This window comes from Longimicrobiales bacterium, assembly GCA_029245345.1.
Classification (GTDB): Bacteria; Gemmatimonadota; Gemmatimonadetes; order Longimicrobiales; family Gaopeijiaceae; genus CALFPJ01.
Genome location: JAQWPM010000017.1, coordinates 1 through 57,671 on the forward strand (window position 1 = coordinate 1; position 57,671 = coordinate 57,671).

The following is a 57,671-nucleotide window of genomic DNA, read 5'->3' on the forward strand; positions in this document are numbered from 1 at the left end:
CGTCAAGCATAAACAAATCTTTGAAGTGTACTATGAGAAGTACCGACCTTGTTTATGAAGAATATGACAGGACTGGTATAGTTTGTTATCAACGGATAGGAAATTCAACGCCCCAAATGAGGTGAGAGGCGAGCGGGGACAGCGCGAGGCATGGGACGAGGAGCATGGGGCTGCGGGGTTGGCCTGAAAGCAGAGGCGGCTGGAGTCGCGGCCAGTGCTGAGATGTGGGAGGGGGACGAGGGGATGTCGATATGGGCGGAAGCGAGCGGCCGGGTGGCCGAGGCTGTTCGGACAGACTGGATGTGGGCGGCTCAGTCCTCGAAGTCGGTATTGAGGACCTCTTCTCTTCCTGGCTCCGGGTGGATCGGGCCATTCGATTTGTAGAGCTGAGGGTCGCGGGTCCCTCGGGTCAGTTCTGGGCGGCCAGCGCCTCGGCGATCAGAGCTTCGAGCAGCCGGCTGCGAAGATTCCCGATCTCTCGGCGGGATAGCGGAGAGAGAAGCTGCATCGCCGTCTCGGCGGCCAGTGGACGTCCGGACTTCAGGTACGCGACCACGGCTCCATCCAAGAGAACGGTGGGCTGCACCAAACGCTCGCCGCCGGAGACCCGGGTGACGAGGATGTCGGCTGCGGCAGCCGCGGCCTCCCAGTCGAATGTTGCCAGTCCGTAGTGGAAGTCTACGACAGCGCGGTACTGGTCTGGCGCGTCGTACTGATCGAGGAAGTCGAACACCAGCCGATACAGGGCTTACATTTTCACTTGAGCCGCAAAGTCGTCTAGGATGAACCTTCCTGTGAAACCACCACCATATCCTGAAACGCATGCCCCACCTTTTGCATAGTTGGCATAATAATAAGACTGAGCGCCTTGAGGTGGAACATTTATATACGAATTTGTAGATAGGCTTCTGTGTGGATCAGATGTGGTATTCGTCGTCGTTCTTGAGTCTCCAAGGACAGAGAAGCCGGAGGTTTCCTCGATCATATAATCGGTCCAGTTAGGTCCAGAGCTAAATCTGCCCCCTGTCCCGGTCAATTCCCCAGCTAATCCTGTAGTATTGAGAAATCTGCCCAGGTAACTCCGGTCCATTCTTCCTATATCGCTCAGGCTATCTCCGAAGATAAGAACGACTTTGTTACTCATCTGCGCATCCCCTTAAGACTCTGCGTAAGCTGAAAAATGAGCCACGTGTGTCAACCAGTAGGATGGCACAAATGGTCAGGAACGATTTGGCCACATACTACTGTTTGTCAAAGTTGTGTCAATATGTTGTCTTGCTTCCCGACTGATCCCCCTCGACCAGACCCCCGTCTTCGATCCTACCCAGGCCGAGTTCATCCCTGAGTTGATATTCGACAAGTCGCTGCACGCCGACTTCGACGACTGAGTGGCCCGCCTCCAGTCTGTCCGAACACCTTCGGCCACGCGGCCTCTCCCTTCCGCCCATATCGACATCGCCTCGTCCCCCTCCCACGTCTGATCTCTGTGCGCGACTCCAGCCGCCTCTGCTTTTAGCTCTACCCCGCAGCCCCATGCTCCGCCTCCCATCCCTCACGATGTCCCCGCTCGACTCTCACCTCATTTGCGTCGTTGAATGTCCTATCCGTGCGGCTACCAGCGGCTTTGACGGGTCCCCCTGAACCGAGACCAGCGCGGATGTTAGGATCCGAGAGCTGGCGAGCCAGGATGTGGTGGGACGGCGCGGACGGTAGACGTGCTGGGTGCTCGCCCACCCAGGTGCACGCTTCGATGCGTGTCGGTATCGGGGTCGCTGCTGCGTCGGGTTCGCCATGGTGGAGGGTGCGCTCCGGCCTGGGGCGATGCCATGGTCGAACGGGCGCGACAGCCGAAGGGGACAGTTCCCCCGTCGTGTGACTTTCGTTCAGGGGAAGGCATGGGGTCAGAACGGATTACGCCGGAGTATCTCACTTGCGGCGTGGATCCACTCGCCGGCTGCCTCGGCATCGCAAGCGACCCAGTCGGGGCCGGCCCCTTCCTGGGCCATTGCCCGGTCCGTGCCACCGAAAACCGAGAAGCCAATGATCACGCTTATGAAGACACCTCTTGTCGGTTCAACCATCAATCTGACCTCTCCTCAGTCCTCAAGACCCTAATAGATATGCCACTTTCAGCCCAATACCTCGGTTACAAAAGGCACCCGAAAGCGACCCCCGGATCCTCATCAGCCCGCCCGCCCTTCCCCGGTTCGTTTTCGTGATCAGGAGCTGGACCCTCTATCCGGCCTCGACAGGGGCACTCTTTGGCCCAAGTGGGCACTTCTTGCCGGGTTTACCACTCTCACCCTCCCTCAGGATTCTTCTGTCATTTTCGTAAGTCCAAGCCTATTATGCCTTTATTGATGCTGCGCCCGCTTTTGTCACGGCGGCGCACGTGTTTTGCATTGGTTCACCCTGCCGGACCCCGAACGCCCCACCCGGGGGCGACGCAGTTCGGTGGAGGCACGATTGAGTGATCGAACATGGATATGAACCCAAAGCGAGCTGGCTTTTCAATGGTCGAGTTGATCATGGTCATGCTGCTCATGGGCATCCTAGCCGGGATCGCGGCACCATCGCTACGTCCGGAGAAATTCCAATTGGATGCTGCGGCGGTTCTCGTCGCGAGTTCGATCAACGCTCAACAGCTGGCCGCAGTTCTGCGTCAGCACAACGTCGTCCTAGCCTTCGACACAGTGGAAAACCGGCTCAGGGTTCATTACGACGAGGACAACGACAACACAATCGATACGGCAGAGAACTGGTATGTGATCGAATTGGACGACAACGTTCGATTCTCTCTGGGCGGCGCCACCGCCCGTCCTCTCGGATCAACGCCGATATCAGTAACAGGCGCACAAGACTCGATCCCCGCCCTGACGTTCCGACGAAATGGGAGCGCCAGCGAAGAAAGCATCATTTATATCACCTCGATGAAGTCGATAAACGAGAGCAGCGGCAAGGACACTCGTTCTATCGAGATCGAGCGCGCGACCGGGCGAACCCGGTGCTACTCGTTCTCGTCGGGGGCTTGGGTACAGACATGTTGAAGAAATCGCAGGGCGGGTTCACCATCATCGAGATCACGATTGCGATCATGATTCTCACGGCTGCGGTCCTGGGTATCGCCGCGTCGACGGCACAGCTGCTCGTGCCGGCTGGGGACGCGGAGTTGGAATTCCAGGCGCTACAGTCGGTGGAAGAGCGGCTGGCCCTAATCCGACTCGACCCACGCTATGTGCTTTTGGATTCCATCTATGAGGATTCCGAGACGAACCTCCCTGGTCTGACCGACCTGACTAGAGAGACAGTCGTGACCCGCAGGCAGGTCGCACAGACGGGTGGGAAGATCTGGGATTACACGGAGATCGTCGTTTCCATCACCGGTGGGCGCCTCAAGAACGACATCTACCGGAAACTGATCCTAGGGATGCCCTGACATGAACGAGAATCGAATGAAGAACGAGGGAGGCTTCTCGCTCATCGAAATGATCATCGCGATCATGATCTATGGGATCGTACTCTCTGTGGCGATCGGTTTCGTTGCCCAACAGAACAAGTTGTTCCACCTGGGTATGGACCGGATGACGTCGCTTCAGAACCTCCGCTACGCTCTCCAGAGCCTAGAGACGGATATTCCGACGCTCGGGACCAACCTTCCGGGGAATCAGCCGGGACTCGTCTACGCCGGCGCGGACATCCTCGCCTTCACGGGTGACTACGCGTCCAACGTCCCAAACGATGTCTTCGCCTCGTATATCGACCTCGGTGCACCAACCGGTCAGGTGTCGGTTCCGACAACGAGCCAAACGCTCCCGAATACGAGTTTCACCTGGCCGGATACACTGTATCGGACAAACGCTGGCACACGGTCTCCTGCGGAGCTTCTGATGTACTGGTTCAGTCAGGATTCCACGACGACGCGCACGGACGACTACGTGATGTACCGCCAGGTGAACACGGCCGACCCAGAAGTCGTCACACGGAACGTGTTAGCCGCCGAGGGTAGCGTACCGTTCTTCCGCTACATCAGGAGAATCGACTACGCGAGTCAGGCATCCACGATCGACAGCATTCCAGATAGCCAACTCCCCATCCGCCACATCGAACGATTTCATGCGGTTGCGGCGGACACTGGAGCATCGGCATTGACGGATTCGATTCGGGCGGTCCGTGTGTCGTTCCGCACGACGAATGGGGTCACAACGGGCAACGAACGCATAGCGTCCGTGAGTCGAATTATTTACATGCCGAACGCGGGCTTCGGAACGACCATGACATGTGGGTCTGAGCCCATCCTCGGCACCACGCTGGCCGCCGTGCCGTTCGACACCGGGGGTGGGCTGTATGCCTCACGGCTGACTTGGAACGCGGCGACCGATGAGACCTCCGGTGAGTCTGATGTCGCGCGTTACGTGATCTATAGGCAGGAATGGCCTATCGGGACGGACTGGGGTGATCCCTATCTAAGTATTCCCGCAGGCAACAGCACATACCAATACCTGGATCAGTCGGTGGAGCCCGGCACGGTGTACCGGTACGCGCTCGCAGCGCAGGACTGCACTCCATCGTTATCTACGCTCACAGCGTCAGGCGACGTCACGATTCCGTTTTAGCCTGGCTTCATCAGTGATATGAAGGAAATGACCATGCATACCAAGAACCTAAGATCCAACGAGGCCGGCTTCGCACTCGTGCTTACGGTGCTCGTCGTCGTCATCGTCGGATCACTGGTCGCGAGCGCGACCTTGATTGGGAGGAATCACCTCCTGGTGAACAACTTCTACGATCGCCAGTCCGAGCTTGAGATGGTCGCTGACGAAGGCCTAGAATACGCTCGCACTCGGCTGAACGGTGATAATTCGTTCTACCCGGATTCGGGGTACGCGGTCTTGCAGAACGGTGTCGAGGTCACGGACGGCACAGGCGCGACAATCCCAGGTATGAAGCGCTCGATCTACGTTGGCCCCAGTGGCGTGACGTCAGGGCAATACGGCGTTTTCGGTACGGTCGTGTCAGTGGTCGAAGACGAGGGTGGTGGTATCGCGATTCGGCGGGCCTCGCTTTATCAGGAGAGCTTCTCGAAGTACGCCTACTTCACGGATGTAGAACCTTACAACATCTCGTTCGGTGGTGGTGACCAAATCTTCGGGCCGGTGCACTCCAACTCGCCGATCAAGATCTACTCCTCAGGCGCGACCTTTCACGGCACGGTCCGGACGGCTAGTAACGTGCCGAGTCCAACGTACGGGACCTTCAAGCAGGGGTATGAGGAGTACGTGTCTCCCATCGCTATGCCTGCCACCTCGGATCTAGCCAAGCTCCAGGCCCAGGCTGCGACTGGATCCACGAGCTTCACCGGCAACACGAGTGGCAACTTCGGACAGGCGACGACACGAATCGAATTCGTGGCGATCGACCTAAACGCGGACGGCGACGAAAACGACGAAAATGAGGGCTTCATCAAGGTCTACCAGTCCACGAATGCCAGCTGGGTTACCGGGGATATAGCCGCAACAACCACGTGCTCGGGGCGACGGCGGCGCCGCACCTGCACCACGACAGAGGGCCCTGGAACTTCTGAGCAATGTGGTGCCAACTACTCGGGCACCTTCGTGGCGGCGGCGGACCATCCGCATAACGGGGTCACGGCGATTAATGCTCTCCGTGGCAACAACCGTCGCTGCTACCTGGGCGGCCACGACTCCATTTTTGGTGGCTTCCAAGCGACGGACTCCCACGGAGGGTGGCTCGCGTATCCGGGTACACCGAGCCCCCTGCTTAACGGTCGTGCGGACCGGACCTACCTGTTCCCGCTAAGTCGGCAGCTGAACGCGAACTTCAAGGGAGTGATCTACGTCTCTGGTAATGTGGTCGTGTCGGGCAAGGTCCGCGGAAGGGTGACGGTTGCCGCGAGCGGCGACATCATCTTCGGCGACGACATCACGTACGTAACCGATCCTGGGGCAGGCACCTGCGTCGACATCGCTGGCTACTTCGCGGGCGATGACGTCATCGTTGCGGATAACGCGCTGAACGCGCCAATGAGGCCCAGTTCTAGCTACGACTACGAGACGTTCGACGATACTCCTGACGAATTCTTCCACGGTACCGTTCTGGCCCTCGACATTTTCACGGTCGAGAACTACTCGTCGGGTTCGACAAACGACGAGTATTGTGAGGGCGGCGTGAACGGCCGTGGCTGCCTGTACCTGACCGGCGGCATCATCCAGAACACGCGTGGTGCGGTCGGGACCACAGGCGGTACCGGATACGTGAAGCGGTATTCGTACGACCAATGTGGCTCCACGAATCCGCCTCCGTACTTCCCGACCACGGGCTACTTCGCGAAGGGGCAGTACTATCAGGTGGACCCGGTCGACTTCAACGTCGGCGCCTTCTTCGGCCTCATTACGACTGGCGGCTGATCCCAAGTCTGCAAGACAGAAGCCCCGGAGGACGGTCCGTCCTTCGGGGCTTCTGTCGTTGTAGGCGGCAACTCCGCACAATCGGGATCACTACCGTTGGACGACGCCGTCCTGAACTCGGATCCGGTGCTTTCCGTACAAAATGCACCGACACTCACCATGATTGTAATGGGCGAAGCCCAGGGGTTCGCCGCGCTCGAGAGCCACCTCCCTCCGCTCCTCCGGCGCCTTGGATTACCCGCACAGAGTCGGATTCCGGAGACTGGTCGAGGTCGGTATCGAGGTGACTTTCGGGACTACTACGACGAGGAAACCCGGGAACTCATCGCAGACCGATATCGGGAAGAAATCCAGCGATTCGGCTACACCTTCTGGTTAGACTCCGACGAAGGTGGGTCCGTCTCGTAGCCGAACATTTCCAGGTCCGTCCGATAGAGGGAAGCCACACGTTCCTGGAGCGCAGAATCGTACAGGGCTTTCCAATCATCTCCGCTGGCCGACCGGGCATGCCAGGGAAGAGGAACCTCTTTCCCCAGCGCCTCCTCCACCTCCCACCATTCGTCGAATATGCGTTCGAGACGGATAAGACGGACTCTTTGTTCTTTCACCACCGAGAGGGCAATCCGGTCCCGGGCCTCGCTCTGTCGAGCCTTGAGGAGGTCCGGCGTCAGGTAATGTGTCCGTCCGAGGTGCAGAAGAGTTCCCAACCCCCGCCCAGCCCAGGACAGGCGGGAGTTGGGTGGGGTAGCGTGACGGAGCACATCTACCTGAAGGCGAAAATGACTGTTGCCGTCCCGAACGACGGGGAGCAGCTCCACGAACTCATCGAACTGAAGGCCAGCCAATCGGCGAGCGCCGGTCTCTGGCCGACAGGGCCAGGCACCAAGAGCCTTCAGCAAATGACGCTGACACGGCTCGAGACTCCCGTTTCTGGCCAAGGCACCGAGGGCATCCCTGCACTTGTTCCGAAAGCAGGACGCCACCCGCGCCCACGGGTTGCGAACGACCATGAAACGGGGCCAATGAGTGTCGTCCAAAAGAGGCCGAAACCCGGGCTGGGCATATGTTCGGAGATCGGGAAAGGCGCTCTGTAGTCCATGTATTAGGGAGCGAGACGCCACCTTGTGGTTCCAGAAGAAGAGGAACCTAGGCTCGGAGGGATGAACGGTCAGGGGCATCTCAAGCCCCTCCGAAGGCGGATCTAACCACCCCAAAACGCCACAAACCGGAAGCCACCACTCCCGTGATGGCCGCCCGGGAGGGTATGTAACTCAACTGGGTGGCAGGCCTTTCGGATGTGGTAGATGCGTACCCCCCGGCTTCCATAACGGAAGCCAGAAGGACTTCCGCCTTCTCCAGTTGGGACCGAGAGAGGACGGTACGGAAGCGCCCGACACCAGACTGGGAGACGCCGTCCAATTCGCTCTCGAAGCGAGAGTTGCCGGAGTATTTGGCACCCATCACCGTAGGCTGGACAAGCACCGGGTGTTCAGTGATCCCAATGAACTCACCGACTTCACCCATCACCGCCTCTGGGTCTCGAACCAGCGCCTCGTACCCCACCTCGAGAAAGCGCTCATCCGACTCGTATCCTCGTGCTACTTCATGGGCGATGTGTGCCGTCAGTGCCAGAGGGAAGATCGAGCGGGAAGGTTTCTGCCTCAGCGCCGAGGCCATCACATCGCGTGGATCCCTCCGCATGATCACCACGCGAACGTCATCGGGAAACCACCGAAGGAGTGTGTCAGCTTCGAAGAGATGACGGGGAGTCTTCTCGACCCAGTGAACCGGCGTGGCGGCTCCGGTCAATTCCCGCCAACCGTCCACCAAGGCCAGGAGACGGGCCCTGGGATTGTCCGCCCCTTCGAAAGCCTTCTCCAGCATCAACTCGGCGTCCGTTCTCGATAAGGAGGGCCGATGTCGGTGTAGCGTTGGCCATAGACGGGTCCGGGCCAGGAGGGCATGAACGGCTTCATTGGCCCCGACCCAATCGAACAGATGACTCTCGAAAGGAAGCACCAGAAGGTCAGGATGGCCGTCAAGCAGGGCTCGGAGAAGGCTAGTGCCGGAGCGGGGGTGCCCCACGATGAAGATCGCGCCCGGGGGGCTCACTCCGACCACCGATCACTGAACATGCGCATGAGCACAGTGGTGTTCCGTCGTTCCGGATCGCCTCCGCCCCGATTGTGAAGACCGAGACGACTGGCCCTGTATAGGCTCTGATGAAAGAAGCGAGGGAAACTTCCCGGCCTACCGGGAACGATGAGCCTCGGAGCACGGCAGTGAGCCGCGAACCAGGTGTCATCCTCCAACCAGGCTGCATCGGGGGCCCCATCCATATCAGCCAGAGTGTCCAGATCGAAAAAAGCCGGACGTACGAGAACCCCACCGTATCCATGCAGGATATCAACGGGGAGGGGCGAACGGGATAACCGGGACCCCCTCAGCGACACACCCCTCTCGAACCGAAGCCCGTCCACGATCCTGCCGATGAGACCCTTTCGTCTATCCACTCGATCCAGAGGAACCCGCAGGCCGATGCACCCTACCGCAGCCTCCGGGTGGGCTTCGGAGGCCTGAAGGAGGCCAGCCAGAAAGGTACGGCGGTAGATCCGGTCGTCATCCACCGACACGATGGGCTGATCTGGACCGCTAGCCAGAAGGGCCGGCAACAGCTTGGTTGCTGGCCCAAAGTCGTCGCAGCGCACGATCTCAATCGTCCGTAGGTCCTTGATCTCTTGAGGGATTTGGTATTCGCTATCCTCCCGCCGACTCTGGATCGGAATATGAAGGAGCACTTTTTGGGGGAGAACGTCCTGAACCAGAAGACTCTTGAGCGTCGGGACGATGTGCGGCAGGCGACTGGGAATCGTCGTGAGCCCCACGATCAGATAAGATCGGTCCTTCAGGAAGGCCTCAGAATCCAACTCCTGAAGAGTACGCCGTCGAAGGGCCATTTCGAGGAAGAACTCTCTGACCGGCTCGCGGCCTTCTAGCCGACAGAAGAGGCCAAAACCGGCTGAGGCCACGACTCCGGCCACCACCCAGACCCAGAGCACCTCAGAGGCCCTTCGAAGGGTCCGAGTGACTCCAAAACCAGGGAGAAATTGAGCCTTTCAAGTCAGAGGCCGAAGAAAGAGAACCCCCCAAAGGCTCAGGTAGACGGGAGCGAGAATTCATTCCGGGTACCAATTCGAGATTCGAACGGTGAGCATTGGACTTCACGAAAACGGATAGGAAATTCAACGGCCAAATGAGGTGAGAGGCGAGCAGGGACAGCGCGAGGCATGGGGCGAGGTGGGCGCCCTAGCGCCCACCTCGCGGAGCCAACTCAGCTGCCCGCCAAACCGCGCAACGCGTCCGCCAACATGCGGACCTTAGCGGCGTCCCCGGACTGGCCGGCCTGCCCCCGGATCTGGCTTGCCATGCCAGTCAACGCAGACTGTCGGGCCGAACCCGATGTGGCCTCTGCGGCCGTCAGTCCCGCACGCACTTCGGTGACCCACGCAGAAGACACAGCCCGCGACCGTTCCAACTGATCGACGTAGGCGCGCGCAAGGGCGAACGTGTGCGGCCAGACGATCTGCGGCTGGCCCTGCGAATTCAGGTGATCGAAGTGTACCGACTTCGCAGCATCGATCTCATTCTGCGACAGTGCGTCACTAGGCAGAAGCTCGAAGATGTCGAGCCCCCGTGAGATCTCGGAACTCACCAACACTCCGTTGTACCAATAGACGGACCATGAACCGCCTGCGCCCATCCGATTCGCATCGGATGGACCGCGGTCATGGAAGGCGATCTCGACGGGGTTGTTCGCATCCGTCCAGTCGAAGATGGAGACGCCGCCTTGGTACCAGGACTGTACCATGATGTCGCGGCCGGGGATTGGGATCAGCGATCCGTTGTGCGCCACACAATTCTCAAGCGACGTCTGAGCCGCGGGGAGTTTGTAGTAGCTCCGGAAATCCATATCCTGGCCATCGAGCGTGAAGACGGCGTTCGCACCCCACTCGGGCGGATCGGAGGCGCGGCACTTCGGACCACCACCGCCGCCCCATTCATCGGTGAAGAGGACCTTGGTGCCGTCGTTGTTGAACGTGGCCGAGTGCCAATAGGCGAAGTTCGAATCCGATACGGCTGACAGACGTCTCGGATCGATCGGATTACTGATGTCGAGGAGCAGGCCGTAGCCCCCGCAGGCACCGCCCGCCCGCCCAATCGCAGGATAGACCGTGATGTCATGGCACTGTGTGGGGCCGAGACCGTCATCCCCGCCGCCCATCAAGCTCTCAGCCATCGCCGGGATAGAGGCTCGGAGAGTTGCGCTGTCGGCGGCCGACACCCTCGTGCCGCCCCGTGCGGTCATGATGCCGTTGAGGAGGGGTCGTGTGGTCCGGTCCCGCAAAATCCTGCGCCGTCCTTCAAACTCCGCCACGAACGCTCCTGCGGCTTCGGCTTCGTCCATAGCGATTATGTCGTCAGGCGCCAGGCCGTGCGTGGGCGGAGCCACGAGGTCGTTGAAGATCCTGGGCGAGCTCACGATCGCCGCGTCCTGAGGCCGTGCGATGGGCACACGAATGACTTCGATGCGGAAGAGAGCCGAGTTTGGATCTTGGTTCGGCGATGCATCCGAGCAGCCGGCCAACTCCTCGGCAGGGCGCACGGGGGCCGAACCAGACACGTAGATGTACACGTTGTCCTGATCGTTCGGGTCCTCGAGCACCGTATGCGTATGCGACCCTCGGCACGTTTGCACGTTGGTGATGCGCCTCGGGCTCCGGATGTCACTGATGTCGAAGATGCGGATGCCGCGCAGACGATCATGACTCACCGCTTCCTGCACACCCTGGGCGCCGCAATCGAGGCGGCCCGTCATCCCCTCCCCTGACACGAACAGAAGGTCTCCGAATACCGACACATCACTCTGAGATGCTGGACAGAGGTGGGTGATCACCGTCGTCGGGGCGCTCGGATTCGTGATGTCCCAGATCTGCACGCCATCGTAGTTGCCCTGGATCGCGTAATTACCCTTGAATGCCAAGTCTGAATTCGTCTTCCCGACGAAGGCCTCCGGTGGAGGCGTATTGGACACGACCCGCAGATTCCACACCGCTTCCTCTGCGTCGAAGAGGCCCGCCCGCAAACCCACTCGGGGGTCTGGGCTTGGCGCGTCCACGGTCAACGGTCGCATCGCCATCGAGGGCGCGATGCTCGACATGCCGCCGGGCACCGCTGAGTAGCCACCGCAGCTGGAGAGTGCCACCACCAACGTAAGGGTCAGGCCCAGTTGCCTCCCTGTGCTTAGGCAGGCCCGCGCCGCGTTCGCCCGGGAGGTGGTGGGAGAGGTCGGTGAATTCGGGTTCATGGCTTAATTCCTTGAGCGTTGGTGACGGCTTGAGCTATCGGTCTTGATTGGACGGGAGCCCGTCGAGCATCTGCTGCATACGGGCGACTTCGGTAGTCTGATCCACCTGGATGTCGGAAGCCAGCTTGAAGACGAAATCGTCCTGGGCAGCCCCATCGGTGGCGAACAGTTCATGAACCATAGTCACCGCGCCGTTGTGGTGCTGGATCATGTAGGTGAGGAAGAGCCGGTCGTACTCGACGCCGTGTGCGCGGGAGAGATCGAGAAGTTGCTGCGGCGACAACATGCCAGGCATCTGCATGTCCGTCATGTCCATGTCGGGCATCTGCATCCCCGAGTCCGGGGCCATCTTTCCGCCCGCGTCGACCTCCGGAACCGGCCGGTCCCGCTCACGGAGCCAGCGTTGCATCACAGCAATTTCGTCTTTCTGAGCGTTCGTGATCCGGGCGGTTAGCGTGAGTACCGAGGCATTCGCACCGTGGGTGGGTGCCCAGGCCGACATAACGAGCGCCTGGGCGTGATGATGGATCATGCCGGTCATGAAGTGGGCGTCGGCGTCACTGACCCGTTGCAGAGCGCTGTCTGCTCGGGCGCGGTACAGCGCTTCCAGTCGGGCGAGATCAGGGGCTGGCGGCGGGGCGTCTACGGCGCCGGCTTCAGAACGGGGCGCTGGGGTTGTCGGGCCGCCGACACCGGCACACGCGACCGTAGACAGTGCGCTCAGCAGCAGCGTGGCAGCAACATAGGTTAGAGGCAGGTGCCTCCGGGGATCGCTCATCATGCGTCTGAATCGGAGAGGTGGATGTTCAATAGGAAGCTGCAGCGGGAAGGCGACGAGGCCATCGTAGCCCCGTCGTAGACCGGCGACAACCGAGGCTGCCGTCCTCATCGAGCAGTGGAGACGGCTCCACAACACGGTCCGCCCTCACAGCGCCTGAGGCGGTCTACCTCCCGCCCCGGAGACGGTAAAACCATCAGATTGGTTCCTTCGGGGGCACGTCAATCCCGTCTGCCGCGACAGCAGCAATTCCTTACTGAGTAGTACTCGACCGACGACATCGAGCCGTTCGCCCAGATTCGCGAACTAGGTTGCCGCTGTACAATAGTCACTCGATGTGGCTAGGTGTCCCGTGTGGTCCAAAGAGTGCTCCAATGGCGAGTTATGGCGGAACGATAAGTGGATGGCTAGCACTGGTCGTTGTGTCGGCGGGCCTCACGGCGTGCGCAGGCCCCGACGAGTCAGCCACGCTCGCGATCATCCACGCCACCGTGATTGACGGGTCTGCTCCAGAGGCGAAGAGCGACCAGACTCTGCTGGTGAAGCACGGAAGAATCCAAGAGATGGGGCCCTCTGACAGCATCGACGTGCCCTCGGAGGCGACGGTCATTGATGCTACCGGTCGTCATGTCATCCCGGGGCTCTGGGATGTGCACGCTCACACCAACGCCGATCAGACAGTCTTGGATCTCTATTTGGCGAATGGTGTGACTGGCATCCGAGACATGGGATGTGATCCGCGCTGCGCAGAGCTGCTCGCCGAGCGCAGCGTCCTGGTGGCATCGGACTCGATCGTCGGCCCGCGGGTCGTGTGGAGCGGACCGAACATCGACGGCGCCTCTCCCATCGACTACGCGGGCCACGTTCATGTGACCGTCGCTGGCGCCGCCACGACGGTTGAGGATCTCAAGGCCGCGGGTGCGGACTTCATCAAAGTGCGCGACTGGCTCGCGCCCGACGAGTACGCTGCCGTTCTGGCTGCATCGCACATCCAAGGTCTGCCCGTCGACGGCCACGTCCCTACGTCGATGACCGTGACCGCGGTTGCTGCGGCCGGTCAACGCACGGTGGAGCATGGAGGAAGCGTACTCGGAGGCCTCCTGCTCGCAGCCTCGTCGGACGAGGAGGCCCTCCGCGCCGAGTTGCTCGCGGCCATGGACGCAGCGCGGACGTCAGGGCAGTTCTTCGCCCCGTTTGCACTGGCCATGGGCCCGGACTTCACCGACCGACTCCTGCGGACCTTCGATGAATCCAAGGCATCGCTCATCGTCGAGGCCTTTCGTGAAGCCGGGACGGCCCTCGTGCCCACACTTGTGGTGGGGCACCCAGCGTTCAGGTCAGTGGATCCAGAGTTCGATGGTCGACGAGTCCTGGAGGGTAGGCAGATGGACTACGTCTCAGGAGACGTTTTGGAGATGTGGAAGGCGAGCGCGACGTCGCCTCTCTTCGCCGGGGAAGGCATTCAGGCTGCGAGAGACCGATACGAGGCGCTCGCGGATCTCGTGGGCCGAATGCACCGTGCCGGAGTTCCAGTGCTGCCTGGGACAGATCTCAGCGTAGAGGCGCCGTGGCAGGTTGCGGGCTTCAGTCTCCACGACGAGTTGCTGCTATTGGTCGAAGCCGGCCTGTCTCCCATGGACGCCATCCGAGCGGCTACATCAACACCCGCCACTGTACTCGGCCTCATTGACCTCGGTACCGTCGAGGTGGGCAAGCTGGCTGACCTTGTCATTCTGGACGCCGACCCACTCACTGACATCCGCAACACACGGCGGATCGCTGGTGTGGTCTCGCGCGGTATCTACCTGGGGCGACCCGCCCTGGACAGCTTGCTCACTGCTGCAGAAGAAGTTGCTTCCGGTGCTCGCAACTAGCCGAGGTGGGATAAGTCTTTTGGCGAATTGCGGCAGTCTCTTCTCGACGAAGTCGGTAACTGTTTGGTAGACGGCGGGCCCGCCGCGGATTGGATCTTGTCGCGGACAGTGGCGACCTCCATTCAGAGTTCTTCCTCCGAGCCGTCTGAAGCAGCCCGCCGGTAAACGACCGACTCGCCGTAGTCTGGCTCGTCAGGGATCTTCCCCGCCGCTGGCGGGGGTCCCGCAAGGATCGCAGGTTTGCCCGCACTCATTTCACGAATATCCGGACGATTCCGCATGCGTTATCGATCAGCCGCATCACTCCTCGCATTGATCGCGTTTCCGCTCTCGGCCTCGGCGCAGACCGGGACTGACAACGGTGAGTGGCACGTCTACGGTGGCGATGACTTTGCCAGCAGCTATACGCCGCTGACGCAGATCGATGCGACCAACGCCTCGGAACTGGAGATCGCGTGGCGGTGGAACGCACGGAACTTCGGCCCGAATCCGTTCGCACGGACACAGACGACACCTCTAATGGTGGATGGCGTCCTCTACGCGACGGTGGGAATGCGCCGCAGCGTCGTCGCCATCGCTGCTGGTACGGGTGAGACGCTGTGGACGTGGCGAGTCGACGAGGGCGAGCGGCTCGGGGCTGCACCGCGAGCGAACTCGGGACGTGGGGTCTCCTACTGGCAGGACGATTCCGGCAACGGCCGCATCATCGTGGTGACTCCCGGATATCAGATGGTGGCGCTCGATCCGCATTCCGGGCAACAGATCGAAGGCTTCGGTGAGGGCGGGGTCGTCGACCTGATGGGCCAACACCGTTCGCGGGACGGGATCGACATGGTGGGCTCGGTGGGAGCGAGTTCTCCCGCGACCGTCGCGGGGGACGTGCTCGTCGTCGGATCGGCGCATCACATCGGCATGCGGCCGCCCTCCAAGACCAACACACCCGGCGACATCCGCGGCTACGACGCTCAGAGCGGAGAACTCCTGTGGACGTTCAAGACGATCCCGGAGCCCGGTGAATTCGGTGTCGACACGTGGGAGAACGAGTCGTGGTCCTACACCGGCAATGCCGCCGCCTGGGCTCCCATTGCGTACGACCCCGAGTCCGGGTTCGTCTACGTGCCGACCGAGGCCGCCACGGGCGACTACTACGGCGGACACCGACACGGGAACAACCTGTTCTCGACCAGCCTTGTCGCGCTCGACTCTAGGACCGGCGAGCGGGTGTGGCACTTCCAGACGATTCACCACGACATCTGGGACTGGGACAACCCAACGTCTCCGATCCTCGCCGACCTCACCATCGACGGGGCGCCGCGCAAGATCGTGGCACAGATCACCAAGCAGGGCTTCGTTTTTGTTTTCGACCGGCTGACAGGCGATCCGATTTGGCCCATCGAAGAGCGGGCGGTGCCTCAGACGGACATTCCCGGCGAGTGGACGTCGCCGACGCAGCCGATTCCGACCAAGCCCCTCCCCTTCGAACCACAGGGCTTCAGCGAGGACGACCTCATCGACTTCACGCCCGAGATCAAGGCGCGGGCGGCTGAGATCGCTTCTGCCTATCGGATGGGTCCGCTCTACACGCCGGCCTCGCTCCAGGACGCGCCCGATGGGACGGCGGGCGTATTGTCGCTGCCCAGCTCGACCGGCGGCGCCAACTGGGAAGGCGGGGCGCTCGACCCAGAGACGGGCTTCCTGTACATCGGCTCCGCCACGGCTCCTTCGGTTCTCGCCCTGATCGAGGGCGGAGACCGCTCCGACATGGACTACATCGCGGGTTTCGGCCGCGCGTCGATAGCCCCTGGCGTTTCGATCGTGAAGCCTCCCTGGGGTCGCATCACGGCGATCGACCTCACCACCGGCGACCATGCGTGGATGATCGCGAACGGGGACACACCGCCTCATGTGGCCGAGCGCCTCGAGCTCGACCCGGCGACGATCCCGCGGACCGGCAAGCCCTCACGAGCAGGGTTGTTGGTGACCGGCTCCCTGTTGTTCGCCGGCGAAGGCATGTCAGGCGACGCGATCCTCCGCGCTCACGACAAGGCGACCGGCCAAATTATGGCCGAACTCGAGCTCCCAGGGGCTCAGATCGGCCTGCCGATGTCGTACATGCACGAAGGCAAGCAGTACATCATCGTGGCGGTCAGCGCACGCGGCGAGCCTGCCGAGATCGTGGCGTTCGCCCTGCCCAACTGAGGCCCTTCGGATGAAATCGGCCTGGCGGCCGCAGTGCCCCCGGAGCCTTGATCCCCCACGCTCCCATCCCTAACATCGCTTCAGTTGCGGCGATTCCGGAGGACCTGTCGCACCCTCCCTGTAAGGCCCGCTCATCTGCACAGGAGTAGTACGAATGCGGACATCGTGGACAGGTCTGAAGCCGACCGTCATAACGGTGATGGCTGTCGTCGTCGCCTTCGCCACCCTCGCTGCGCGACCCATGAGCGCCCAAGACGGCACCGGCGACGCTGGGGTGACGTTTACGCGAGACATCGCACCCATCCTTCAGCGAAGCTGCGTTAAATGCCATCGCCCGAACGGCGTGGCACCCATGTCGCTCGTTGAGTATGACGACGTCCAGCCCTACGCCAGGCAGATCATGCGTCGCACTGGGATTCGCGACCGAATGGGTACGATGCCACCCTGGTACGTCGAGAAGGACATCGGCATCCAACATTTCAAAGACGACCCATCGCTGACTGACCTGGAAGTCGCAGCCATCGCGCAGTGGGCTCGCGGCGGGACTCCCATGGGCGACCCGGCACACATGCCGCCCGCTCTGGAGTTTTCGGATGAAGCGATCTGGACCCTTGGGGAGCCGGATCTTGTGGTCAGTACGCAAGAATTTCTCGTGAAGGGCGACGCTCCAGATTGGTGGGGGGACATCACGAGTATTCCCACGGGGCTCACCGAAGACCGGTACGTAGCGTCCGTGGAGATCCGCGAGATCAACGATGTGCGCGAAAACCGAGATAGTGAACGCCAGACGGTGGGTGGGCTCTACGTCTTCCACCACATGGTGTGGAGCACACGCGTGCTCGACGACCCGGACGTGAGGCCCGTGGGGTGGCCGGTCCACGAGGTAGGTCGGAACCCCGACATCTTTGACGACGAGGGTGGCCAATTGCTGAAGGCCGGATCGAGCGTCGTTTCCGGTTCCACGCATCTCCACTCGAACGGAAGCGATACGCGGGCGCGCCTCGAGATCGGATTCCGTTTCCATCCCCGCGACTACGAGCCGAAGTACCGCTCAGCTGGCTACGTGCTGGCCAATGGCTCGGACATCGACATTGAAGCTGGCAAGAAGGATCAGGAACTGCATGCGTACACCGTCCTCCAGCAGCACACCAAGATTGTGACGTTCGAGCCACACTTGCATGCCCCCGGTGACCGCATGTGCCTTGAGGCGATTTGGGGCTTCAATGTCGAAACGATCTCGTGCGTGGGATACGACCACAACTGGGTCCGGGGCTATGCCTTCGCGGACAACTATCAGCCGCTATTGCCCAAGGGCACTGTGCTCCACATCACCGGCTACATGGACAATACGGAAAGCAACCGAAACATCGCCGATGCACGAAACTGGCAGGGCTCGGGCAACAGATCCGTGGCGAACATGTTCATTGATCTGGGTATGAGGCTCGCGCTCACAGACCAACAGTTCCAGGCGGAAATGGCTAAGCGTAGGGAGAATCTCGATCTCGGCGTAAACGATCATGTGATCGGGTGCCCGCTGTGTATGGTCATTCCCGGGGGCCGTTAGATGATCGGATTCAGGGCGAAAGGTTGGGTGGCCGGAGTCATGGCCATTGCAGCTCTGGCGATGGGTCATCCGGCGAACGCCCAACTCACGTACCAGCACGGGCAAAACGTCTCTCCGGCCTTTGAAGGCTGGGAGTCGAACGACGACGGCACGTTCAATCTCGTATTCGGCTATATGAACAGAAATTGGAACGAAGAACTGGACGTCGCGACCGGACCAGAGAATAGCTTCTCGCCCGGCCCAGCGGATCAAGGTCAACCCACCCACTTCAGGCCGCGCCGTAATCGATTCGTGTTCAAGATCCAGGTCCCGGCCGACTTCGGTGATCAGGAACTCGAGTGGACGCTCACGACGCAGGGACAGACGGAGTACGCATACGGATCGCTCCGCTTGGACTACAAGCTCGACAACATCGTGATCGCTTCAGAGACGGGCGCACTCGGTATCGGTGCGAGTACCGCCTCAACGAGGGCGAACACACCTCCCGTCCTCACGGTCGAGGGGGACGCCGTGCGGAACGTTCGCGTTGGTGAGCCAGTCACGTTGATCGCGACAATCGCGGATGATGGCTTGGAGCGGGCGATCGAGGATTCACGTCGGCGTGCAGAGCGAGCTGCGGCAGCTGCCGCGGAGTTGGACGGCCCACCCATGCTCACGTCGCGACAGTTGCGACCACCCACCCGCATCACGGTCAGCAAAGTCGTTGCGACGCATCTGGCTTGGTTCGTCTATCGAGCGGACGGCCCCGTCGCCTTCGATCCTCCTCAGGTGAAGACGTGGGAGGACACACGGGCCGGAGCGAACTCGCCATGGGCTCCACTCTTTATGCCGCCACCGGTTCCTGAGGATGGCCGGTGGGAGGTCACCGTCACCTTCGACCGACCGGGCACCTACATACTCCGCGGTCGAGCAGACGACGGCGCGTTGTACCACGACCAGGATGTGACGATCATCGTGAGGCCTATCACTTTCCCGCATTAGTCGGCTGCAGCCACACTCGTGCGGGGCGACACCAACAGAGACTGCCATGCCGCGACTTCGCCGGCTATTCCTTTCCGCACTCGCTGCGCTCCTGCTTGTGTTCAGCTTCACGAGAGATGTTGCCGCACAAGCGCTCGGTGACCACCAGTACACGAGTGCCGCCATCGAGGCGGGCTCCCGTGTCTATACATCCGAGTGCGCGCTGTGCCATGGCGCGAACGGCGACGAAGAAGACGCGATTAACCTCCGCCTTGGACAGTTCCGACGGGCACAATCGGACCAAGACCTCCGCGACGTAATCACTGGCGGGATCGGTGGCGGTCGCATGCCTGCGTTCGACCTGCAGCCGGACGAACTCGTTGGCATCGTCGCATACATCCGTGCCGGATTCGACGCGAGCGGCGTGGCGGTAAAGGTCGGCGACGCAGCACGCGGTGAGGAGTTGTTCGGTGGAGATGGAGGCTGCGCGTCGTGCCATCGTGTGAACGGCCGGGGGCCCTACTTGGGCCCGGACCTCAGCGACATCGGAGCCATTCGCACGCCGGCCGCTTTGCAGCGCGCTCTGCTCGATCCAGATGCCGCGCTTCGCCCTATCGACCGACCCATTCGAGCCGTGACCCGGGACGGCGAGACGATTCGTGGTCGACGCCTCAACGAGGACACCTACACGGTGCAGCTCATCGACTCGCAACAGCGGTTGCTCTCACTCGTCAAAGCCGATCTGACGGAGTACGAAGTCAGCAGCACCTCGGACAAGAGGCCGACCACGCTCTCGGCGGACGCTGTGGCGGATCTCATAGGCTATCTCCTGACACTGAGGGGCATCCGATGAACAGCTTCCAACGCGCGGCAACGGCGGGAGTCTTCGCCCTTCTCGCGCTCGGCGCCGCCGTGAATGCTGGCGCCCAAGTCCCCTACGAGCGGATTTTGAACGCGGCAGACGAGCCCGAGAACTGGCTGACCTACCACGGCTCGTATTCGAGTCTGCGCTTCAGCACCTTGAGTCAGATCACCACGGAGAACGTCACAGATCTGGAGTCGAAGTGGGTGCTCCAAAACCAGGTGTTCGGGGCTTGGCAGTCGAACCCCATCGTGGTCGACGGCATCATGTACATCACCGAGCGTCCCAACGACGTGATGGCGGTAGACGCCGTGACGGGCCGCGTCTTTTGGATGTATCGTCACACAAACGATGAAGCTGCTGCCGTCTGCTGCGGGGCCAACAACCGCGGCGTGGCCGTTCTGGACGACAAGGTTTTCATGGGCACGCTGGATGCCCGCCTCATCGCTCTGGATCGGACGAACGGACAGCCTCTGTGGGACATCGAGGTTGCCGACGTAAATCAGGCGTACTCGATCACGATGGCCCCGCTCGTCGTGAAGGACAAAGTGCTCGTCGGCGTGGGCGGTGGTGAGTTCGGGATTCGTGGATTCATAGCAGCCTACGACGCTGATACCGGTGAGGAAGCATGGCGCTTTTACACGATTCCCGGCCCGGGTGAACCTGGACACGAGACATGGGAGGGAGACGACTGGGAGCACGGTGGTGCACCCATCTGGCTCACGGGTTCATACGACGCCGAGCTCAACCTGACGTACTGGGGTGTCGGGAATCCCGGTCCCGACTGGAATCCCGGCCAGCGACCGGGCGACAACCTCTACTCGGACGCCGTCATCGCGCTCAACCCGGACACCGGGGAATTGGACTGGTACTTCCAATTCACGCCCAACGACGGGTATGACTACGACGCAGTCCAAGTACCCCTCCTCGTGGACATGGAGTGGGAGGGCGAAGCTCGGAAGTTGATGCTGTGGGCGAACCGCAATGGCTACTTCTACGTGCTGGACCGGACAGATGGAGAGTTCCTCTCAGGGACTCCCTTCGTGAAGGTCAATTGGTCCAGCGGGCTCGACGAAAATGGCCGGCCCATCCAAACGCCACAGCCCGCCGGCGCACCGACCTGGCCAGGCAACCAGGGCGGCACCAACTGGTACCCGCCGTCCTATAGCCCACGGACGGAACTCTTCTACTTCGCCGCGTGGGAGGACTACGCGAGCATCTACGAGCCCGAAGAGTCTGTGTACCGCGAGGGCCGCATGTTCCTGGGCGGAGGCTTCCGAGTGCTCTCACCCACGGAGGGCGCGCCAACCATCGGAATCGGGCGCAGCACACCCATCAACAACTGGACCGACGCGGTCGGTCACGGTTCGGTGATCGCCATGGATCCTCGCACGGGTGAAGCGAAGTGGAAGTACGACCAGTTCGACGTCAGTGACAGCGGCATGCTGACCACGGAGACAGATCTGCTCTTCACGGGTGGGCGCGAGGGTTATTTCCACGCGCTCGACGCACGCACCGGTGCGCTTCTGTGGAAGGCGAGCCTCGGAGCCCAGATCGTGATGGCCCCAATCACCTTCATGGTGGACGGCAAGCAGTATGTGTCCGTCATTTCGGGGCACACGCTTGTGACCTTCGGACTTCGGGACTGACGGTGTAGGGTCGTCAGCGTCTCGGCATGCCAGGGATCGCCATGAGCCTCCGGCCACCCGCCAGGTGCGCGGCGTGTCCGCTCGAGTTGCGTTCGTTCTCCGTCATCACCGCGAGTGGGAACCCCCCCTGGAAGAAAATGCCGTGACGGAGTGCCATGATTTCCCACTCGTCTTGGTCGGTCACGGCGCGGTCCGCCTCCATGAAGAAGTCGACGGCCGCGTCCACAGCTCCGGGTGCGTCGACGGCTCCGGGTGATGCCAGCACGTCCGCGACCACCTCCAACAGCATGCTCAGGTTGTCCCAGATCATCGCCGATTCAGGGCTCAGCCAGATGAAGCCAGGAGCGATCGCCGGAGCCAAAGGGAGTTCGCTGGGGAAGGACTGGGGTGGCTCGCCATGGCTGAGCTTGGCGTGGTGGCGTGTGGCGACCGTGTCTACGCCGGCGAGGCGATCCGGACCTGGAGGCAGATCGGTCAAAGGCTCCGTCGTCGCGAGTCGCAGCCAGTGACCCGCCCAGAGTAGACCGTCGAGATCGGGGTAGCCGGTCCGGAAGGCAAGCGCATAAGGGTGGCCGTATAGGACATCCATGTTCTTCGGCACATTCGGCAGAGCGGCTTCGGCGCGGCCCCGGTATACCCCCACCGCGGCGGACAGGGCTGCGTTTCGGTCCGTGACTGCGGGATCGGCAAGAATCGACAGAACCTCTCGCTGGAAAGCATGACCCCAGCGAATGATTCCTGCAGTGCGCGAACCGAGCGCCTCGTATCCGGCGTCCGCCACTCCTGCTACTTTCGCGGATCCCTCTTCACCCTGGACGAGCGATGTGAGGCGCCCTACCAAGTCGGCCTCGAAGCCGGGCGTCGGGACCTCGCCGCCGCTCGCCCGGACGCTCTCTCCTTCACTGGCGAGCTCACCAAAGAGCACACCATGCGCGCTCTCCAGGCGGCCGAGCAGATCGTAAAGCCCTGGGTGGTGGCGACGAAGCGCGTCCGCCTGTCCCAGTTCGCCCGCGTCCTGCCCCCTTGCCTCAGGGGCCGCCGCGGCGAGTAGGACAGCGGCGAGGCACACTGTTGAAACCCTTGGAAACATAGGGAACCACCCACTCACATTGGCGCGTCAGACGAACGGCAAATCATGGGTCAGGCGCACGATGACGGCAACGGATAGCATTGGACTCCTTTCGCGCAGACGCCCGATCCCCAAAGTTGGCGCAGACCCCGGTGAGGCGCACAGAAGGTTAAGGAGGACCAAAGTGCAGGGACTCAAGATCACAATCACGCTGTCCGTTCTAGGAATGGCAACGCTTACCGTTGGTGTCGCCGCGCAGGACTGGACGCAGCGGGAGTTTCCTCTGGCGCCGTCCAACTCGAGCGACAACTTCGTCGCGCCCTACTTCGACGGGTTCTATCAGAACGAGGACGGCACCTACACCCTCTCGTTCGGATTCATGAACCGGAACGATGAGGACCTGATTGAGATCGCACTCGGGGAGGACAACTTCATCGAGCCGGCCGAGTTCGATGGGGCACAGCCCACGTCGTTTCCGGTCGTGAGCTATACGCGATTGGGGTTGTTCGGTGGCCCACGGGAGCGTGGGGCTTTCGGCGTGGTGGTCCCAGCTGACTTCGAAGGTGATGTCTGGTGGACTGTGACCACCGACGGATACACGACCCGCGTCCCCGGCAGGCTCGAGTCACCGGGTAGGATCATCAAGGGCGCCTATGAGCTCAGCAGGGGCGCGATGGCCGCGGGATCTCTTCGTCCTGGGATCCGATTCGAGGAAGACGGCCCTGAGGTGGTGGGGATCGAAGGCATTCGATACTCCCAGACGCTCACGGCCTCCGTCGGTGAGCCCGTCGAGGTCCGCTTCTGGGCTGTCGACCGGGGCGAACGGGAGCTCGTGCCCGTGAATATGTCGCTCTGGAAGCACCAAGGGCCCGTGGGCGCCACGGTCGCGTTCGAGTCTTTGACGGAAGCGCCGGCGGGCGCGGCAGCGCCGCGACGAGGGTTCCGCGCCCATGGACCCGGTCCGGTTCGAACCGGCGAGGCCGTGCTCCTTCCGACTGAGGGGGCGCAGGCGAACATGGGGCACTTCACGGCGATGTTCGACACGCCCGGTCAGTACGTGATCCGGGTCCGGGTCGACAATTTCAACGCGGCAGATAGCGGCCCTGGTCTCCAGTGCTGTTGGTCGAACGGGTACGTGGTGGTGAGCGTGAATGAGGACAAATACTAGAATGGCACAGGGCGTCGTCCGGAGCGGCGATGCCTGAGGCACGCTTTCGAGAGGAGTTGCAAATGCACGGATCCAATCATCAGGTGATGTCGATGAGTCGCACGACGGGTCTGCTCGTCCTGCTTGCGGGATTCGGGCTGGCCGGGCACGGCGAGCTCGTGGGGCAAACCACTGGGCCGAGTCTCGAGCACGGCAGCGATCTGACCTTCACGAAGGACATCGCGCCGATTCTCCAGGAGAACTGCCAGGTCTGCCATCAGCCGGGCGCCATCGGGCCGATGTCGCTCCTCACCTATCAGGACGCGCGGCGCTACGCCCGCCGGATCAGCCGGATGGTCGAATCCCGCGATATGCCGCCGTACCAGTACGATCCGGACGTCGGCATTCAGGACCTGAAGGAAGACTGGCGGATGAGCGACGAGAAGATTGCGACGATCACCGCCTGGGTAGCCGCGGGCTCCCCGGAGGGTGACCCGGCCGACATGCCTCCGCCGGTCGAGTGGCCTGACCCCGCCGAGTTCCGCCTCGCCGAGCGCTTTGGACCGCCGGACGTAATCGTGAAGTCCGACCCCTACGACGTTCCCGAGGTCGGTCAGGATCGGTGGTGGAAGCCCTTGGTGCCGGTGGGTGTCAACACCGAGCGTTGCATCATGGCGGTCGAGACCAAACCGTCCGTGGAAGGACGGGCGGTGGCGCACCACGCCAACTCCTCCTTCCGGGTCGACGGGGAGAGCGCCGGTCGCCTCTCGGAGTACGCGCTGGGCAAGGTTGGTGAGATTGTCCCGGACGGCGCGTGCCGGAAGCTGCCTGCCGACGCCAGCGTGGCCTTCGATATCCACTACTGGCCGAATGGCGTGGAGCTAGAAGATGATCAGGTGGAGATCGGCATCTGGTTCCAGCCTGAGGAGTACGAGTCGGAGTACCAACAGACGCTGAGCCTATACTTCCTGGACGGGGGGGTCGGTGGGCGTGGCTACGACATCGCGCCTCACGGCACCCTGATGACCCAAGGCTTCCATTCGTTCGACACACCGGTGCGGATCGACTCGTTCCAGCCGCACGGCCACACGCGGCTCGTGGCGATGTCGCTCCAGGTCCTGCGCAAGAATGGGCGTCGGGAAACGGCGAGCATGGTCTCCAACTGGAGTGCGCTCTGGCATCACAGCCACATCTACGCAGACGACTCCGCCCCGCTCCTCGAGCCGGGCGATCAACTGATTGTGACCGGGTGGTACGACAATACCGAGAACAACCGCTACAACCCCGACCCGGACCAGTGGGTGGGCATCGGCGACCGAACCGCCGACGAGATGTCGCACGCGTGGATCGCGGTGACGCATCTCGACGAAGCGGGGATGGAGAACATCAAGGCGGACCGTGAGTCCCGGCTGATCAGTGAGCAACCGGACGGGGCCAGGTAACAGTCGGCTGAACGGATTGCCGTGAAGCCCCGCTTGGTCTTACCTAACTGGGCGGGGCTTTGTCGGCCCGCCGTTCAGCGCCTCCTCGACAGACCGCTGCTCGTTCCAAAATCGGATCTCTTTCCCAACCCAACGCTGCGCCCTCGGACGAGGCCAACGGGCATGAGAAACTGATCCTCTTCATCGGAGTCGGCCTGCGCCTCCAAGCGGTCCAGTTCATCGACCTTGGCCAATGACTCCGCCGACGTGGAATCGAGGTCTGGATCCGCTCCGAGATCCTGTTTGAATGCGAGACCGGAAGAAGTGAGGAGAGGTTCTGGAGTACCGACAAGGATCGAGGGATCAGTGAAGGCTTTCTGTCACGTCGGATAACAAGCGGGTACCGCCTGCGCTCACTTCGTTCGCTCCGAGCAACACGGCGCGCAAAGCGCGTCGCGTCAGCACCCTAGAACGTTACGCGACGTGCCGTGGATCGGTCACGCCACGTTCTAGTACCTGCCACAGGTATCCCGACGCTCCGCCTTCGGACCTCAGGGACTCCTCTTCAGCCTGTATCGTGCCGCCCCCTGGAACATCATCAGTTCGATCGCTCGGTCCCCGACCACGTCGAACTCAAAGCGTGTTCCCCCGATCTGCCAAACGCCGTCTCCGACATGAAGCGGCCGCTGGCCATCCGCCTGTCCGCGGCGCGTGAACACCAACTGGTCACCTTCGCGACTGACCGTCATGTGAAGGTGCGTGCCGCGAGCAGGGCCAATGTACTCACCCACGAGCACCTCAAGGGCTCCTGAATAGTCCGCGGCTACTGGGTCCGGCACGGGACCGAGAATCAGTTCCGCGATCGCAGTACTCAAGGCCCCCGGCCCCTGAGGGCCGGTCGAGTTTTGGAGCACGATGATGCTGAGTTCCTCGCCCGGGTAGTAGTGTCCGTCGGAGAGAAAGCCGTTGATTCCTCCTCCGTGACTAATGACAACCGCCCCTGCGCGATCCCCGACGCCCAACCCCATCGCGTACTCGAGGGGCGTCCCATCTACGAGCGGCATGGGTGTCGTCATTGCCTGGTAGGATGCCTCAGACACTATGGACCCCCGATGGAGGGCTTGATTCCACCGGATCAGGTCGCCCGCGGTGGAGCAGAGAGACCCCGCAGCGTACGGCCAGAGATGATCCAGGTAGCCCTTTCTCTGGAGTCCTTGCGGTGAGCCGTCGTAGCCGTGGGCCCTATTCTCCCGGATGGCGCTCTCCGAACAGTAGTACGAGTCGTCCATCCCCAGCTCGTCAAAGAGATGCTCTTGGACGTACTCCTCGTAGCTCTGCCCCGACATCCTCTCGATTATGAGACCCAGGAAGAAGAAGGCGGAATTATTATAAATCTGCGCAGTGCCCGGCTCGAACTCGAACGGCTCGGCTTCCACCAGGGAAACCAACGTGTCCCGTGGGAGGCTTTTTGCGGCGAGGTCTCCGAAGACGGACATCGCCGTATAGGCCTTGATACCCGACGTGTGATCGAGAAGGCGGCGGAGCGGCACGACGTGCCCCTGGGCGTCGAAATCGGTGAGGTATTCTGTAAAGTCGGCATCCAGATCCAACGTGCCTTCCTGTACCAACTGCATAATTGCGGCGGCCGTGAACTGCTTGGTCATCGAGCCGATCTCGTAGCTTGCCGAGGCATCCGGAGGCGTCTCGATTCCCCACTCCAAGTCGGCGAATCCGTAGCCGCGCTTGAGGAGCGTATCCGTGCCGCGCACGACCGCCACGGACACTCCGGCGACCATGGCATGCTCGACGTGATCCCGGGCGGCGGAGTCGATCGCTGCCACCAGGTCGCCTCGATCACGGATCTGTGCATCGGCGGTAGCCGAAACGACACCCAGCAGCGCCGCTGTCAGCACGAACGTCCTCGCTAGGCTCCTCATCTCACTCTTGCTCCTTGAAAACGGTTTCGTTCCATGGCTCACGACTCTCGGTGTCCGTGTAGGCATCTTCACCCGGAGGCGTGTCGCGTAACGTTTTAGGGCCTCCCAACCGGCCCATCCTCTACTCCCTTATTCCTGCGACAGATCTACTTGCGCTTTCGGTGACCGAAGCCAGCCCGGTCGTGGCCGGTTGGGTCGAGGGCCGCCGCAGGCGGCCCGAGCCGGAGGCCCAATGTTATGTGGAGTGGGTCTGGTAGCACCACCACGAGAGGCGACGAACACGTTGAATCGGCGCGTGCTGATCAACCCGGCGGACCGTCTAGCGACCCCGGTCTGAGTTTCGCCAGTCTTGGTCGGCAGGCTCGCTCGGATCAGACTTCAGGAACCTGACCAGATCGGCGTGGAACTGCTCGCTGTGCTCGAACTGGGGATTGTGCCCAATCCCCGGATAGAGCAGCAGCTCCGCGTTCTGGAGTGATTCTGCGACGCGGCGGGCATCGGCGGCGAAGTTCTGGCGGAGCTGGTCGTCCGCCCCACCGATCACGAGTGCTTTGCTCGAGATGTGCTGCCAGTCGTAGACGACCGGGTCCTGCGAGATCGCCGAACCGAGGCGCCCGCGGACCTCTAGCCAGCGGTCGAACTCGCCGCTGTAGACGAGGCCGAAGGGCGCCTCGACCCACTGCAGGTACTCCGGCTTCCACCCCTGGTTGTAATACCGCATCTGTCCACGCAGAACCTGCTCGTAGTGCTGCTGCGGCGTGGGCTTCTCCCCGTCGTGGGAAGAGTCCGTCCAATCTCGGCCCGGGCGGCTGTCGCTCAGCCCGATCTGATTCATGAAGACCACGTGGCTCGCCCTCTGTGGGTACCTCATGCCGAAGCGGCTCGCCACCATTCCGCCCATTGAGTGCCCTACGACCGCGGCTTGCTCTATGCCGAGGTGGTCGAGGAGCCGTTTCGTGTTCCGGGCCGGAATGTCGAAGTCGTAGTGCATGATCGGCTTGGAAGAGCGGCCGAACCCGATTCGGTCGATAGCGATCGTGCGGAAGCCCTCATTCCGCAGAATCTCCATCGTCGGGCCGAACGCGTACCCGGCGAAGTTGAAGCCATGGAAGAAGACGACGGCCCGCCCGTTCGGAGTGCCGACGGGCGGCGCGTCCATGTACGCCATCCGGAGATGGCGGCCGTCTACCTCTAGGTCCAGGTAGCTGACCGGGTAGGGGTAGGGGACGTTAGAGTAGTCGATCGCGGTGACGCCCCAGTCGGCCGGTGGCTCGGAGGGGGGCTGGTTTTGTGCTGTGGCGGAGCCCGCCCAAGCGAGGGCGACCAACATGCCGAGGTACAACGCGCGTTGCAGGGACATTCGGACTCTCATGATCGAGCGGCCTTCGTTACCGACTATCGAACTGATGATGATACTGCGAAGACCCATGTGACATAACGTTCGAAGTTATCGGACGGGGACTTGGGCCACCTGGCCTCACAATCTCTTCCGCGAAAATCTGTTTGATGGGCCCTTGGGTTGCTTGAGGTCACGAGTTCCCAAAGTTTTGGATGCCTTGCAAGGTCCGTCCACTCATTACCCTGAGCCAGAGTGCAGAAACAGCTACACCTTCTCACCCTATTAGCACTGGGCGCTTGCGCCGCCGACGGAGGTGAATCCGCGTCCGCAGCCTCCAATGCCCCAGACCGATTGAGCCTAGCCTCGACGCCCGGCATGGCGTTCGGAGGGCTGGACGACCGTCCCGAGTACAGCTTTTCCGTGGTTTCGGCAGGTGCTTTTCTCGGCCCGGACCGATTCGTGATTCTGGATTCGCAGGCGAGTGAGCTCAAGGTCTATTCTACGTCAGGCGAGCACCTTCACACCTTCGGGCGGCGCGGGGAGGGCCCTGGTGAACTGGGCCGGTTGCCCAGACTCCTTGCGACGGGCGACGGCACGATCCGCATATGGGACGGACTGCAGCAACGATTGTCCGTCTTCGACGGCGACGGCCGGTATCTCTCGTCCACCCGGCCGATGGACGGCACAGAGATTCGCTTTGTTCAGCTGGCTGGCGCCCTATCAGACAATCGCGTGATATGGAAGCAGCCGAGCCAGAGTCGAGGTGCGGAGGACGCGCCAAACGGTGTGTATCGCGACACGACCTTCCACGTCGTGAGAAGTCCGGATGGAGTCTCGGACACACTGGCATGGACGTTGGCCGCTGAAGCCTACAGGGCCAACGCCGAGGGACAACAACTCTCGACTCGCGTGCTCTTCGGGCGAGAAGGGTTTGCCGTCGTTGGAGGAGACCGGTTGATCTACGGTGTCACGGATGATCCACTGCTGCGGTCAAGGAACGCCGACGGGTCGGATGGACCAACGTTCCGATGGGACATCGAGCGGACGCCCGTCTCGGGTCGCGAAATCGACAGCTTACGGACGGAGAGCGCTGCGCCTTGGAGGGGCAGACTGGAGACAGGTGGGCCTCAACTCGTTGCCATGGCTAACGCCCAACTCCGGGTGATCGACGAAGCGCCCGCGCGCGAGACCCGACCACATTTTTCGGCGGCGCACGTCAATGGCTCCGGGGACGTGCTCGTCCAACTGGCCACGGATCTGTTTTCCGTCACGAACGAGTGGGTCCTCTTCGATGAACACGGAGCCCCACGCGGCACCTTCTCGTCGCCGCGAGACTTTCGGGTACTCGACTTCACGCTTGGCGAAATCCTCGGGTATACGCTGGACGAGTTGGATCTGCCTACGTTCCAGATTCGCGCACTTGAAGCCAGCTGATCGGCCCGCCGCTACTACTTACCGCATAGTCGCGACATCGGTTCTGTCCCTGTCCGATAACGTTCAGGGCCTCCGAACCGGCCCTCCTGCTTCGTTCAATAGTTCTGCCTCAGATCTAGCGCCACAATCGTTCGGCGGAAGCTCACTCGGTCACCGCGGGCCGGTTGCGTCGAGGGCCGCTTCTGCGGCCCGAGCCGGAGGCCTATTGTTCCACGGCGTTGTCTTCCTCGCACCTGCTCAGTCCGCTCCTAATTCGCCGACATATGCTGCGCGGCTCTCTCCCTCGCCACACCGCCGCCTAGCGTTCTGAAGTTCCCGGCGCGGGTCGCGGACGCGAGCCATGATCGTCGTAGTGAGCACAGCGAACGAAGCCCGCAACTGTTTTGGGACGGCGTTGTCTTCCGCTCGCTCGCCCTAGCCACAACTCGCTCGCCAGGGTTTCCGAGACCGGCTAGCGGCGCTCGCGATGGAGAAACCTCCCCGGCAGCGCACCGGTCATCGCCCCCGCTCGCAGCACAGCCGTACCCCCGACCCACACGTGCACCACGCCGTCCGAGTAATGGTGCGGGTCAGTGAATTCTGCACGATCGGTGATACGATCGGTATCGAACACGGTGATGTCGGCCACCATATCGACGGCCAGGCGACCCCGGTCTGATTGACCGAGCCAATCGGCGGGCGCAGACGTCATCTTCCGCACGGCCTCTTCCAGCGTCAGGACCTCCAGTTCGCGTACATACCGGCCCAGGATACGGGGGAAGGACCCGTATGTGCGCGGGTGCGGGAAGCCCACGCCCGGCTGCACGAGATCGCCATCCGTCTCGAACATCGCCATCGGGTGCTGCATAATGCGGATGACATCGGCCTCGTCCATCCCATGAAAGATGCCGATGAAGCCACCGCCCAATTGCAGCTCGATCAACACCTCGATCGTCTCGTCGAGGGTAGTTGGCCGCCCTGCATCGACGAGGTAGTCGGCCAGTGTGCGGCCCGTCATGTCCTCACGGCCATCGAGCGTCCGGAATTGAACGCTCTCGGGTCCTGGTCCAGTCTGCTGCCCGTAGATCGTGCGCATCTCGGACACCAGCCGAGCACGGGTCGCGGGGTCGGCCACGCGCGCGGAGAAGGCATCGGCCCCGTCCGCGAGCGCCCACGGCGGAAACAGCAGGTCCGAATAGGTGCTGAACGCCGTGTAGGGATACACGTCGTGTACGACTTCCTGCCCCGCGGCGGCGGCCGAATCGATCAGTGCGAGCGTGCGGCTCGCGTCGCCCCACTGGTCCGCGCCCGTCACCTTGTGATGGTTGATCTGCACGGGAATCCCTGCGCGGCGACCCACCTCGAGGCTCTCGTGCAGGGCTTCGCTCACGCGCACGCCCTCGTCACGCATGTGCGTCACGTAGATTCCGCCGTAGGGCGCAGCCACTTCCGCAAGCGCGACGACTTCATCGAGCTCGGCGTACGCGGCAGGCACATACTCCAGCCCCGTCGAAAGGCCCAGGGCCCCCTGCTGCATCGTCGAATCGACGAGGGCGCGCATCCATGCGAGTTCGGGACCGGTCGGCGCACGATCCTCCAGACCCATGACGCGCTTTCGGGCCCACGTGTGACCCGCGAACAGTCCGACATTGGGCGCCATGCGCACGCGGTCCATGTACGCGTCGAGCGGCCATGGCTGGTCCTGACTGTGCAGCGGCGCGAGCACCGTCGTGATGCCCTGCCGTATGAAGTTTTCGGCGTCCGGGTGTTCTTCGAGGGTGACGAGGTGCGCGTGGTTGTCCCAGAAGCCAGGCGCTACGGTGAGGCCGGCAACGTCCACCGTCTCCGCGCCCAGTGTGCCGAGGTCGGGGCCGATGTCGGCAATGCGACCATCGTTGATCGCGACATCGGCGATGAACGGGGGAGCGCCTGTACCATCCACAACCGTCCCCCCCACGAGCACGGTGTCGTAGAGAGGCACCTCCCTGCAGCCGGCGGCCAACACCAGCGCGAGCACGGCCGAAATCGCCCCACGCACGCGCATCACGGCGTGCCTGGCACGATGAACACGAAGTTCGTCAGGCCACCGTCCGGCCCGATCGAAAGCGTGACGCGCATGCGCCGGTCGCCCCATGTGGCCCGATACACGAACTCGGTGTCGTCGCCGACCTGCTCACGAGCCAGCAGGGTCAGATCGTCTGGTCGCCCGAGGCCGGCGAGTTGGGTCTGAAGAGCTACCCGCATTCTCGGAAAGACCGTCTGCCGAATGAAGTCGAAATCGGTCAGTGCGAGCGAACCATCGGACATCTTCTCGAGCATCCCCGCGACGTGGGTGGTAACAGCTGGGTCGTCCGCAATGGCCTCGATCGGCAGTGGCTCGGGCATGAGCGCCGGGTCGATCAGGGCGCCGATGCGCATCGCCAGCGGAGCCGACATGGCGCTGCGCGCGTTGGTGAGCACGATCACCGAAAGGTCCTGCTCTGGGAACCGAGTGTATTGATTCACAAAGCCCTGCCACGACCCGCTGTGTTCGAGCACCGGCTGCCCCGCGACCTCGTCGAAGAACCACGCGAACCCGTAGGGATGCGTGTTGCCGCTGTTGAGAACCATGGGGCTGAGGATCTGATCCCAACTCTCGGGTGAGAGCACAGCCCGGGTTCGTACGGCCTCGTTCCAGGCGATCATGTCACGCAGGCTGAGCAGCATGCTGCCGTCTGCGGTCGTGTTGGTTTGTTCGGCGACATGCGACGCGTTTTGCAGTCCCCCAGGGCCAGGCATGTACCCGCGGGCGCGGTGTGGCACGATCTGGGTCGCCGTGTTGATCCGGATCGTGGGCATGCCCGCAGGGTCAAACACGCGCTCGCGCAGGAACTCCCAGTACGGCACGCCCGTCACCCGACTGATCATCACGCCGAGCATCGCATACCCGGTGTTCGAGTAGTTCCAGCGCGTCCCGGGGAGGTACTCGAGCGTGAGGTCCGAAGCCATGCGCACCAGGTCGTCTTCCGAGTAGTTCGTCGCGTAGTCGAACGACGCGCTCGTGTAGTCGGGAATGCCCGAGGAATGCGTCAGGAGGTGGCGCAACGTGATCGCCTGCCACGACTCCGGCGCTTCCGGCAGATGCACACGAATCGACTCATCGAGGTCGATGCGTCCGTCCTCGACCAGCACCATCACGCCGGCCGCCGTGAATTGTTTGCCGACCGAACCCGTCTGGAACATGGTCTGGGTCGTCACAGCCGAACCGGTCTCGATGTTCGCGAGTCCAAAACCCTTCGACATCAGTACCTCACCGCGGTGCACCACCGCGACCGCCACACCCGGCGTACGGGTGCGATCCATCGCATCGCGAACGGCCTGTTCGATGCCCGCAACGGCAGTGGCGGGCGTGGTGAACTTTCGAAGCTTCCAGGGCACGGGACGTGAGCGAGGTGTCGGCCATACCTCGTCGAGCGTGAACCCGTCGTATAGCACGCCGCCGCGCATGACGCGGTCGATGTCCTGGGTGGCCTCGATGTCGGTGAGGGGGTCGCGGTTCAGCACGACTAGGTCGGCCAGCTTGCCCACCGCAATGCTCCCCAGGTCGGAGTCGTAGCCGATGGCCTCCGCACCCATGATCGTCGCGACCCGAAGGACGTCGTGGTTGGACATGCCCCCGGCGGCGAGCAGTTTCATTTCCCAGTGGTTCGACAGGCCCTGCACCTCGCCATGACCGCCCAGTGCGACGTTGCCACCCGCCCCCAGGATCGCGTCGGCGCCCTGGGCGACCTCGATGTTGCTGAAGTCCTCGGGCGCGAACCACAACTGTCGCGTCGAGGATCGCTGGTACAGTTCACCTTCCGCATGCCACCGGGACGCGCGCGCGTCCTCATGCGGTCGCTCTTCCGCGAGCAGACGGTAGATCGGCAACGCCGCCCCGAACGAGACCACCAGGGTCGGCGTGTAGGTCATGCCGGTGCGCGCAAACAGCTGGACAATGTCGTCGTAGATCGGGGCGACCGGCACGGCGTGTTCGTTCCCGCTGAACCCGTCGATCGCGTATGTGAGGTCGGCCTTCGTGTCGGCGCCGCCCTCGGTGGTGGGCATCATGCCCAGTTCACGTGATGCCTGAACGACCCACGCGCGCTGCTGCCGGTCGCCCACCAGGTACGACTTCAAGACATGCGTGCCGTACTCGTCCCGGTAGCGACGCAGCAAGGCCAGGGTCTGTTCGTATGACTGCAGGTTCAGCATGCCGAACAGACCCGGGCCGGTCGACACGACACGCGGGGCGGGAACGCCGTCGGCTTCGATCACGTCGGCCAGTTCGAACACGTCGAGCGAGGCCTGTGGGTTGCGTACTGTCGTGATGCCGAAGGCCAGGTTGGAAAACGCGAACGTACCCTCGGGCTCGAGCAGCTCGCTACGCGCACCGAAGTGCGCGTGCACGTCGATGAAGCCCGGCACGATGACGCGCCCTGACACATCGATGACGCGGGCCCCGTCGGGCGGCTGCGTACCCGTCGGTCCCACCCACGTGATGCGCCCGTTTGTCACGACCACATCACCCCGCTCGATGACCTCGTCGCCACGCATCGTGACGAGCTTCGCGCCGCTCAGGACGACGGTCCCGGTCGAGGTGGCTCTTGGCACTTCGACCCCGAACGGTGTCGTGGTTGGCGGCGTGGCTCCGTCGGTGCCGGCGCGTCCGATGCGAGGCCCCTCGGTCCACAGCAAAGAGGTTCCGTCAGGCGTCCACGCCACACTCGTCGCGCCGGCTGACGTGAGGGACGGACCCTCGTGCGTCAGGGGCACCGGACCGGCCGCGACTGCAACCGGCATCTGCACTCGTATGACGGTCGGGCCGGCGCGCACGGCGACGAAGCGCCCGTCGGGGCTGATGCGCAGCTCGGCCGCGGGCGGACCGGCCATGGTCGCGACCGTTTCCGGCGGGCCGCCCGCGAGCGGGAAGCGGAGCAGCCCGGCCTCACCGGAAGAGAGGTACACCGCGTCGGTCGCCGGCCCGAAATGCGGGAACCTCAACCCGTTCGAGGAGGCGATCGTCCGGTGCGCACCGCCATTGGTCGGAACCGAGACGATGTCGGCCGAAGGTGGCACCGCGGTGCCCGGCCCGAGGGATGGCACCGAAGCCGCGGCGCCGAGCGAGGCTCGCAGCGCGATCACCGCATTCCCATCGGGGGTCCACACCGGGTCGGCCCACAACGCGGGGGCGTCCGACAGGCGCTCGGGCACCCCGCCCGCGGCGCTCGCCTTCCAGAGGTGACCGCCTTCTTCCGTCCAGGTGACGTAGGCGATCCACCGGCCGTCCGGCGACCAGGCCGGCATGAACTCGCGCGGCCGAGGCTCGTCGGTCAGGCGCCGGGGCGTGGAGCCCACAGCATCGGCGACCCAGATGCGAGCCAGCGACGAGAAAGCGAGGCGTCCGTTAGGCGCGGCCGCGACCCCATGTGCTCGCCGGCCACGCACCGGGCCCGTCTCCACCGGCCGGGGAAAGTCGAGGCGCTCGGCAACCTGTAAGCGCACGGCCGCTTCGAACGGGACGGGCGTGACCTCGTCAGTAGTTAGGTCGAGGCGGTGGATACGACCGCGAAGCTCCACGAGCAGCGCACTCCCATCGGGCGTGAACGCGTAGTTCGGAAGCAGGTCCCGCGTCGCGCGACCCTCGAGTTGATTCCGTTGAATCGGGTACGCGATCCAGCGTTCCGTTCCCGCCGACAGATCTCTTGCCTTCAGGCCCGTACGCCCGTCGCGCATGGCTGCATAGATCAGCGTCCTTCCGTCGGGAGAGACGCGCGGCTTCATCGCCTGGATGCCTTCCAACGGCACCGGCGCGCTGCGTCCCACCGCCGGGTCGTAGCGCATCACCGCACTGCTGGCCCCGGTCCGGCTGCCGTACGGGCGGGGCGTCACCGACGTGTAATAGATAGACCCGTCGGGAGCGACCGACCCGCCATACGGACCCGGTGCCGGAGACGACACGAGGGGTGCCGGTGGGCCGTTCCCGTTCTCGAGGAGCCGTGTCTCAGATCCGTCCGCAACGTCGAACCCCCACAATTCGGCGACACGCTGAAACGCCCCCGTCACGACGGTCACGAACAGGGTTTCGCCGTCCACCGACCATTCCGGGGAGATGAATGTCGATCCTGTCCGATCGGTGATCGGGCGGGCACCTGACCCGTCGGACCGCGCGACCCACAAATTGTCAGCACCCGACTCGTCACTGATGTACGCGAGCCAGAGTCCATCTGGCGAGTAGCGCGGCTGCGACTGAAACGCGGTGCCCGTCAGCACGGGCGTCGCTGCACCGCCCGCCACGGGCAACGCGTAGATGTCTCCGAGCAACTCGAACACGAGCCCGTCCCTGCGCGGCGAGACATCGAGCGAAAGCCACGTGCCCTCGTCGGTGGAGAAGGCCACCTCCCGAGTCTGGGCGTCGGCCCCCATCGGGCTCAGGCAGGCCGCCGTCGTGACCGCCACCACGGCCACCCATGCGCGGCTCCGGAGCCTCAGGGCGCGGCCCCCGGCGACACACGGAGCCCGGTGAGGTCTCCTTCCGGCCCCCGCGACCGGGGCCAGGAGAAATGTCGGCGCGGAACGGGCCTCGGCGGGACCGAGGGCGAAGCGGGCGGACGAGGCGAAGAACGAGTGCGTCACGGGGTCCAGGGCGTTGAAGGAGTGTGGGTTACAGTCTGATCCGCCTCAGCGGCGGCGGCGAGGGTCGGGAATCACCGCGAACTCCTTCGCGCCCCCGGCCAGCGACAGGACCTCGTTGACCAGCGTCATGAGAAAGCGTCCGGGATCCTCGAGCATCACGAAATGTACGCTCCGCTCGAAGGTAACGAAGCGCTTGAGGGGCGCTTCGGTCCGGTCGTAGTGAGCGCGGGACGAGGCGTAGGGCGTATGCAGGTCGGAGCGGCCCATGAGGAAGATCATCGGGACCTCGTAGCTGAGCGACGGCTCGGCCTCGCAGGCCGCGGCGAGAAGCGCGAGGGAGAGGAGGGCGGAGAGGATTGGGCGGGGAGCCATGGCCCTAGAGATGAAGGTGGGGGGTGGGTGCGGGTCCGCTCCATTTGGGACACTCCTGGCAACAGGTTGAGCCTTCCCCACGCTCCTCAAGTTCGCGGCAGATGTCATTCCGTGCTCGTCACGGTCGGGACTTTCCCTGGGCCTGGTGTGACGCTGACCGCGGCCACTTCCGGTCCGGGCCGCATCCATGTTCGAAGGTTCATCACGAGTGCTATGGTGGAGCAATAGGCTCCCATATCTCGGCAATCGTGGAGAAGTGGTGCTGCACCAGGCAATGGACGTTCTAAAGCTCTTCGGGGGAGATGAGCTCGAGTTCGGCATGGCAGAGGTGGCGCGCCGGCTGGCGTGTGATCTCGAGTCTGCTCGGATTCCGGCAGACGACTAGGCTCGGGCGGGACAGGGGCGGCGGTGACTGGGCCACTCCAAACGCTCGCACCGTGAGCGTGAGGTGGCCATGGGAGATTGGGACACCTCTCGGAGTGATCTGGCCCAGGCATCGAAGCCGGAACGCGAACAAAAGAGCCCCCGGCCCGAAGGCCGAGGGCTCCTAATCCCGCGCTTCTCCAGGAAGACCCTACCGCCGCGCGATCCCCGCCGCAGTAGCACCCGGATCCGACTCACCCGGCCGTCTCCGCTCCAACCTACGCTGCTGCGGGTAGATCTCGTCCAGAGTCATTCCGTCGTACAGGCGGCCGTCCTTCATAACGTTCGCGATGTCGACCGTGTTGCGAAGGTCATCCATGGGGTTCGAATTCAGAATCACGATGTCCGCGAACTTGCCTTCCTCGATGCTGCCGAGCTGAGCACCGAAGCCGATGGCTTCAGCACCCAGGATCGTGGCAGCACGTAGGATGTCGTGAGGCTCGGCACCGCCGGAGCCCATGGCCCACATCTCCCAATGCAGCCCGATGCCCTGGATCTGTCCGTGGCTTCCCACACCCATGCGCGCGTCCCCTTCAAGCATCTTCTCCACGAATTCACCGTGGCGCGGGAAGACGTACTCCTCGGGCAGGAACCAGCCGGCGGTCCCTGGGCTACCGCCCGCTCCCGGACCGCGCCTGCGTGCGCGCATGTCCAGATTCGCCTTCGGAATGAACATGTTCAACTTCGGGCTGTCGTGAACGTTCTCCGTGGCGTAGAAGAAGTTCTCACCGAAGGGCCCGCCGTACGACACGAGCAGCGTCGGTGTGTTCGTCGTCTGCGACGTCTCGAACAGCTTGACCACGTCCGAGTAGATCGGTGCGATAGGCAGTGTGTGCTCCACCCCGGGATACCCGTCGATGACGTGTGTAATGTCGAGTTTGAAGTCGAGTCCACCCTCGGTGGTCGGCATCAACTCGAGTTCCTTCGCCGCTTGGATCACCCACTGACGCTGCTGACGGTTCCCCGTCATGTACATCTTCAGCGTCTTGGTGTCGTAGTACTCGGAGTACCGGCGTAGGACGTCCTTCGCGTGATCCGCGTCTCGCACATTCTCACCGGCGAAGACGCCCGGTCCCGTCGAGTAAATTCGCGGACCGATCAAGCCCCCCGTGTTCACACGATCCGTGTAGCTCAGGACGTCCGTGAAGGCTGTCTGGGGATCACGTGTTGTCGTGACACCGTAGGAGAGCGCGGCTAAGTACTGCCACACCTCCTGGGGGTGGATCTCCGGCACCAACCACATCGAGTGGTAGTGCGTATCCACCATGCCCGGCATGAGCGTCTTGCCGGCCATGCTGATGACCTCGGCTCCTTCGGGAATCTCCACCGAGTCTGCCATGCCGACCGCGACGATCTTGTTGTCCGTGACGATGACCGTGCCGTTCTCGATGACGTGAGGTGCTCCGGTCGTATCTCCTGGGTTGTCCGCCATCGTGATGATGCGACCCCCTGTGAGCGCCACCGTCCCTCGAGGGATATCCCGAGGCAGCTCGACCTCGATCTTCCGTTCGACGGCTTCGTAGGTGTCCGTCGTGTCGGCGAGGATCTCTTCGTCACCGCCTCGAATCGCATCGGCCTTAGCCGCGACTTCTTCCGCTGCTGCGCGAATCGAATCTGACCGTGCGATTAGCGAATCTGCGACGACCTGAACCGAGTCGGCCTGGAGGCGCATGATGTCGTCCCTCAGCGTCTCGACGGATGCTTCGTCGCCCGTCGTATCCAACGAGTCCGCCGCCTCTTCGACCGCGGTCTCGAGGCTGTCGACTTCGGCACGCTTCTCTTTGAGCGTGTCGGTTACGGCTAGAGCCCGTGCACGGATGAGCGCGCGTCCATGTGCGGTCGCTTCCTCTTCGGCTTCTTCCGCTTCGACGTGGTTGATGTCGTACGAGAAGAGCACGTTGCCCATGGCCCAATTGATGCCCTGTCCGTCCGCTGTCCATGAGGGGAATTCACCCCCGACGTCTGTCAGCTTGCGAACCGGAACGGGCGATGCCGCCAATTGGGTGAGGATCACGGTCGGCGGCGTCGGTCCTGCGTTCTCCAAGTCGATTACGAAGATGTCGTTCCCGAACTGTGCGAAGGCTTGGTTGCCTTCGGGCGACATCATCAACAGGCCTGCTGGCGCTGGGCCACCGGGCTCCGTTTGTGGAGTCGGGTCCGTGGGATCCGGTGTCATGCGCCACGGGAAGGGCCGGCGGGGAAGGTACTCCGGCTCGTTGGCGTGAGGCGTCGCGAAGCCTGGCACACCCTGCCTGCCGAGCACCCGCAGATGCCGCTTCACATCCGTGCCGTCCCAACGGAACGACACGAGGCCCTCAATGGGGCTGTACGCGTAGATCCGGTCGTCCTCGCCGTCCACGAAGTGGGCGACGTCTCTGAATCCGGTCGGAGCGATGAGGGTCACCTCTCCGCCAGCCGATGGCACCCAAACGAATTCGGCGCCACTGGGTCCGAAGAAAATATCCGCGGCGGTCTTCAGGTCACGGGCGGCGCCACGAGAAGTGACGATCCGCTGTCCGTTGGGCGACCAAGCAGTGTTGTAGTACATGGCCGCGGTCGACGTGAGCTGCACGGCAGCTCCCCCTGCGGCCGGAATAGTCATGATGTGACCACCGTCGGCGTCGTCCCACGTCACGTACGCGATCGTCGAACCGTCCGGGGACCATTGCGGGTGGAACTCGCCGTGATCCGCATCGGTCAGGCGACGAGCCTCACCGCTGGGCATGTCCTTCACCCAGAGGCGGTCGAATGCTGTGAAGACGATCTGGCCGCCATCCGGTGAAGCCACCGGACTGCGGATCTGGCTTGCCGTGACCATCGCGGTGGTGTCGATCTGGGAGGCGAACTTCACCTCCGGACCGACGTCTACCTTCACCGGTACCGCAAACGGGATCTCCGCTTGATCCGAACCGTCCATGGGGACGTTCCAGATCTTGCCGCCGAACGAAACGACGAGCGAGGAGCCATCCGGTGTGAATGCATAACCGGGAAGAATATCGAGCGGCGCCCGTGATTCTTGGTCGTCACGCTGGATGGGGTAGGCGAGCCATTCTTCTTCGCCTGTCTCCAGATTTCGTTTCCGGAGCCCTGTGTCCGCGTTGTAGCGCGTGCCGTAAACGAGCCACATACCGTCAGGGGAGATCGCCGGGCGGAAGGCCGAACCGTAGCGGTTCGTCATCGTGGTCGTGTTGCCGGTCTCCCGGTCGTACCGCCGCAGCTGATACAGCGGCAGCCGCGCGTTGTACTGCCAGTCACCGGTTCCGCTGGCGTACCAGATGTATCGGCCGTCCGGGCTGAATGCGGCGCCGACCATCTTTTGTTGGCCCGTGCCACCCCCCGTCGCGATGGGCGACGTGCGGTCCGCCTTGTACATGAAGAGCTTCGCGGAGCCACCGAGCGGGCCTGCTGCTCGGCTGACCACGAGGTAGTCTCCCGCCGGGTCCCACTCGGGTGACGTGTAGAGGTTGTTGTTCCCGCGTGACACCTGCGTGGTGTCCGTGCGGTCCAGCCGCATGGTCCAGAGGTTGTCGCCTCCGCTCTTGTCGGAGACATAAGCCACGGACTCACCGTCCGGGCTGAAGCGCGGCTGTGCTTCGAAGGCCATCCCGGTCAGGAGGGGCGAAGCCTCTCCACCCGAGATAGGCATGGTGTACAGATCGCCGAGCAGATCGAAGACGATGGTCTGTCCGTCAGGTGATACGTCGAGCGACATCCACGTGCCTTCCGTGGCTGTGAACTCTGCGGTGCGTGCACCACTAAGCGGTAGCGGCGCCGCGCCGCGCCCCCCGGGGCCACCACGCCCTTGAGCTGCAACCGGTGCAGCCATCGCGACCAAGCCGCCCATCACCAGCGCTGTAGTAGCGAGGCGCTTGAGGCATCCGAGGTCCTTCACCTGGCGGCTCATCGTCCACCTCCCCGGATCCCAGCGTTCACATTCGGCGCGGTTTCTCTCCACGCTTCAGTAGGCGCAGCCCGCTGTCTGGGCCATTGCTCGTCGAGCGTGTTTCCGTCGTAGAGCCTGCCGTTCATCATCACGCGGTTCACTGTATTGGTGTTGCGAATGTTGTCGAGCGGGTTTGCGTCCAGGATCACGAGGTCGGCCAGTTTGCCGACTTCGATGGATCCGAGGTCGCCACCGAGGCCGATGGCCTCGGCTCCCATGAGCGTCGCCGCCCGCAGTGCATCATGCTCGTCCATGCCGCCACTCTGCAGGAGCCAAAGCTCCCAGTGGTAGCCGAGGCCCTGGAGCTGGCCATGTGAGCCGACGCCGGTCTTCCCACCGCCGTCCACCAGGTCGGCAAGCCATGCCGAGTGCTTCCGGAACGCGTACTCATCGTCCATAAACCAGCCGCCCGGTCCAGGGCCCGTGCTTTGTAGACGGCGAGCCTTGAAGTCGAGCTCACGCTTCGGCGTGAAGTACGTCAGCTTCGTGTCCCCGAAGATGTCTTCGTTGGTGTAGAAGTAGTTCTCACCCCACGGACCGCCGTATGAGACGACGAGGGTAGGGGTGTTCACCGTGCCCGACGTGGAGAAGAGTTCGACTACGTCGTTGTAGGCCGGGATGATGGGCATCGTGTGCTCCACGCCCGGATATCCGTCGATGGCGTGCGTCATGTTGAGCCGGTAGTCCAAGCCACCTTCGGTGGTCGGCATGAGACCCAATTCCAGCGATGCCATGATCAGCCACTGCCGCTGACGGCGGTTGCCGGACATGTACATCTTGAAGGTCTTGGTGTCGTAGTACTGGCTGTACTTGGTCAGCACTTCGATGGCGTGTTCGTAGCTCCGGATGAACTCTCCAGAGAAGACGCCAGGTCCCGTGTGGTAGACTCGGGGCCCGACCATATTGCCGGCCCTGACCTGGTCCTCGTACACGAGTACGTCTGTCGTAGCCGTTTGCGGGTCTCGTGTGGTGGTCACGCCGTAGGCCAGGTTCGCCTGGTAGATCCACGGCCGTGCCCAATGCACACCCCACATGTTCCACATATGGGCGTGGGTGTCCACGAACCCTGGGACGATCGTCTTGCCGCTCACGTCTATAACTTCCGCTCCTGTCGGTACCTCACCGGCACCGGCCGACACGGACGTGATGCGGTTGTTTGTCACGACGATATCCGCGTTCTCGATGATCTCGTTGCCGTTCATCGTTATGGCACGAGCCCCGCGCAGGACAACTGTGCCCTGCGGGATATCACGATCTGCCGTGACGCCGAACTGCTGTTCAGCAGCTTCGTAGTTCGCGTCACCAGATGCTGCGTCCATGTTGTACGAAAAGAGCGCGTTCCCGAGTGACCAGTGTGCCGTGCGTCCATCTGCGGACCACGTCGGGAATTCGACGCCGAGCTCGTTGAGTTTCCACGTCGGGACCGCAGCCGAATCCGGCTTGGCCACCTGAATCGTCGGGACGATACCGTTCGCGGGCGGCACCGTGACCACGTACAGGTCGTTACCGATCTGCGCGAGTGCCAAGTCACCTTGGGGCGCCATCATCACCGAGCCTGCAGAGCGCTGAGGGATCAGCTCTCGAGCTTCGTTGTTGTCCTCGAAGACCGTTTGAGGTTCGACGAGGTCTGACGTCGCGGAGATGTTGTATCCATCAGCGACGCCACCGGCCCCGATGGGGATCCGAGCGGTCACGCGCAGGTGGACCTTCTTGTCCGTGTCGTCCCAACGTGCGGAGCTGAGCGCGAGGGTTGGGGGCGGAGCTGCGGAGGCGCCCGGAATGGGATCGGCCTGAGCGAAGCCATAGTAGTAGATGCGTTCCGCGTCCTCAGTGAAGTGCGGAAGCCGGCGTCCGTTCGTCGGCCCAATGGCTGTCGCTGCACCACCCGAGGCGGGGATCCAGAAGAAGTGGGAGTCGAGTCCCATCCCGATGAACGGATCGATCGCTTCCTGAACGTTTCGGCGTGCGGAGCGAATACCGACGATGCGGTCGTTCGGCGACCAAGCGATCTGCTGGTAGTAGGCCGGGGCCGTCGAGAGGATCGTCGCGTTGCCCCCACCTGCGGAGACGCGGCGGATCGTGCCCTCTCCGGAGTCGTCATCCCAGGTCGTGTAGGCCACGTAGCGGCCGTCCGGAGACCAGACCGGTGTGTATTCACCGACGACGTCGTTCGTCAGGCGACGCGGTTCGCCGCCAGCGACATCGGCCACGTACAGGCGATCGAGGGCGATGAACGCGATCTGGCTGCCGTCCGGGGACGGCCGCGAGTCACGGATCTGCTTCACCGTGAACGTGGGCGTGTCCTCGATGGGGTACTCGAAGGACACTTCTGGTCCTACTGCCACCTCCGCATCGACTGAGAACGGAATCTCTGTCGGAGTGGCTCCGTCTGCGGGCACGGACCAGATGCCGCCGCCGTACGAGATCACGATCGCGCCACCATCAGGTGTCCACGAATAACCGGGGAGCACATCCATGGCCGATGTCGATTCTTGGTCGTCGCGCTGGACCGGGTAGGCCAGCCAATGCTCCTCACCCGAATTCAGGTCACGCAGGACAATGCCGGTGTCGGCGTCGTCCCGGCTGCCGTAGGCGAGCCAATCCCCATTGGGCGAGACTGCAGGCCGGAACGCAGAGCCATAACGATTCGTCATCGGTGTGCGCACGCCCGTCTGACGATCGAAAACCCAGAGTTGGTACTGAGGTAGGATCGCGTTGTACTGCCACATGCCGTTTCGCTGGGCGTACCACAGGTAGCGGCCGTCGGCGTCGAGCGCGGCTCCCATCATGCGCTGGTCGCCCGTGCCGCCTACGATCTCGAGGCCTGTGCCGCCGTCGACGTGGTACATCCAGATCTTCTCGAGGCCGGCTCCGGGAGCCGCGCGCGAGACAAGGACGTATGTGCCGTCGGTGGTGAAGTCTGGCGAAGCGTACCGACTGCCGATGCCTTTGCTTAGCTGGGTAGGTTCTCCGCCACCCGCGGGCATCAACCACACGTTGTTGTCACCGCTCCTGTCGGACACGAAGACGATGCGCTCGCCGTCCGGGCTGAACCGGGGCTGCATGTCGTGCCCCATTCCACGCGTGAGCCGGGTGGCGTCACCGCCGCCAATGGGCATTGCGTAGAGGTCGCCGAGGAGATCGAAGACGATCGTCTGGCCGTCTGGACTCACGTCGAGTGAGATCCACGTGCCTTCAGTTGTCGTGAAGCGAGCCCAGCGGGCGGCTTCGAGCGGTAGGCCCCGATCCGGGTCCAGATCCGCTTCCTGTGCCTGCATCACGACGGGCGTCAGAAGCAGGAGTGCGGCCGGCAAGAGGCCGCGGAAGAACAAGCGCATGCACTAACTCCGATACTACGGGGAATGGCCTGAGGTACTGCGAGCGAAGGGGTCGGTATAAGGAACCCAACCGACATCTACGAAGGATGGCCATGTTAGTGTCGAGTGTTGCCTAGGAAAACGTTTTTTTTGTGCTGCCCCGCATCATTTTGTCGTGTATTCCGCCTCTGAGGCAGGCAGGGCATGCATTTCTGCGCCCTTAGGGGCTCCGATGCCCCATCCGCCTTGTGCGTCGAGAGCGACGGCGCCCACCAAGGTGGTGAGGGCCTTGTGGCCTTTTCGGAGCGCCATCTGCTACAGCCACTTGAATCCGTGAACCGTCACACCACCGCGTAGCCGGCAGCTTGTTCCTGTAACTCCGAGGCACGTTTCCACAGTCGTGTTGCTTCGTCGTCGCTCAGGAAGTCGCGGTTGTTGTCGCTGACCGCTCTCCAGGGTGAGCGAAAGCTTCGCCTCAAGCTGGACGCCGAGGCAAGCGGGTGGGGCGAGAAGAGGCCCACGGAGAAGCCCTGCGTGCCACCTTCTGGAGGGATCGATTCGTCCGTCGTACGTTCCGGGGGCTGAGGTACGTAAGAAAGCCGCAGACGACCATCCTAAATGTGTGGAACGCCGACATGATTGAGCAGAATCTGCTTCTCGAAGAAATGACCTGGCCCGAGGTCGAGAAGGCACTCGAAGGAGGCTTCACGTCCATCGTGATCGCCGTGGGTGCGATCGAGCAGCACGGGCCGCACCTTCCGCTCCTTGTAGACGCGGCCCGCGGTGATCGCCTGGCTGTAGAAGTCGCTCGGCGGCTTGGAGGATCACTCGTCGGGCCTACCATCCGAGTTGGGTGCTCCGAGCACCACATGGGCTTTGCGGGAACTCTGTCGGTCCGGCAGCAGACGCTAGAGGCGATCTGTCTGGACTACACTGTGAGTTTGGCGCGACACGGCTTCCGCGACGTGTACTTCGTGCCTTCCCACGGCGGCAACTTTGGCCCGCTTGCCGAGATGCTCGGTGACCTGGCGGCGGCTGTCGCCCCAGGGTGCACGGTCCACGCGTATACGGACCTGCTCGGGTTTATGGAGTTATGGCAGGGCGCCGTAGCTCAGGAATCGCCAGGCCTCGAGGGGCGGGTCGGGGGACATGCGGACATCGCAGAGTCCTCAGAGATGTTGTGCATTCGGCCGGATCTCGTGCGTGAGGATCGGGCTGAGGAAGGGAATGTTCAAGAATTCGACGCTGCGCTTGCCCAGCGGATCTTTCGGGATGGATTCAGATCGGTGACGCCCAATGGGATTCTGGGTGATGCGCGCGGGATGAGCGCGGCGATTGGGGAGCAGTGTATTAAGAGTGCCGCTGATGGGATCGCAGCAGCGTTGAAGGCCGACTGAATAACCTGAGCACAGCGGTGACTTCGAATGCACCGCGTTATGCGGTCTTTGTATCCCCTCATGGATACGGACATGCCGCTCGGGCCTCCGGAGTCATGGAGGCGTTGAACCGGCACAATGGAGCCCGGTTCGAGGTCTTCACGACGGCACCGCGGTGGTTCTTTGAGGAGTCCCTGAAGGGGCTTTTCGAGTATCACGAAGTGGAGTGTGATGTCGGGTTCAGGCAGGCGTCTGCGCTGAAGGCGGACCTGGGTGCTACGGCCGTCGCGCTCAATGAGCTGCTGCCGTTCCCGGACGACGAGATCGACCGGCTCGCACAGCTCGTCCGAGCCTCCGGTTGTGAGGCACTCCTCGCAGACATCGCACCTTTTGGGGTCGCAGTGGCTGAACGGGCGGGGATCCCTTCGGTACTCGTCGAGAACTTCACATGGTCTTGGCTCTACGAACCCTTCTTCGGCGAACATCCGGAGTTAGAGGGCTTTTCAGATGAGCTCGCGATGTGGCGATCCCGAGCCACCGTGTTGATCCAGACGGAGCCGCTCTGTTCGCGTGACGAGGGTGCCCGTTTGGTGAACCCAATCAGCCGAACCCCTCGCCTGTCCCGGTCGGATCAGCTCGCCGCCCTCGGCGTTGGGGAAGGGGAACGACTCATCGTCGTGACCATGGGTGGCTACGGCGAACCGATGCCCTTCTTGGACGAACTCCGAAGCCAGGATGGCGTGACGTTCGTTGTGACCGGCGCTCAAGAGACGTCCACTGACGGGAATCTTCGACTCTTCAGTAACCAGACGCCGATCTTCATGCCCGACATGATGCGGGCCGCGGACGCGGTCGTGGCAAAACTCGGATACGGAACCGTAGCGGAGGTGTGGGCCGAGGGACTCCCATACGCCTATGTGAGCCGCCCCGGTTTCCCCGAGATGCCTCCATTGGAGGCGTTCTGCAAACGAGAGCTCGGCGCTCTTGAAATGAGTCCGAGCGACTTCTCCTCCGGGAAGTGGATTGGCCGGATTCCTGAGTTGCTCTCGATGCCGCGGACACCACGTACGAACGGCGGTGCGGAGAGCGTCGCTGAGGTGCTCGCTGGACTCTAGAGGACAGCGTTACCGGACATCGTTATCCGACCGGGTCGACGACCCCCAATACATGGATCGCGATAAGACCTAGGATGCCGACGACAAGCAGGTAATACACGGTCGGCAGAATCGTCTTCCGCAGCGTCGCCCCCTCTTTGCCCAGCAGCCCTACCGTAGCAGATGCCGCGACCACGTTGTGAATCGCAATCATGTTGCCGGCGGCGGCTCCGACCGCCTGAAGTGCGACGATCATCACGGTGGACATCGCGAGACGTTCGGCTACTCCGTACTGGAAGGCGGAGAACATCAGATTACTCACCGTATTCGAGCCCGCGATGAATGCGCCGAGCGCGCCGGTGAGGGGTGCAAAGAACGGCCATACCTGACCGACGTTGCCCGCCACCCACTCCGCCATCGCCAGTGGCATGGCCAAGAAGCCAGCGCCGTTCACTTCAGAGTTGATGTAGACCCGGACCATTGGGACGGTGAAGATGAGCACGAATCCCGCGCCCAGGAGGACTTTGCTGGACGATTGCACCGCCTCCTTGAGAGCCGACCCACTCATCCGATGGAGCAGTGCCGTGATCCCGACCACGACCAAGAGCACGAACCCGGGTAAGTAGAGCGGCGTCGTCGTGGCCGTGATGCCCGACCCTAGGATGTTCGCCCACTGGATGTCGGGGACCTTGAGCCATCCCCCAATGGGAAGGTTGGGCAGCCGTGTGAGGACCAGAAGAAGTCCGAGGATTCCGTAGGGAGCCCATGCCATTACCGAGGAGACACCGCTCTCCGGGACGTCGGCCAGCTCTTCTTCCAATCCACTGACCCACTCGTCGTCCCAACGATCGCGGGCGGGGAAGTCCCATGTGTCCGAGGGGATGAGCCAGCCGCGCCGGGCGAAGGTCACGACGATGGCCAGGCCGATCGGGGCCCCCAACAGGGAAGGGAACTCCGGACCGAGGAAGGTGCCAAGGAGTACGTAGGGCACGGTGAAGGCTAGACCACCCACGAGCGTGAACGGCAGAATGGATAGCCCTTCCGTCCACGACTTCTTCTCTCCGAAGAATCGGGTGAGCATGATGACCATCCATGTGGGCATCAGGACGCCCGCGGTCGCGTGCAGCAAAACCGCTTTCGCGGTGACCGCCTCCAGGTAGTCCCGCATGGAGAGGCCGGCCCCAGCCAGGTCAGCCATGAATGCTTCGCCACCGAGCCCACCCTGCACACCCACCAAGACGGGTGTGCCAACAGCACCAAACGTCACCGCTGTGCTCTGCACCATCATGCCGAGCATGACTGCACCCGCGGCGGGAAAACCAAGGGCGACGAGAAGTGGTGCAGCCACGGCAGCCGGTGTGCCGAACCCTGCCGAGCCCTCAATGAACGAACCAAAAAGCCACGCGACGATCACGACTTGGACCCGTCGGTCGTCGCTGACGCCGTGGAAGCTCCGGCGGATCGCCGAGACACCGCCGGATCGCTCCAGCGTGTGCAGGAGCAGAATCGCACCGAAGATGATGAAGAGCAGGTCGAACGTCAGGAACAGGCCCTGGATGGACGCTGCCGCGATGCGCGAAGGCTCCATCTGCCACGCCCCAAACGCCACCGCGACAGCCGCGAGATACGCCGCGGGCATCGCCTTCTTAGCTGGCACCCGAAAGCCGACGAGGAGTGCACCCCCCAACGCAATGGGGAACAGGGCCAGGAAGGCCTGTAGTCCGGCGCCCACCGTTAGAAGGGCACGTTCAAGGCGTCACACAGATAACGCATGAATGGTGTGCCAGCCCGGAAGAGCTGTTCGAGCTCTTTGGGCAGGTCCGAGTTGAGTACGAACTTCTGAGGCAGAGACGTGATCGCGATAAAGTCCTTGAACTTCAGATCCTCGATAAGCGGGTGCTCTGGATCGAATCCTTTTGGTGGGCGCGACAGTTTGTCGCCGACCAACCCGACCGTACCCAGGAATTTCTTGCCCCGTGACGCCTTCTTCCAACCCGCCGGTTCGGCAACGATGTGCTCCCGGATGGCCCGTAGCGCCTTCGATTCCGGATGCCAGACGCCCATTCCGGCAAAGACCTCGCCGGGTTCGATGTGCAGGTAGTAGCCCGGTGCGTAGGCGTTCTTGGCCTGCTCGTGCCGGAAGTGTATGCCCACATGCGTCTTGTAAGGCGTCTTGTCCTTCAAGAAGCGGGTGTCGCGGTAGATCCTGAACAGGGATCGCGGCGTGGCCATGAAGTGGGGGCTCAACTTCTTCAGGTACGGCGCGAAGTCTGATATGAAACGCAGCGAGGCGTCTTTGATGTGCGTCTCGTACCGAGGCTTGTTCTTTGAAAACCATTCGCGGTCGTTGTTGTCCGCCAGGTCCTTCATGAACTGAAACGCACCGCGCGCGAAGTAGGGTTGGGCTCCCACTTCTTTCACATCTCTTACGGGTAAAGCCACTTCGTACTCCACCCAGTCTCGGTATGGGAGAACACCAGGCGGTCGTGCAATCGGTCTGCGCGGCCCTGCCAGAACTCGATCTGGTCCGGCCGCACGAGATAGCCGCCCCAATGTGGCGGGAGCGGAACGTCTTCGCCTGGATACTGTTCCTTGAAGTCCGCGACTGCTGCCTCCAGAGAACTTCGTTCTTCCAGCGGTTCACTCTGTCGTGAAGCCCATGCCCCAATGCGGCTTCCTTTCCCGCGGGACGTGAAGTAGGCCAGGCTCTCTTCGCGTGAAACGCGCTCGACGTGTCCGGTCACTCGGACTTGCCGTTCGAGTACGGCCCAGTGAAAACAGAGGGCCGCGTGCGGGTTCGCTTCGAGTTCGCCCGCCTTTCTGCTTCCATAATTCGTATAGAAGACAAAACCGCGCTCGTCCACGCCCTTGAGTAGGACCGTACGAGCAGAAGGAATTCCTTCCGCGGTCGACGTAGCCAATGTCATCGACTCCGGAAGAGCGATCCCGGACTCCTCCGCAGCCGAGTGCCAGGCACGAAAGAGGGCGATGGGATTCATATCCGCTGCCGCCTCAGGGAGGCCGGACGCTACGCCTTGCTCCAAGGTGAGCATGGTCTTGATGGAGGATTTCAGAGACATGCCGGAAGGTGCCCGCTCCGTGGAAACACGACAAGGACCCGTTGCTCGTCGTAGTCGGGTCGGTTATTCTTGTATCCCCCCCCAGGGGGGTAGGGGTAAGGTGTACCGAACGGAGGCTGCGGACATGCAGGATGAACGAACCACCGACATCGTGCGGCGCCTAAAGAGCGTGGAGGGCCATGTTCGAGGCGTGGAGCGCATGGTGGGCGAAGACGCGTACTGCATCGACGTCGTGAACCAGATTCTGGCCATCCAGCGCGCGCTCAAGAAGGTGAGCGGTCTCGTTCTGGACCAACATCTCCACCACTGTGTGACAAGCGCCATTCGCGGCACCGACGACAACGAAAAAGAACAGGTCCTCGGAGAACTACTCCAGGTCTTCGAAGCCACCGGAAAGGCCTAAAGGAGAGAACACATGACGAATAAGACCGTGACCGCCCCGAGCATCAGCTGCGGGCACTGCGTCGCCACCATTGAGCGGGAAGTCGGCGAACTGAACGGAGTCGAAGAGGTGAAGGCGGAGCAGGTCGCCAAGACCGTGAAGATCTCCTGGGATCCGGATACGACGGACTGGGTGGTCATCGAGGAACTCATGACAGAGATCGGCCACCCGCCGGTAGGCTGAGTCGAGAGTGGTCTCATGACACCTGACGTTCGCGAGCGTGAGGTCGTTCTCCCCATCACGGGGATGACGTGCGTCAACTGTGCAGCGACCGTGGAGCGCGCGCTTCGGAAGACGGAGGGTGTGTCTGAAGTCTCCGTGAATTTTGCCACTGAGCGAGCCACGGTGCGGCTCACGAACTCGGTATTGGAAAAGGCGGACCTCACTGAGGTCGTGAGCCGCGTGGGCTTTGGTGTGCTCGAGGCCGAAGGCGAAGCTCTGGAGGACGCCGAAGCCGCTGGCCGACGGGCTGAGATCGCGGATCAAACGAAGAAGTTCTGGACCGGGGTCGCCTTCGCCGGCCCGCTCTTTGTTCTCAGCATGGCTCGCGACTTCACGCTTCTGGGAGCGTGGTCGCACGCTCCTTGGGTCAACTGGCTCATGTTTGCGCTCGCGACCCCAGTCCAATTTTACGTGGGGTGGGACTACTACGTCGGAGGCTTCAAGTCACTTCGGGCCGGCTCCGCGAACATGGACGTGCTCGTCGCGCTCGGGTCGTCGGTAGCCTGGATCTACTCGGTTGTGGTGGCCACGGCGCTCACGATGGGCTCCGTGGCTGCGGGTGAGCATGTCTACTTCGAGACCGCTGCGTTGATCATCACGCTGATCAAGCTTGGAAAGCTCCTTGAAGTGCGAGCGAAGGGTCAGACGGGCGAAGCCATCCGGGAACTCATGGAACTCCAACCTGACACCGCCAGAGTCGTGCGGGATGGAGTGGAGGTCGAGGTCTCCCTCGCAGACGTACTCGTAGGCGACCTGGTATCGGTGCGGCCCGGTGGCCGGATTCCCGTCGATGGTATGCTGGAGCAGGGACACTCTACCATCGACGAGAGCATGCTTACGGGAGAGAGCATGCCCGTCGAAAAAGGCCCTGGCGACACAGTCACCGGTGCGACGGTGAATCGCGTCGGCGCATTCCAATACCGAGCCACCAAGGTGGGTGCGGACACCGCACTCGCGCAGGTGATCCGGCTTGTTCGTGAGGCCCAGGGCAGCAAGGCGCCCATTCAGCGATTGGCGGATCGAGTCGCCTCGGTGTTCGTGCCGGTCGTGATAGGCTTGGCCTTGGCCACGTTCCTGGTGTGGTGGCTGGCCGTTGATGCTGGCTTTACCCCGGCGCTCATCCGGATGGTCGCTGTACTGGTTATCGCATGCCCGTGTGCGCTCGGGCTCGCGACGCCCACTGCCGTGATGGTGGGGACGGGGAGGGGGGCTCGTATGGGCATTCTCTTCCGATCCTCGGAAGCGCTCGAGCGCGCTCGGCAGGTCGACATCGTTGTGTTGGATAAGACCGGCACGGTGACGAAGGGAGAACCCGTCGTGCACACGGTCCATGGTGCGAACGGGAATGACGCAGAGCTTCTCGCTCTGGCGGCCTCCGCGGAGATGCGCAGTGAGCACCCGATCTCATTGGCGGTGTTGGCGGCTGCGCGGAACCGCGGCCTTGAGGTGCAGGAACCGTCGAGCTTCGAAGCCGTCGTTGGTCGAGGTGTTACCGCCACGGTGCAGGGCGTGGACGTACTCGTCGGCTCCAGGCGCCTCATGACTGAGAACGGCATCGATACCGCTGCCCTCGATCCAGAGGAGGCACGCATCGAGGCGTTAGCTCAGACCCCGCTTTGGGTTGCTCAAGACGGTCATGCGATCGGGCTGCTCTCCGTCGCCGATGCACTCAAGGACGGATCGCGTGAGGCCGTTGGCCAGCTCCGGGCTGCGGGTCTCCGGGTCGTTATGCTGACGGGCGACCGTGAAACCACCGCGCGTGCCGTAGCGGCCGAGGCAGGAATTGACGAAGTCATCGCCGATGTACTGCCGGACGGAAAAGCGGAGGCGATTAAACTGCTTCAAGAAACGGGTGATGTCGCCATGGTCGGCGACGGGATTAACGATGCGCCCGCTCTGGCACAGTCCGACGTCGGCATCGCGATCGGGACAGGGGCCGACGTGGCGATGGAAGCCGCCGACGTCACGCTCATGCGTGGGGATCTCCGCTCGGTGCCACTAGCCTTCGAGTTGAGCCGAGCGACCATGCGGACCATCGAACAGAATCTGTTCTGGGCTTTCTTCTACAATGTGGTCCTGATTCCCGTTGCAGCGGGCACTCTCTACAGCTTTGCGTTTCTGCCGATGATGCTACGGACGCTCCACCCGATCCTGGCGGCCGTCGCTATGGCGTTCAGTTCGGTGAGCGTCGTCGGGAACAGCTTGCGACTACGAAGAGCGACGTTGGCGAGTGAGAAAACCTTCGGCGGGCTGCGCTCGTAAGGTCCACCATGATGATGATTCTGAAGCGAATGGTGAAGCTCGTTTTGAGCTGGATCGCAGGTAAGATCTAAGACGCCCTGATCGGCTTCTCTGACCTCATATGGGTCGGTTCAGGTCATCCTGCGGCGACCTGTTCGAGCGTGTTCCTCAAACGCTCGGTGAGCACGCGATAGATCCCTCTTGCAACGGTCGGGTTCTGCTCGATCAACTGGTCGAACGAATCCTGGCCGATGCGCAGGAGGGTCGTCGCCTCCGCGGCCGTGGCCGTTGCTGAGCGGGTTTCTTGGTCCAGAATGGCCATCTCACCAAATCCTTCACGCGTTCCCAAAATCGCGAGTTCTGTGGCTCCGCGGGTGATGCGCACACCTCCCTGCACGACCATGTAGAAGGCATCTCCTTCCTCCCCTTGGTTGAACAGAACCTCGTCGGGCTCGAGATAGACCACCTGCGCCAGGGAGGCGATACCCGCGAGATCCGGGCCTGGGAAATTTCGGAAGAGCTCGGAGCCCTTCAGGATCATGACCTTCTCGATCAGGGGGATCATGGCTTCATCCTCTTGTGCATCATCTGCTTTGTTTTTGTGGCGGCCGGGTGTCGAGATTTCGTCGTCTCGGCCCAGCACGTGTAGGCCGAGGGATCTCGGCCACCAGTCTTTCTCGTTCGTCAGTGTCTCGCCCGGGTTCTGTAAGATCGTGATCGCGTCCGGCACGAGCTCGATCGTTCTCCACTCTGGGAAATTCTCGGCCGCTGCTTCCATAAAGGGCATGACTAGCGCGGCCGTGTCTTGAGAGATCGAGCCCTCGAGCAGTTCGAGTGCGTTGCTCACGCGTGCGATGTCCTTGCTCAGAAGCGCCGTGGCTACCGGTGACAGGCGACGCGTGTCGTAAGACAGCGAGAGCACCCGCAAAACGCGGTGAAGGGACCGTGCCCTTAGACTTTCGAGCTCTCGGGCAACGAAGATAGCCTCCGGATTGTCTCCCGCCATCGAGCGGAGACCGCTTGCCGCTAAGGAAAATCTCAGCCCCTTCGCCATCTCCTCTTCCATGGTGCCTTGGAGCGTGGCCGGGTCGATAGGGTCGATTCGACCTGCGACGCGCATGCGGAGCAGCGAGTTCATCGCCGCCGGGCCGAGCGCGGGTTCTTCCGCGAGGGCGATCAAGGAGTCGCGTGCTGCGCTTCCCTCGATGGAAGCCAGCGCAGTCACAATACTCCGCCGTGTCGGGAGTGAAAGATCTCGACGCGTCAGGAGCCCAGCCATGGTCGGGACGGCGGGCTTTCCGAGTAATGCGAGCGCCTCAAGAACCATTGGACGGGCGGTGATGTCGCCGATCGCATCCGCGACCTCGGGAAGGAACTCTTCGAGAACGAGATCCCCGACGACCCCCACCGCCACGATTCGCGCTTCGTGATCGTCCCCACCCAGGAATTCTCTGAGCTTCTCGCTGTTGTCGTCCCCGAGCCGGGTTGTCGCGCCCAGTGCAGCTCTTCGCACAGCTCGGTCTTCATGTTCTTCGTAGCGCCGAATCTCCTTCGGTCGGATCCCTGGGAGGCATCCCGCCGCGGAGACTAGGGCCGCGATCACCGAAAAGTCGTCTTCGGTTCTCAGTCGTTCGACCACCGCTACGGCTGCGAAGTCGTCGTCGTCGTGCTCGAGTCTGGATAGAACCGTGGCGGCTTCCGCCCGGACCTCCGGGATGTCGTGCCCCAAGAGTTTGGTGGCTCTCGGAATCGATTCCTCGACCGGGAGTTGTTCGAGCAATGAGGCTGCGAATACCACTACGGTGGGGTCTGGATCGTCGAAGGCCTTGTCGATGACCGCGAGCGCTTCCCGGCCGACCAGGAAGGGAGTGTCGTTGCGCCCCGTGAAGTCAACCGCGTGTCGTGCGAGAGCGTTCTCAAGCGCAGCCATATAGGTGGTGCGGTGGCGTGTGTAGATCATAAACGCCACTGCCGCAGAAGCGACTGTGATTAGGGGTAGCAACTCGGCTCTGGTCGCTAGGGCGAGTGCCAATCCACCCGCAGCAGCCTTCGAGAGGGGGCTCAGGACGCCGCCCAGCGTCGCCATGGCGGCGCTCTTTATCTTGCCGGGGAACGGGAGTAACGAGACCTGTTCAACTGGCTTCTGCAACGCATGCTGTAGGATGTCGTCCAACGACTGGAGCCCGGCCAAGGCGTACACGCCACCCGTTACAGCGAGTCCGCCGGAGGCCAAGGTCAGTGCGCCACCTTGTAGCATGGCCGCCATCGAGACGCCGAGTTTCGGAAACAAGAATCGCGACGCCCAGAATTGCAGAAAAAGCGTGCCAGTTCCGACCACGGTCGACATCAAGCCATAGACGGCGGTGATCTGATCACGGGTGAAGTTCTCTTGCAGTGCCACCTTCAACTGCAGATCGATCAGAGTCCCCGTAAGTGTCAGCGCTATGATCCCGAAGGCGAGGAGTCGAAGGAGCTTCTCGTGACCGAGGGCTCGAAAACCTCTCCCGGCGCCGGTGAAGAATGCCTTCACCGCTCCAGTGTCGATCGCGTCTTCTTCCTCCTCGGTATGTGGTTCAGGGACGGCCCATAGGAAGGGGAGTGCGGCCAGCAGCAGGCCAGCGGAGATTAGGAGCAGGTTGGACGTGCCGAAGCTCCCGGCGGCGGGCACGACTGCCGCTCCACCTAGGATGGCGCCTATCGAGGCGCCCATACCGATCAGCGGGAGGAGTCTCTTGGCCTGGCGTCCTGTCAGCAGATCGCCCACGTAGTCCCAAGCGTGCGTGACCACGAGCACCTGGACCGCTGAGAGCCACAGGTAGATCAGGAACGATGAGCGGGGGTCGTATTCGAACAGAAAGCGGGCAACGAGGATCGATGCGACGAGACCAAGTGTCAGCCAAAGCGCGAGGCGGCGTCGCGCAGTTCCAGAGATCACTCCGGTGAACACGATGGCTGTTACCGCCGTCAGTAGGGCGGCGGCAATTACAGCGTGCGGGATCAGCGATCCCGGATAGACCGACAAAAAGAGCCCATTCTTAGCTGCGGAAAGCAGGGTCGTGTTGGCGGTGTTCAAGAAGAGGAACCCCGCCATGATCGCGAGGGTGTTGCCCTCGCCTTCCCTGAGGTGCAGTGCGCCAGCTAAGCGCGCTAAGAGATGGGTCACGGGCGCAAAATCAGAGGCTGACCCTCAACACGACCGAAAATTTCTGGTCGTTCGGCTTGGCTCCCGGGGCCGGGATCTCATCGTGTATGAACTCGTGTTCCACGGCGAGCGAGAGATTGGAAAGGAGTCGAGTCGAGAGTGACGTTGTCATTTCGACGATGTAGTCACTGAACGAGTCGATCTTAGGCTGCCAAAACGTCACGTGTCCGATTTTGGCCCCCGACGCAAATGTGTGATCGAGTTTGAGGCGTGTGCTCCACCGCGCCGTGATGCTGATTTCTTCCTCCGTAGCCCCGGCATCGAGGGCAAAGTCCTCACGGTCGAGTGTGGCGGCGAGGCTGAACGAAGCCTTACTCGCTTCGTCCTCACTGCGGCCGAACGTCCATTTCGCGCCGGCACCACCGCTGACTCGCGAATCGATCTTGCGGATTTGATCCCGCGAAGCTGTGACGAATATGAAGGGTGAGAAGTCCGAGGCTGGCTTCCAGTCGAACTTTATGGTGCTGCGCATGTCGTCGGCAATGATGCGGTCTTCACTCTTGCCGTAGCGCACTAGTGCTGAGACTTCGAATTCGTAGATGTCAGTCTGTGCCCGCGACAGCGCTCCGCCGGTGCGGAGGATTCCAAAGGAGCTGTTTCCAGAGGAGCCGTTGAACCCCAACTCGAGTTGGGCCCTCCAGAGGTCGGGAGCGTCCTGTGCGTGTACCGAAGCGGCCAATAGGCAGGAGAAAAAGGCTATCGCCATGGCGCTGCGGTGCAGCTTGGGGGTCGTCATTCGGTCTAGTGCTGAGGGTTGATCGGCGCCGGCAAAGTCTCTCACTGGGCCGCTTGCGGCAAGCTTCATGGACGTCAGTATGGGACCGTGCGTCCCGCCGGATTTCCCAGTCTGTTTGATCGCACTTGGCTTTACTGCTTAGTGTTCGTTCCAGACACGGATTCGCCCAGGTGATTTCATGGACGAAAAACTTAGAGGCAGCTTCCCTGGCGGGCCGAGCAAAACTCGGCCGGTAGCAGAACGCACGACAGCGCCCCGGTTATCACGGGTCGAGGACCTTGAGCGCCGGTCGGCGGTGAGGCAGCAGGGGCGCACGCGTGCCCGAAGAAAGAAGCGTTTCGTCTTGGGTCTCGTCGTCTCGCTCATCGCGGCGGGAGGAACGGGACTCTACTTTGGGAAGCGTAGCCACGTCACGCTGGAAGAAATCAGGGCAGAGCAGGAAACGGTTACCGGTGGGGCCCAGGGCGGAGGAGGCGACACGGACATGTCTTTCCTCTCTGGTGAGGTCAACCGCACGCTCTTGGAATTGTGGAAAATGGAAGACATCGAATACATGAGAAACTCACG

At 62.5% G+C, this 57,671-nt stretch carries 44 protein-coding genes (1 of these 44 running past the window's edge); 21 read left to right on the forward strand and 23 right to left on the reverse strand.

Annotated features, from left to right (window positions below; translation table 11 throughout):
• Window positions 1–409 precede the first annotated feature (409 nt).
• From P8L30_09355 to P8L30_09365, 3 genes are all read right to left on the reverse strand, one after another.
• Window positions 410–733, reverse strand: coding sequence for a hypothetical protein (locus tag P8L30_09355; GenBank protein MDG2240397.1), 324 nt, complete (start codon window positions 731–733; stop codon window positions 410–412).
• A gap of 15 nt (window positions 734–748) precedes the next feature.
• Window positions 749–1,144 carry a hypothetical protein gene (locus P8L30_09360; GenBank protein ID MDG2240398.1) on the reverse strand — a complete coding sequence of 132 codons (396 nt, stop codon included), beginning with the start codon at window positions 1,142–1,144 and terminating at the stop codon, window positions 749–751.
• 757 nt (window positions 1,145–1,901) lie between these two features.
• Window positions 1,902–2,081, reverse strand: coding sequence for a hypothetical protein (locus P8L30_09365; GenBank protein ID MDG2240399.1), 180 nt, complete (start codon window positions 2,079–2,081; stop codon window positions 1,902–1,904).
• Window positions 2,082–2,480: 399 nt separating this feature from the next.
• On the opposite strand from P8L30_09365, the gene P8L30_09370 reads away from it, so the two are divergent.
• From P8L30_09370 to P8L30_09390, 5 genes are all read left to right on the forward strand, one after another.
• Window positions 2,481–3,047: a type II secretion system protein gene (locus P8L30_09370; protein MDG2240400.1), complete on the forward strand. Its 567-nt coding sequence runs from the start codon at window positions 2,481–2,483 to the stop codon at window positions 3,045–3,047.
• The gene (locus P8L30_09375) at window positions 3,041–3,436 is read left to right on the forward strand and encodes a hypothetical protein (GenBank protein ID MDG2240401.1); all 396 of its coding nucleotides are present in this window, start codon (window positions 3,041–3,043) and stop codon (window positions 3,434–3,436) included. Before P8L30_09370 ends, P8L30_09375 begins: the two co-directional genes overlap by 7 nt.
• 1 nt (window position 3,437) lies before the next feature.
• Entirely contained in the window at window positions 3,438–4,613 is a 1,176-nt protein-coding gene (locus P8L30_09380; protein MDG2240402.1) for a prepilin-type N-terminal cleavage/methylation domain-containing protein, read from the forward strand.
• A gap of 33 nt (window positions 4,614–4,646) precedes the next feature.
• Window positions 4,647–6,425, forward strand: a complete 1,779-nt coding sequence (locus P8L30_09385) for a hypothetical protein (GenBank protein MDG2240403.1) — start codon at window positions 4,647–4,649, stop codon at window positions 6,423–6,425.
• 96 nt (window positions 6,426–6,521) lie between these two features.
• Complete coding sequence (locus tag P8L30_09390) at window positions 6,522–6,833, forward strand: hypothetical protein (protein MDG2240404.1); 312 nt, start codon at window positions 6,522–6,524, stop codon at window positions 6,831–6,833.
• Here the strand turns inward: P8L30_09390 and P8L30_09395 are convergent.
• From P8L30_09395 to P8L30_09415, 5 genes are all read right to left on the reverse strand, one after another.
• Window positions 6,788–7,435, reverse strand: a complete 648-nt coding sequence (locus P8L30_09395; GenBank protein ID MDG2240405.1) for a sulfotransferase family 2 domain-containing protein — start codon at window positions 7,433–7,435, stop codon at window positions 6,788–6,790. The two genes, P8L30_09390 and P8L30_09395, sit on opposite strands and share 46 nt — an antisense overlap.
• A gap of 169 nt (window positions 7,436–7,604) precedes the next feature.
• Window positions 7,605–8,510, reverse strand: coding sequence for a sulfotransferase (locus P8L30_09400; protein MDG2240406.1), 906 nt, complete (start codon window positions 8,508–8,510; stop codon window positions 7,605–7,607).
• A 23-nt stretch (window positions 8,511–8,533) separates the two neighbouring features.
• Entirely contained in the window at window positions 8,534–9,382 is an 849-nt protein-coding gene (locus P8L30_09405; protein ID MDG2240407.1) for a hypothetical protein, read from the reverse strand.
• 374 nt (window positions 9,383–9,756) lie between these two features.
• Entirely contained in the window at window positions 9,757–11,790 is a 2,034-nt protein-coding gene (locus tag P8L30_09410; GenBank protein MDG2240408.1) for a hypothetical protein, read from the reverse strand.
• A 34-nt stretch (window positions 11,791–11,824) separates the two neighbouring features.
• Entirely contained in the window at window positions 11,825–12,571 is a 747-nt protein-coding gene (locus P8L30_09415) for a DUF305 domain-containing protein (GenBank protein ID MDG2240409.1), read from the reverse strand.
• Window positions 12,572–12,942: 371 nt separating this feature from the next.
• Here P8L30_09415 and P8L30_09420 point away from each other — a divergent pair, with 371 nt between their 5' ends.
• On the forward strand, window positions 12,943–14,442 hold the full coding sequence (locus P8L30_09420; GenBank protein MDG2240410.1) for an amidohydrolase family protein: 1,500 nt from the start codon (window positions 12,943–12,945) through the stop codon (window positions 14,440–14,442).
• A 122-nt stretch (window positions 14,443–14,564) separates the two neighbouring features.
• On the opposite strand, the gene P8L30_09425 is transcribed toward P8L30_09420, so the two are convergent.
• A complete protein-coding gene (locus tag P8L30_09425) occupies window positions 14,565–14,723 on the reverse strand; it encodes a hypothetical protein (protein ID MDG2240411.1) in 159 nt (52 codons plus the stop codon).
• On the opposite strand from P8L30_09425, the gene P8L30_09430 reads away from it, so the two are divergent.
• The 5 genes from P8L30_09430 (at window position 14,722) to P8L30_09450 (ending at window position 21,676) form a co-directional block, all read left to right on the forward strand.
• Window positions 14,722–16,641: a PQQ-binding-like beta-propeller repeat protein gene (locus P8L30_09430; protein ID MDG2240412.1), complete on the forward strand. Its 1,920-nt coding sequence runs from the start codon at window positions 14,722–14,724 to the stop codon at window positions 16,639–16,641. The genes P8L30_09425 and P8L30_09430 overlap by 2 nt on opposite strands.
• Before the next feature lie 154 nt (window positions 16,642–16,795).
• Window positions 16,796–18,205 (forward strand): hypothetical protein, encoded by a 1,410-nt coding sequence (locus tag P8L30_09435; GenBank protein ID MDG2240413.1) that lies wholly within the window; start codon window positions 16,796–16,798, stop codon window positions 18,203–18,205.
• Complete coding sequence (locus tag P8L30_09440) at window positions 18,206–19,186, forward strand: hypothetical protein (GenBank protein ID MDG2240414.1); 981 nt, start codon at window positions 18,206–18,208, stop codon at window positions 19,184–19,186.
• A gap of 46 nt (window positions 19,187–19,232) precedes the next feature.
• A complete protein-coding gene (locus tag P8L30_09445; protein MDG2240415.1) occupies window positions 19,233–20,018 on the forward strand; it encodes a c-type cytochrome in 786 nt (261 codons plus the stop codon).
• A complete protein-coding gene (locus tag P8L30_09450; protein MDG2240416.1) occupies window positions 20,015–21,676 on the forward strand; it encodes a PQQ-dependent dehydrogenase, methanol/ethanol family in 1,662 nt (553 codons plus the stop codon). Before P8L30_09445 ends, P8L30_09450 begins: the two co-directional genes overlap by 4 nt.
• A gap of 13 nt (window positions 21,677–21,689) precedes the next feature.
• On the opposite strand, the gene P8L30_09455 is transcribed toward P8L30_09450, so the two are convergent.
• Entirely contained in the window at window positions 21,690–22,745 is a 1,056-nt protein-coding gene (locus P8L30_09455) for a hypothetical protein (protein MDG2240417.1), read from the reverse strand.
• A 184-nt stretch (window positions 22,746–22,929) separates the two neighbouring features.
• Between P8L30_09455 and P8L30_09460 the strand changes: the two genes are divergently transcribed.
• Both P8L30_09460 and P8L30_09465 read left to right on the forward strand, forming a co-directional pair.
• Window positions 22,930–23,913 (forward strand): hypothetical protein, encoded by a 984-nt coding sequence (locus P8L30_09460; GenBank protein ID MDG2240418.1) that lies wholly within the window; start codon window positions 22,930–22,932, stop codon window positions 23,911–23,913.
• Between the two features lie 62 nt (window positions 23,914–23,975).
• Entirely contained in the window at window positions 23,976–25,334 is a 1,359-nt protein-coding gene (locus tag P8L30_09465) for a hypothetical protein (GenBank protein MDG2240419.1), read from the forward strand.
• A 530-nt stretch (window positions 25,335–25,864) separates the two neighbouring features.
• On the opposite strand, the gene P8L30_09470 is transcribed toward P8L30_09465, so the two are convergent.
• Together P8L30_09470 and P8L30_09475 are read right to left on the reverse strand one after the other, a co-directional pair.
• Complete coding sequence (locus tag P8L30_09470; GenBank protein MDG2240420.1) at window positions 25,865–27,250, reverse strand: serine hydrolase; 1,386 nt, start codon at window positions 27,248–27,250, stop codon at window positions 25,865–25,867.
• A 319-nt stretch (window positions 27,251–27,569) separates the two neighbouring features.
• Window positions 27,570–28,610, reverse strand: a complete 1,041-nt coding sequence (locus tag P8L30_09475) for an alpha/beta hydrolase (protein ID MDG2240421.1) — start codon at window positions 28,608–28,610, stop codon at window positions 27,570–27,572.
• Window positions 28,611–28,940: 330 nt separating this feature from the next.
• Between P8L30_09475 and P8L30_09480 the strand changes: the two genes are divergently transcribed.
• Complete coding sequence (locus tag P8L30_09480) at window positions 28,941–30,023, forward strand: hypothetical protein (GenBank protein ID MDG2240422.1); 1,083 nt, start codon at window positions 28,941–28,943, stop codon at window positions 30,021–30,023.
• A gap of 451 nt (window positions 30,024–30,474) precedes the next feature.
• Here P8L30_09480 and P8L30_09485 read toward each other — a convergent pair whose 3' ends face one another.
• The 3 genes from P8L30_09485 to P8L30_09495 all read right to left on the reverse strand — a co-directional run bounded on the left by P8L30_09485 (window position 30,475) and on the right by P8L30_09495 (window position 37,028).
• A complete protein-coding gene (locus P8L30_09485) occupies window positions 30,475–32,046 on the reverse strand; it encodes a D-aminoacylase (protein MDG2240423.1) in 1,572 nt (523 codons plus the stop codon).
• Entirely contained in the window at window positions 32,046–36,488 is a 4,443-nt protein-coding gene (locus tag P8L30_09490; GenBank protein MDG2240424.1) for a serine hydrolase, read from the reverse strand. Before P8L30_09490 ends, P8L30_09485 begins: the two co-directional genes overlap by 1 nt.
• A 213-nt stretch (window positions 36,489–36,701) precedes the next feature.
• Entirely contained in the window at window positions 36,702–37,028 is a 327-nt protein-coding gene (locus P8L30_09495; GenBank protein MDG2240425.1) for a hypothetical protein, read from the reverse strand.
• Between the two features lie 259 nt (window positions 37,029–37,287).
• Here P8L30_09495 and P8L30_09500 point away from each other — a divergent pair, with 259 nt between their 5' ends.
• Window positions 37,288–37,413, forward strand: coding sequence for a hypothetical protein (locus P8L30_09500; protein MDG2240426.1), 126 nt, complete (start codon window positions 37,288–37,290; stop codon window positions 37,411–37,413).
• A 189-nt stretch (window positions 37,414–37,602) separates the two neighbouring features.
• On the opposite strand, the gene P8L30_09505 is transcribed toward P8L30_09500, so the two are convergent.
• The 3 genes from P8L30_09505 to P8L30_09515 all read right to left on the reverse strand — a co-directional run bounded on the left by P8L30_09505 (window position 37,603) and on the right by P8L30_09515 (window position 45,023).
• Window positions 37,603–41,355, reverse strand: coding sequence for an amidohydrolase family protein (locus P8L30_09505; protein MDG2240427.1), 3,753 nt, complete (start codon window positions 41,353–41,355; stop codon window positions 37,603–37,605).
• The gene (locus tag P8L30_09510) at window positions 41,352–44,732 is read right to left on the reverse strand and encodes an amidohydrolase family protein (protein ID MDG2240428.1); all 3,381 of its coding nucleotides are present in this window, start codon (window positions 44,730–44,732) and stop codon (window positions 41,352–41,354) included. The genes P8L30_09505 and P8L30_09510 overlap by 4 nt, the downstream gene beginning before the upstream one ends.
• 144 nt (window positions 44,733–44,876) lie before the next feature.
• The gene (locus P8L30_09515) at window positions 44,877–45,023 is read right to left on the reverse strand and encodes a hypothetical protein (GenBank protein MDG2240429.1); all 147 of its coding nucleotides are present in this window, start codon (window positions 45,021–45,023) and stop codon (window positions 44,877–44,879) included.
• Between the two features lie 323 nt (window positions 45,024–45,346).
• On the opposite strand from P8L30_09515, the gene P8L30_09520 reads away from it, so the two are divergent.
• Both P8L30_09520 and P8L30_09525 read left to right on the forward strand, forming a co-directional pair.
• Complete coding sequence (locus tag P8L30_09520) at window positions 45,347–46,108, forward strand: creatininase family protein (GenBank protein ID MDG2240430.1); 762 nt, start codon at window positions 45,347–45,349, stop codon at window positions 46,106–46,108.
• Between the two features lie 17 nt (window positions 46,109–46,125).
• Window positions 46,126–47,202: a hypothetical protein gene (locus P8L30_09525; GenBank protein MDG2240431.1), complete on the forward strand. Its 1,077-nt coding sequence runs from the start codon at window positions 46,126–46,128 to the stop codon at window positions 47,200–47,202.
• Window positions 47,203–47,224: 22 nt separating this feature from the next.
• Here P8L30_09525 and P8L30_09530 read toward each other — a convergent pair whose 3' ends face one another.
• The 3 genes from P8L30_09530 to pdxH are packed head-to-tail and all read right to left on the reverse strand — an operon-like array spanning window position 47,225 to window position 50,261.
• Complete coding sequence (locus P8L30_09530) at window positions 47,225–48,913, reverse strand: L-lactate permease (GenBank protein ID MDG2240432.1); 1,689 nt, start codon at window positions 48,911–48,913, stop codon at window positions 47,225–47,227.
• Window positions 48,914–48,915: 2 nt separating this feature from the next.
• Window positions 48,916–49,623 carry a DUF2461 domain-containing protein gene (locus P8L30_09535; GenBank protein ID MDG2240433.1) on the reverse strand — a complete coding sequence of 236 codons (708 nt, stop codon included), beginning with the start codon at window positions 49,621–49,623 and terminating at the stop codon, window positions 48,916–48,918.
• The gene (gene pdxH / locus P8L30_09540; protein ID MDG2240434.1) at window positions 49,608–50,261 is read right to left on the reverse strand and encodes a pyridoxamine 5'-phosphate oxidase; all 654 of its coding nucleotides are present in this window, start codon (window positions 50,259–50,261) and stop codon (window positions 49,608–49,610) included. Before pdxH ends, P8L30_09535 begins: the two co-directional genes overlap by 16 nt.
• Before the next feature lie 124 nt (window positions 50,262–50,385).
• On the opposite strand from pdxH, the gene P8L30_09545 reads away from it, so the two are divergent.
• The 3 genes from P8L30_09545 to P8L30_09555 are packed head-to-tail and all read left to right on the forward strand — an operon-like array spanning window position 50,386 to window position 53,187.
• Window positions 50,386–50,664: a metal-sensitive transcriptional regulator gene (locus tag P8L30_09545; protein MDG2240435.1), complete on the forward strand. Its 279-nt coding sequence runs from the start codon at window positions 50,386–50,388 to the stop codon at window positions 50,662–50,664.
• A 12-nt stretch (window positions 50,665–50,676) separates the two neighbouring features.
• A complete protein-coding gene (locus tag P8L30_09550) occupies window positions 50,677–50,886 on the forward strand; it encodes a heavy-metal-associated domain-containing protein (protein MDG2240436.1) in 210 nt (69 codons plus the stop codon).
• Between the two features lie 15 nt (window positions 50,887–50,901).
• The gene (locus P8L30_09555; GenBank protein ID MDG2240437.1) at window positions 50,902–53,187 is read left to right on the forward strand and encodes a heavy metal translocating P-type ATPase; all 2,286 of its coding nucleotides are present in this window, start codon (window positions 50,902–50,904) and stop codon (window positions 53,185–53,187) included.
• A gap of 115 nt (window positions 53,188–53,302) precedes the next feature.
• Here P8L30_09555 and P8L30_09560 read toward each other — a convergent pair whose 3' ends face one another.
• Window positions 53,303–56,329: a cyclic nucleotide-binding domain-containing protein gene (locus tag P8L30_09560; GenBank protein ID MDG2240438.1), complete on the reverse strand. Its 3,027-nt coding sequence runs from the start codon at window positions 56,327–56,329 to the stop codon at window positions 53,303–53,305.
• A 10-nt stretch (window positions 56,330–56,339) separates the two neighbouring features.
• Window positions 56,340–57,104, reverse strand: a complete 765-nt coding sequence (locus P8L30_09565) for a DUF481 domain-containing protein (protein MDG2240439.1) — start codon at window positions 57,102–57,104, stop codon at window positions 56,340–56,342.
• Window positions 57,105–57,282: 178 nt separating this feature from the next.
• Between P8L30_09565 and P8L30_09570 the strand changes: the two genes are divergently transcribed.
• Window positions 57,283–57,671, forward strand: partial view of a hypothetical protein gene (locus P8L30_09570; GenBank protein MDG2240440.1) — the 5' portion only. It continues 4 nt past the right edge of the window; only the first 389 of its 393 coding nucleotides appear in the window; its start codon is at window positions 57,283–57,285; its stop codon lies beyond the right edge, outside the window.

Bases quoted from the DNA above. Each gene is read 5' to 3' on its own strand.
- P8L30_09415 (MDG2240409.1), bottom strand. From the start codon at position 12,571: ATGATGAGCGATCCCCGGAGGCACCTGCCTCTAACCTATGTTGCTGCC.
- P8L30_09450 (MDG2240416.1), top strand. From the start codon at position 20,015: ATGAACAGCTTCCAACGCGCGGCAACGGCGGGAGTCTTCGCCCTTCTC.
- P8L30_09370 (MDG2240400.1), top strand. From the start codon at position 2,481: ATGGATATGAACCCAAAGCGAGCTGGCTTTTCAATGGTCGAGTTGATC.
- P8L30_09365 (MDG2240399.1), bottom strand. From the start codon at position 2,081: ATGGTTGAACCGACAAGAGGTGTCTTCATAAGCGTGATCATTGGCTTC.
- P8L30_09360 (MDG2240398.1), bottom strand. From the start codon at position 1,144: ATGAGTAACAAAGTCGTTCTTATCTTCGGAGATAGCCTGAGCGATATA.
- P8L30_09420 (MDG2240410.1), top strand. From the start codon at position 12,943: ATGGCGAGTTATGGCGGAACGATAAGTGGATGGCTAGCACTGGTCGTT.
- pdxH (MDG2240434.1), bottom strand. From the start codon at position 50,261: ATGTCTCTGAAATCCTCCATCAAGACCATGCTCACCTTGGAGCAAGGC.
- P8L30_09555 (MDG2240437.1), top strand. From the start codon at position 50,902: ATGACACCTGACGTTCGCGAGCGTGAGGTCGTTCTCCCCATCACGGGG.
- P8L30_09395 (MDG2240405.1), bottom strand. From the start codon at position 7,435: ATGGTCGTTCGCAACCCGTGGGCGCGGGTGGCGTCCTGCTTTCGGAAC.
- P8L30_09410 (MDG2240408.1), bottom strand. From the start codon at position 11,790: ATGAACCCGAATTCACCGACCTCTCCCACCACCTCCCGGGCGAACGCG.
- P8L30_09430 (MDG2240412.1), top strand. From the start codon at position 14,722: ATGCGTTATCGATCAGCCGCATCACTCCTCGCATTGATCGCGTTTCCG.
- P8L30_09465 (MDG2240419.1), top strand. From the start codon at position 23,976: ATGCACGGATCCAATCATCAGGTGATGTCGATGAGTCGCACGACGGGT.
- P8L30_09545 (MDG2240435.1), top strand. From the start codon at position 50,386: ATGCAGGATGAACGAACCACCGACATCGTGCGGCGCCTAAAGAGCGTG.
- P8L30_09565 (MDG2240439.1), bottom strand. From the start codon at position 57,104: ATGACGACCCCCAAGCTGCACCGCAGCGCCATGGCGATAGCCTTTTTC.
- P8L30_09510 (MDG2240428.1), bottom strand. From the start codon at position 44,732: ATGCGCTTGTTCTTCCGCGGCCTCTTGCCGGCCGCACTCCTGCTTCTG.
- P8L30_09435 (MDG2240413.1), top strand. From the start codon at position 16,796: ATGCGGACATCGTGGACAGGTCTGAAGCCGACCGTCATAACGGTGATG.
- P8L30_09425 (MDG2240411.1), bottom strand. From the start codon at position 14,723: ATGCGGAATCGTCCGGATATTCGTGAAATGAGTGCGGGCAAACCTGCG.
- P8L30_09550 (MDG2240436.1), top strand. From the start codon at position 50,677: ATGACGAATAAGACCGTGACCGCCCCGAGCATCAGCTGCGGGCACTGC.
- P8L30_09385 (MDG2240403.1), top strand. From the start codon at position 4,647: ATGCATACCAAGAACCTAAGATCCAACGAGGCCGGCTTCGCACTCGTG.
- P8L30_09475 (MDG2240421.1), bottom strand. From the start codon at position 28,610: ATGTCCCTGCAACGCGCGTTGTACCTCGGCATGTTGGTCGCCCTCGCT.
- P8L30_09380 (MDG2240402.1), top strand. From the start codon at position 3,438: ATGAACGAGAATCGAATGAAGAACGAGGGAGGCTTCTCGCTCATCGAA.
- P8L30_09515 (MDG2240429.1), bottom strand. From the start codon at position 45,023: ATGGCGCTCCGAAAAGGCCACAAGGCCCTCACCACCTTGGTGGGCGCC.
- P8L30_09440 (MDG2240414.1), top strand. From the start codon at position 18,206: ATGATCGGATTCAGGGCGAAAGGTTGGGTGGCCGGAGTCATGGCCATT.
- P8L30_09505 (MDG2240427.1), bottom strand. From the start codon at position 41,355: ATGAGCCGCCAGGTGAAGGACCTCGGATGCCTCAAGCGCCTCGCTACT.
- P8L30_09485 (MDG2240423.1), bottom strand. From the start codon at position 32,046: ATGCGCGTGCGTGGGGCGATTTCGGCCGTGCTCGCGCTGGTGTTGGCC.
- P8L30_09445 (MDG2240415.1), top strand. From the start codon at position 19,233: ATGCCGCGACTTCGCCGGCTATTCCTTTCCGCACTCGCTGCGCTCCTG.
- P8L30_09495 (MDG2240425.1), bottom strand. From the start codon at position 37,028: ATGGCTCCCCGCCCAATCCTCTCCGCCCTCCTCTCCCTCGCGCTTCTC.
- P8L30_09470 (MDG2240420.1), bottom strand. From the start codon at position 27,250: ATGAGGAGCCTAGCGAGGACGTTCGTGCTGACAGCGGCGCTGCTGGGT.
- P8L30_09405 (MDG2240407.1), bottom strand. From the start codon at position 9,382: ATGGCCCTTCGACGGCGTACTCTTCAGGAGTTGGATTCTGAGGCCTTC.
- P8L30_09375 (MDG2240401.1), top strand. From the start codon at position 3,041: ATGTTGAAGAAATCGCAGGGCGGGTTCACCATCATCGAGATCACGATT.
- P8L30_09520 (MDG2240430.1), top strand. From the start codon at position 45,347: ATGATTGAGCAGAATCTGCTTCTCGAAGAAATGACCTGGCCCGAGGTC.